Raw genomic sequence first — 56,399 nt, 5'->3', positions numbered from 1 at the left:
CCCTGGCACGGGAGTTCGGGGCGCTGCTGCACATCCACGCGGCGGAGAACGCGACCGAGGTCGCGACCGTCGAGGTCAAGTACGGCAAGCGGCCTGTGGAGTTGCTCGACTCGCTCGGGCTGCTGGGTCCCGATCTGCTGCTCGCGCACGCCGTGGACCTGACCGGTCCGGAGATCGCGGCGCTGGCCCGTACGGGCACGTCGGTGGCCCACTGTCCGGTGTCGAACCTGAAGTTGGGCTGCGGGATCGCGCCGGTGCCGCGGCTGCTCAGCGCGGGTGTCACCGTCGGGCTGGGCACGGACGGGGCCGTCAGCTCCAACACGCTGGACCTGCTGGGCGCCGTACGGCAGGCGGCGTTGGTGCACAAGGCGGGTGGTGACCCGACGGCGGTCGGTGCCGAGCAGGCCGTACGGATGGCGACGATCGAGGGTGCGCGGGCGCTGGGGCTCGGGGAGCACCTGGGGTCCCTGGAGGCCGGGAAGCGGGCCGACCTGATCGTCCTGGACCTCGGCGCTCCGCATCTGCGGCCGCTGCACGACCCCTGGTCGATGCTCGCCTACGCGGCGCACTCGGCGGACGTCCGGGACACGGTGGTGGACGGCCGCGTGCTGATGCGGAACCGGACACTGGGCACGCTGGACGAGGAAGCCGTGATCGCGGAGCTCGAATCACTTGCCTGAGCTGTGGATTTCCCTCCCGTTCAGCCCACTGAACCCCCATAATATGCCTGATACATCGGATGTCTGAGCAACAGGGAGGCCGGTCATGGCAGTGACCGATGAGGCGATCGAGAAAATCAAGGGAATGATCGTCTCCGGCGCGCTGCGTCCCGGGGACCGGCTGCCCAAGGAGAGCGAACTCGCCGCCGAACTCGGCCTGTCCCGCAACTCCCTCCGGGAGGCCGTGCGCGCGCTGTCACTGATCCGCATCCTGGACGTGCGGCAGGGCGACGGCACGTACGTCACCAGTCTGGATCCCCAACTCCTGCTGGAGGCGCTGAGTTTCGTCGTGGACTTCCACCGCGACGACACGGTGCTCGAGTTCCTGGCGGTGCGGCGCATTCTGGAGCCGGCGGCCACCGGGATGGCGGCGCTGCGGATCAGCGAGCAGCAACTCGACGCGCTCACCCTCCAGTTGGACGCGCTGGGCGGCGCGCCGTCGGTGGAGGAACTGGTCGCCTGCGACCTGGAGTTCCACCGGGGCATCGTGCAGAGTTCCGGCAACTCGGTGCTCTGTTCGCTCCTCGACGGTCTGTCGGGTCCCACCACCCGGGCCAGGATCTGGCGCGGGCTGACCCAGGAGGACGCGGTCAGCCGGACCCTGCACGAGCACCGGGCGATCCTGGGCGCGCTGCGCGACCGGGACGCGGAGGCGGCGCGGTCGTGGGCGACGGTGCACATCGCGAGCGTGGAGCAGTGGCTGCGTTCGACCCTGTGAACGAGTGGGTGGGCCCGCTGATCCATCGGAGGAGTGACCGGCCGGTCCGCGTCCGCACAGGATGGCGATCTTGTGTGTTCGACCGGTTCGGACGGGGCAGGCATGGGGTCACTCCCCCGTGCAAGGGGGCTGCGGGCGCCCCCGTCGGACGCCGTAAGGTTGGGGCGTACGCGAGGGCAGATCGGAAGGAGGCGCTGGGTGATCGAGCTGGAGGGGGTTCCCGAGCTGATCGACCCAGTGATGGTGGCCGCGTTCGAGGGCTGGAACGACGCCGGCGACGCCGCCTCCACCGCGGTCGCGCATCTGGACAAGGAGTGGAAGGGCGAGGTGTTCGCGGCCCTGGACGCCGAGGACTACTACGACTTCCAGGTGAACCGGCCCACGGTGTGGATGGACGCCGGTGTGCGAAAGATCACCTGGCCCACGACCCGTCTCTCGGTGGTCCGGGTCGGCGGTGAGAAGCCGCGCGATCTCGTACTCGTCCGAGGTATCGAACCGTCGATGCGCTGGCGCTCGTTCTGCAACGAGCTGCTGGGCTTCGCGCACGAGCTGGGCGTGGAGCTGGTGGTGATCCTGGGCGCGCTGCTCGGTGACACCCCGCACACCCGTCCGGTGCCGATCAGCGGGACCACGTCCGACGCGGACCTGGCGCAGCGGATGGACCTGGAGGAGACCAAGTACGAGGGTCCCACCGGGATCGTCGGCATCCTCCAGGAGGCGTGCACGCACGCGGGTGTCCCGGCCGTGTCGCTGTGGGCGGCGGTGCCGCACTACGTGTCGCAGCCGCCCAACCCGAAGGCCACCCTGGCGCTGCTGAACCGCCTGGAGGACCTGATCGACGTGCGCATCCCGCTGGGCGAGCTGCCCGAGGACGCGCGCGCCTGGCAGGTCGGTGTGGACCAGCTGGCCGCCGAGGACAGCGAGGTCGCCGAGTACGTCCAGACGCTGGAGGAGGCCCGCGACACCGCGGAGCTGCCGGAGGCGTCGGGCGAGGCGATCGCCCGCGAGTTTGAACGCTATCTGCGGAGGCGGGACGGCGGCGGCAGCCCGCCCGGTGGGCATGCCACGGCGGACGGCAGCGACAGCGCGTCGTACCTCCGGGACAACCCCGGCCGCGCGAAGCCGACGAGGCCCGCGAAGCCGGAGACGGAGCCCGGTACCGGGCCCGACACCGAGGCCGACGACGAGGACTCCTCCGAGGAGTGAGTCCTTCCGTCAACAGGGCGTGAAACAGGGGCGGTTCCTCTTTCCGGAGAGGAACCGCCCCTGTTCTGTTCGCCGTTGCTAGAGGGCCACGCCCAACAGGGCGTCCACCGCGCGGGAGACGACGCCGGGGGCGCCCTCGTCGCTGCCGCCCCGGTCGCGCTGGACGGCGGCCCAGCGGTCGACCGCGGCGAGCGCGGCCGGTGCGTCGAGGTCGTTCGCGAGGGCTTCGCGCATCTCCTCGACGAGCTTTAGGGCGGACGGCCCGTCGGGGCGGGAAACGGCCGCACGCCAGCGGCCGAGCCGGGCGACCGCGTCCGCGAGCACCCCGTCGGTCCACTCCCAGTCGGCGCGGTAGTGGTGGGCGAGCAGCGCCAGCCGGATCGCGGCCGGGTCGACGCCCTCGCGGCGCAGCGCCGAGACGAAGACCAGGTTGCCCTTGGACTTCGACATCTTCTCGCCGTCCAGGGCGACCATGCCGGCGTGGACGTACGCCTTGGCCATGGGGAACTCGCCGGTCAGCACCTGGGCGTGCGAGGCGCCCATCTCGTGGTGCGGGAAGGCGAGGTCGGAGCCGCCGCCCTGGACGTCGAAGCCCATGCCGAGGTGGTCCAGGGCGATGGCCACGCACTCGATGTGCCAGCCGGGGCGGCCGGCGCCCAACGAGCCGCCGTCCCAGCTCGGTTCGCCCTCGCGGGCGGCGAGCCACAGGATCGGGTCGAGCGGGTTCTTCTTGCCCGGGCGGTCCGGGTCGCCGCCGCGCTCGGCGGACAGCAGGCGCATGGCGGCGGCGTCGAGGTTCGAGACCTTGCCGAAGTTGGGGTCGGACCCGACGGAGAAGTAGATGTCGCCCTCGAGCTCGTAGGCGGCACCGGCCTCCCTGAGGCGCTCGACGAGCGGCACGATGCCGGGTATCGCCTCGACCGCGCCGATGTAGTGCTTCGGGGGCAGCATGCGCAGGGCGGTCATGTCCTCGCGGAAGAGCGCCGTCTCCTTCTCGGCGAGCGCCACCCAGTCGACGCCGTCGCGCACCGCGCGCTCCAGGAGCGGGTCGTCGACGTCGGTCACGTTCTGGACGTAGTGAACCTGCCGCTTGGTGTCGAGCCACACGCGCTGCACGAGGTCGAACGCGTTGTAGGTCGCCGCGTGCCCCATGTGGGTGGCGTCGTACGGCGTGATGCCGCACACGTAGAGACGGGCGACGGGACCGGTGTCGGGGGTGACCAGACCGCCGGTCGCGGTGTCGTGGATCCGGAGGTCGCGGCCCTTGCCGGGCAGGGCGGGGACCTCAGAAGCGGGCCAGGCATACATGTCATGAGCGTAACCGGACGGATGTTTCGCATACGAACCGGACCAGGCCGGATGGCCGGTTGGGCGCTCTTGCGCGGTCCCCGCCGGTATGCAGCTACACGGGCGGCCACGGAATGGCCGGCCACTCCCCGCTCGGCTCGGGATGCTTTCCGGCCGCGAGCAGCGCGTCGACCCGCGCGCGCGTGGCGTCGAGTTCCACGGCGGTGATCAGCTCGGCGAGCTTCCCGGCCAGCCCTGCACCGTCCCTGAGCGCCTCTCTGAGCCCCTGGAGGACCTCGATCGACTCCTGGGTCAGGGACTCGCCCGCCCAGCCCCACAGGAGGGTGCGCAGCTTGTTCTCGGCGTTGAAGGTGACACCGTGGTCGATGCCGTAGAGGCGCCCCTCGTCGGCGGGCAGCAGATGGCCGCCCTTGCGGTCGGCGTTGTTGATCACGGCGTCGAGGACGGCGAGCCGCCGCAGCCGCTCGTCGTCGGCGTGCACCAGGAGGGCGGTTTTGCCCTCGCCGACCTCGGCGAAGCCGATGGCCTTCCAGCCCGCCTCGGGCTCCTCCGCGTCGACCAGGGCGAGCAGTTCGGACTCGGCCGCCGCCTCGATCCACAGTTGGCACATGCCCTCGCCGTACGGCCCGTCGCGCAGCACGGTGGTCGGCACGAGCCCCCAGCCGGTCGCCTCGGAGACCTCGTAGGCGGCGACCTCGCGCTGCGCCAGGTTGCCGTCCGGGAAGTCCCACAGGGGGCGCTCCCCGGCGACCGGTTTGTAGACGCAGGACGCCTCACGGCCCTCGTACGTCACGGAGCAGAACAGCACCGCGTTCGACGCCTCGCGGATGCGTCCGCGTACCTTCAGCTCGCCCTTGGCGAGCAGCTCGGCCGTGGTCACGCTCCGCGGCGGTATCCGTTCTGGCGCGGACATACGTGTCCTTCCGGGTCGAGCGGGAGGCTGCACAGCGGGCAGGGCGGACGGCCGGCGTTGACGACGTCGAGAGCGCGCTTGGCGAAGGCGCGGGCCTGGGCCCCGGTGAGCCGGACCCGCAGCATCGGGGGTCCGTTCTCCTCGTCCTGGAGCAGCCGCTCCTCGGCCTCGGCGAGGTCCTCCTCGGACTCCGCGTCGAGTTCCACGAGGGCCTGCGCCTCGACGATCATGCGCTGTTCCTCGCCGTCCCAGGCGAGCGCCATGGTCCCGACGCGGAACTCCTCCTCGACGGGGGTCTCCAGAGGGCGGGTGTCGGAGATCTCGGTGGGGGTGACGGCGGGGACGGCCGCGCTGCCGCCGCTGCGCCGTACGACCTCGTCCAGAAGCTCGTCCATGCGCTCGGCGAGCGCGGCGACCTGCGTCTTCTCCAGGGCCACGCTGGTCACCCGAGGGCCGGCGGCGGCCTGGAGGAAGAACGTACGGCGCCCGGGCAGACCGACCGTACCGGCTACGAAGCGGTCCGGCGGGTCATAGAGGAACACCTGACGTGACACGTCCTGTCTCCATGGGAATCGACTGCTGACAAGTGCGGCGCTACTGCGACCGCTTCACCCTACTGCGGCCGACGATCACGGTGCGCCCGCGCCGCCCCCGACCGTGGCCTCGTCGCCCGGGGGCTCCTCGCGCGGCGCCAGGGAGGCGAGATCGCCGGTGTCCCCGAGCCGTACGAGAAAAGGCCTGAGACGGGTGTAACGGATCGCGGTGATGGAACACGGTTCTACGGAGATCCGCTGGAAGAGGTCGAGATGAAGTCCGAGTGCGTCCGCTACGAGGGACTTGATGATGTCGCCGTGCGAGCACATCAGGTAGACGGCGTCGGAGCCGTGATCGCGCTCCACGCGCGCGTTCCACTCGCGTACGGCCTCGGCCGCGCGGGTCTGCATCGACCGCATCGACTCGCCGCCGGGGAACGCTGCGGCCGAGGGGTGCGCCTGGACGACCTCCATGAGGGGCTCGTCCTTGAGCTCGGCGAGCTTGCGGCCGGACCAGTCGCCGTAGTGGCACTCCCCGATCCGCTCGTCGGTGTGCGCGCGCAGCTCGGGGCGGGCGTCCAGGAGGGGCTGGAGGGTCTCCTGGCAGCGTTGCAGCGGGCTGGTGACCACCTCGGCGATCGGCAGCGCGGCGAGCCGTCCCGGGAGCGCGGCGGCCTGCGCGTTGCCCCGCTCGTCGAGGGTGACACCGGGCGTCCAGCCGGCGAGCACTCCCCCGGTGTTGGCGGTCGAACGTCCGTGCCGGACAAGGATCAACGTGGGCATGCGGCCAAGGGTAGGCGCACTCCGGGGTGCGCCTTCGGGCAGATGGCGGGAGAATACGCACCGTGATCGTCGACTACGCCATCTACCGCGACGGACGCCGGGCGGAGGGGCCCGGCGATTTCTCCGACGGCCTGGACCACTGCCGTCGGGTGGGTGACGCGTTCGTCTGGATCGGTCTCTACGAGCCCACCGAGGACGAGTTCGACAAGGTCACCGAGGAGTTCGGGCTGCACCCGCTGGCCGTCGAGGACGCCCTGACCGCGCATCAGCGGCCGAAGCTGGAGGTCTACGACGACTCGCTGTTCATGGTCCTCAAGCCGGTGGGCTACGAGGCGGACAGCGACGTGGTCACCTCCGGCGAGGTCATGGTCTTCGTCGGCGACTCCTTCGTGGTGACCGTCCGGCACGGCGAGGAGGCCCCCCTGGCGGCCGTACGGCACCGCCTGGAGGAGGAGCCGGCGATGCTGCGGCACGGTCCCACGGCGGTGCTGTACTCGATCGCCGACGCCGTCGTCGACCACTACGTGGACGTGGCGGGCGAGTTGGGGACCGACCTGGAGGAGCTGGAGGCGGCGGTGTTCTCGCCGACCGGCGGCGGCTCGCGGACGACCGCCTCGCGGATCTACGCCTTCAAGCGGCAGATCCTGGAGTTCCGCCGGGCCACCGGACCGCTCGCGCAGCCGCTGTCCCGGCTCGCGGGTGTGGGTCTCACCGGGGACCGGGTGCCGTTCGTGAACGACAGGTCGCGGCCGTTCTTCCGGGACGTGAACGACCACCTGATGAAGGTCAACGAGTCCGTGGAGGGCCTGGACCGGCTGGTCTCGGACGTCCTGGCGGCGCATCTCGCGCAGACCGGTGTCCGGCAGAACGACGACATGCGGAAGATCTCCGGGTGGGCGGCCATGGCCGCGGTGCCCACGATGATCGCGGGCGTCTACGGCATGAACTTCGACCACATGCCGGAGCTGCACTGGCTGTGGGGGTACCCGGCGGTGATCGTGCTGATGGTCGCCCTGGAGGTGCTTCTGTACCGGACGTTCAAGCGGCGCGGCTGGCTGTAGGGCGCCGGTTGGGCTCAGGCGAACTCGGGTGCGGTCGTGGCCGGTCCGCCGAGCGCGTCGCGTCGTTCCGGCATCCTCAGGGACACCATCCGCCGCCAGCCGCCGAGCCGTTCGTAGGCGTACACGGCGTGGATGCCTGCGGCCAGGGCCGCCGACTTGGCGCGCGGCCAGCCGAGGACGCGTCCCATGTGGGCCATCACGGCGAGGCTGACGTCCCGGTAGATCCGGATCTCGGCGAGCGCGCACTCACGCAGGGTCCCCTGGATCGCGCGGCCGTGTCCCGCGCGCGCGAAGCGCAGCAACTCCTCGTGGCAGTAGGCGAGATGGTTGTCCTCGTCGTTCGAGATCATCCGCACCGCGCGGCCGAGGTCGGGGTGGTCGGCGAAGTGCCTGCGCAGGAGTTCCATCTGCTCGGAGGCGCGCTGTTCGGTGACCCGGCTGTGGGCGAGGTAGGTGACGATGTCCTGGACGGTGAGCGGCGTCCCGCCCTTGAGCTTCTCGTGCGCGAGACCGATGCCGTGCCGTTCCAGGAGCATCGTGTAGTCGGTGTCCGGGGGCACCGGTACGGGTTCGAGGCCGCGCTTCTTCATGAGGGCGTTGAAAATGCGCCCGTGCTTGTCCTCGTCGGCGCCGTGCCGGCTGATCTTGGGGGCGAGGTCGCGTTCGGCCTGCGGGACGAGGGCCGCGATCCGCCCGTTCTCCCAGCCGCCCTGGGACTCGCCGCTTGCCGCGATGGAGCAGAACAGCCGGAAGGACTCGTCGTCGTCGAGGATCTCCTGGAACAGGCTCTTGGCCGAAAGCATCTGAAGGCACCTCCATGCAGGATTCCGCCGCATTCCGCAAAGAACGAGTCAAATGCGACGCCAGAGGTGCTGCAACAGCTGTGTCGGACAACTCCGCCAAAAGGAGGACGACAGATGTCCCTACGGGGGCGTAACCGCACGGGCCGCCGCGCGTTGTTCCCCGTGACGGCCGTGGCGGGGAAGACCCCCCGAGCCCCCACCACGGCCGTAGAAAACTTCCGTACGACAGGGCCGCGTTACGCGAGACCCGCGCGCTCCAGTGCCTCGGTCCCGGCGCGGAGCGCGGCGATCCGCTCGTCCAGGGTCCAGCCCGCAGGGGCGAGCGTGAGGGTGGTGACCCCGGCCGCCGCGTACTCCTTCATCCGGTCCGCGATGCGGTCCACGGAGCCCAGGAGTGTCGTCTTGTCGATCAGGTCGTGCGGGATGGCGGCGGCGGCGCCGTCCTTGTCGCCGGCCAGGTACTTGTCCTGGATCTCGGTCGCCGCCTCCTCGAAGCCCATGCGCCGGGCCTGCTTGTTGTAGAAGTTCTGCTGCCGGCTGCCCATGCCGCCGACGTACAGCGCGGTGTACGGGCGGAAGGTGTCGGCGAGCTTCTCGACGTCCTTGTCCTCGCCGAGGGCGAGCGGGAGCGTCGGGACGATGTCGAAGCCCTCGATGGTCTTGCCCGCCTTCTCGCGCCCGGCCCGCAGATGCCGGACGGCGGTGTCCTCCAGGTGCTCGGCGGACGGGAAGATGAGCAGCGCGCCGTCGGCGATCTCGCCGGTCTGCTCCAGGTTCTTCGGGCCGATCGCCGCGATGTACAGCGGGATGTGCTCGCGCTCCGGGTGCACCGTCAGCTTCAGGGGCTTGCCGGGGCCGCCGGGCAGCGGCAGCGTCCAGTGCTCGCCGTCGTACGACAGCCGCTCGCGCGTCATCGCCTTGCGGACGATCTCGACGTACTCACGCGTGCGTGCCAGCGGCTTGTCGAACTTGACGCCGTACCAGCCCTCGGAGACCTGCGGGCCCGAGACGCCGAGGCCGAGGCGGAAGCGGCCCCCGGAGAGGGAGTCGAGGGTCGCGGCGGTCATCGCGGTCATCGCGGGCTGGCGGGCCGGGATCTGGAAGATGGCCGAGCCGACGTCGATGCGCTCGGTCTGCGCGGCGACCCAGGTGAGGACGGTGGCGGCGTCGGAGCCGTAGGCCTCGGCGGCCCAGCACACGGCGTAGCCGAGACGGTCGGCCTCCTGGGCCACGGCCAGATTGTCGCCGTCCATTCCGGCACCCCAGTAGCCGAGGTTGATCCCGAGCTGCATGGCAGACCCCTTACCCATCAGTAACGTCGCTGTTGTGCCGACCCTAGCGCGAGGTGGTCCGGGCGGACAGGACGGGTGCCGGTGAGTGGTCACGGAGCGTGCCGTGCGAGGGACTGTGGATCATCGTGGAAATCGGTTATCCACAGGCAACCACAGGCCAGGTTCAGGCCAGTAATCTCGGCGTTCATGGAGCAGAGGCATCTCGGCCGTACCGGCCTTCGTGTGTCCCGGATCGGACTCGGCACCCTCACATGGGGACGCGACACCGACGAGCATGACGCCGCGGACCTCTTGAAGGCGTTCTGGGAGGCCGGCGGCACCCTCGTCGACACGGCGGACGTGTACGGCGACGGGGAGGCCGAGTACCTGCTCGGACAGCTCATAGAGGGGCTCGTGCCGCGCCGGGACCTGGTCATCTCGACGAAGGCGGGGAGCGTGCCCGACCCCGACCGCCGCTTCGACTGCTCGCGCGGCCATCTGCTCGCCGCGCTGGACGCCTCGCTGGCCCGGCTCGGCACGGACTACGTCGACCTGTGGCACATCCACGCCTTCGACCCGTTCACGCCGCTGGAGGAGACCCTCCAGGCCCTCGACCTGGCGGTCAGCAGCGGCCGGGCGCGCTACGCGGGCGTCTCCAACTACTGCGGCTGGCAGCTCGCCAAGGCGGCGACCTGGCAGCTCGCGGCGCCGGGCTCACGGACGCGGCTGGCGAGCACACAGCTGGAGTACTCGCTGCTGCAGCGGGGCGTGGAGCGCGAGGTGCTGCCGGCCGCGCTCGACCTGGGCATCGGGCTGCTGCCCTCCTCGCCGCTCGGCCGCGGGGTCCTCACCGGGAAGTACCGGCACGGCACACCGGCCGACTCGCGCGGCGCCTCGGACCACATGGGGCTCTTCGTCGCGCCCTACCTCGACGACACGGCGAGCCGCATCGTGGACGCCGTGACGACGGCCGCCGACGGGCTCGCCGTGACACCCCTCCAGGTCGCCCTGGCCTGGGTCCGCGACCGGCCCGGAGTGGCCGCCCCGATCGTCGGCGCGCGCAACGCGCAGCAGCTCACGGCCGCATTGTCAGTGGAGGCGCTTAGTCTTCCTGACGAGATCTGCCGAGCGCTCGACGATGTGTCGGCGCCTCTGCACCGCTATCCCGATCACGACTGGAGCACGCTGTGAGCACGGACCCGGAGACCACGGAGACCTCGCCGGCCGAGGGCGCGGAGGCGACGCGGGACGCCGTGACGGACGCCGCCGACGACACGGGCACAGACGTCGGCGAGGGTGCCGGGGGCGCGGACGGGGCCCCGGCCGGGGAGAGTTCGGCCGCCGACGGCGCGGACGCGGATGCCGAGGGGCCGGCTGTCGCGGCGAGCGCCGAGAGCGCGGACGCCGGCGAGGCCGCGACCGCAGAGGGCACCGGGGGCGCGGGAGCCGACCAGGCCGTGACCGCAGAGGGCGCCGAAGTCACGGAAGCCGCCGGTGAGGCCACCGCCGAAGCTGCCGCCGCTCCCGAACTCTCCGAAGCCGCCGCCGAGTTGCTCGCTCAGCGGCTGGAGCGGGAGCGGATCGAGCGGCGGAAGGCGGAGAAGGCCGGGCCCATCGCGGCCGGGACCAAGCTGAGCGGTACGGCCGCCGATCTGCTCGCGGCCGTCCGGGCCGTGGAGAGCGGCGAGAAGCCCGTGACCACCCCCTTCGCCAAGCCGCAACCCGCCCCGCGCCCGTCCGCCACCCCGGAGGCGGTGCGGCGGCCACAGCCCGTCGCGGCCGAGCTCGGCGCCCCGGCCGGCGAGACCGTCGCGTCCGTACGGCAGGTGCTGGTCGAGGGCGGTGCGCCCGAGACGCTCGGGGCTCAGGTCGCGGCGGCGCTCGGCGAGGGCGCGGACGACCGACTCCGCGAGGATCCCTGGCAGTTGCTGCGCGTCCCGGGGGTACGGCCCGAGCAGGCCGACGGGTTCGCGCGGGCGCTGCTCGGTGCCGAGTGCGCGCCGGACGACGCGCGGCGCGGCCGGTCCGTGATCGGCTGGCTCCTGGAACAGGCGGCACTGGCCGGGCATACGGCCCTGGAGGCCTCGGCGTTGACGGCCGCACTGGCCAAGCAGGGCGTGCCCGACCCCGACGCGGCGACACAGAGCGCCATCGCGGAGGGCGAAGTGCTGGTGTTCCAGGACGCGTTGGACGAGCCCGCGGTCCCGGTGCAGCGCACGGACGACGAAACGGAAGCAGAAGAGGACGCGGAGCGTCCGGTGCGGGTGCTGATCGGCCTGGAGCGGTACGCGCTCGCCGAGGAGAGCCTCGCCGACGGACTGGCCAAGCTGATCAACTCGGTGCCGAAGGAGGACGGTTCGGCGGCGGAGTGGGAGCAGGCGGGTGCCGCCAAGGGGTCCACCGGCGAGCTGATCCGCGCGGTCGCGGGACACGCCCTGGTACTGCACACCGGCGGGGAGGCGTCCCTCGAGGAACCGGCCGCACTGCTGCACGCGGCGGCGGGCTTCGGGCTGCGCGCCTGGGCCGCCGCGCACAGCCCGGTGGGCCGGGACCGGTTCACCGCGCTGCTGACGCGGTCCGCGGAGGCGGAGGATGCCGGGTCCGCCGAGGGACCCCAAGTGGCAACCGTGGCCGGGCTGTTGGCCGGCGCCGAAGGGCCCGGACGGGACGCTGACGGTGCCCTGGACCTGGATCTCCTCGTCGTGCTCGACGCGCCTCAACTGGACGTCGAGACGGCGGCCTTGCTCACCGAGTCGCTGCCGGACGGCGCCCGGCTGGTGCTGGCCGGGGACCCGGCGGTGCTGTGGTCGGCGGGCCCCGGGCGGGTCTTCGCCGATCTGCTCGCGGCGCGGGCCTGCCCCCACGTCGTCTCGCGCCGCCCCGACCTCGGTCCCGTGGGCGAGCTGGTCTCCGGCATCGGCATCGGCGAGCTGAACCAGGTGGAGGCCCCCGGCAAGGAGGTCGTGATCGTGCCGGTGCGGGACGCCGGCGAGGCCGTGCACCGGACCGTGCAGCTCGTCGCCGACTCGGTGCCGCGCGTGATCGGCGTCCCCGCCGAGCAGACCGCGGTGATCACACCGGGCCACGGCGGCGCGGCCGGCACCCGTGCCCTCAACGTGGCGCTGAAGGAGCGGCTCAACCCCGGCCCCGGCCGGTTCGGCGGCTTCGACCCCGGTGACCGGGTCGCGTACTCCCCCGCCCCGGGCCGTACCGTCGTCGGCCAGGTGGTGAAGGCCGACGCCGAGGGGCTGCACCTGTCGTGCGCGGGCGAGCCCGTCGTCGTACCGAAGGAGCGGGTGGAGCAGTCCGTTCGGCACGGGTGGGCGCTGACCGCGCATCAGGCGGTCGGGGCGCGGTGGCCCGCGGTGGTCGTGGTGCTGCCTGGGGACGCGGCGCAGGCTCTCAGCCGGCCCTGGGTGTACACGGCGTTCAGCAGGGCGGACCGGCATCTCTCCGTGGTGCACGGCGTGGATCAGGCGCTGCCCCGGGCCGTCGCCGAGATCCCGGCCAAGCCGCGCACGACCCGGTTGCCGGTGCTGCTGCGACCGCAGGTCCCGGTAGGGAGCTGAACCTGACGACGGCGGCGGTCACGGAGGGGCTTCCTCCGTGACCGCCGCCGTCGTCGTTCGTCACTGTCGGCGAGGCGCGGCTCAGCGGTCCGCTTCGAGCGCCTCCAGGTCCTCGTCCTCGTCGAGATCCGCGTCGAGATCGGGATCGAGTTCGTCCTCGATGCCGTCCTCGATCTCCGCGCCGGGCTCGTCCACCTCGTCGAGGTCGTCCAGTTCGTCGTCGATCTCGTCGTCGAAGACCGCGCTGACGTCGAAGCGGCACACCACCCGCTGGGGGTCGACCCCCTCGAAGGGGGCCTCCAGCCAGGCGCCGGGTTCGGCCGCCTCGTCGGCCGCGGTCACCCACAGCGTGGAGTCGCCCTCCTCGAGGCCGAACTCCTTGGGCCGGGAGGCGATCTCGTCGGCCTCGAACTCGTCGAAGAGAATGCCGAGCGCGCCGTGGATCGTGCCGGAGGCCTCCGTACCGGTGCCGTCGCCGACCGCCGCCTCGACCCGCTGCGCCTGGGCCAGCAGCCGCTGCGGCTCCGCCACCGCGTAGTCGCGACGGATCAGCACGCTCACCGCGTTCGGCTCCTCGGGGCCGGTGTACGGCGGCAGGGAGTCGTCGGTACCGGGGATCTCGAAAGGCGTGACCTCGTCATAACGGTCGTAGAGCAGCTCGTCGTAGACCTCGGCCGCCGCGGCGAGCTGGTTGAACGCCTCGTAGACGGCCGGGTCGTCCTCCCCCGACCGGCCTTCGACCGCGGCCAGGTGGCGGTCGAGCGCGGTCTTGACCGCCTCGGCGGCGGCGCGTACCTCGGCAGCGGTGGGCTGCGCAGCATCAGACATAGTGCAGACGCTATCCGTACCGGGGCTCTGCCCGCACAATAGATGCGATGCCGGAATACGAATTTGTCGACGTGTACGTACCGCGCGGGGTCTCCCGCAAGGACGCCACACGTCTGCTGACGGACCACGCCGAGTACGGACACTGGGAATTGGACCGACTGAGCCTGCTGCGCGACGGCAGCCGCAGGGTGCGGCTGCGCCGGCGGATCATCCGCCAGGTGCGTGCCACGTGGTGAGCTGAGTCGGGCGAAACGGAGCGGGCCCCGGCTGTGCGGGGCCCCTCCGTTGCGCAGATCACATGTTCCCGGGCGCCTGTTCCCAGTTCCCGGGTGCTTGTTCCCAGGCGCTACGCCATGGCCTTCGCCTTGCGGTAGAGCACCGCGCCCGCGAGCAGCGCGCCCGCTCCGACCGGCAGCGCGAGGCCGAGCGGCAGCTCGCTGCCGGTGTGCGCGAGCTGCGGGGCGCCCTGGGACCGGACGGCGGACTGCGCGGCGCCGGGCTGGGTGACGTGTGCGGTGCCGGCCGGCGTGTGACCGCCCGTGACCGGCGAGATGCCGCCCGGCGAACCGGGGTGGACGGGGGTGCCCGGGTGAGCGGGGGTCCCCGGGTGACCGGGAGTTCCGGGGTGGCCCGGAGTACCCGGGTGGCCCGGCGTCCCCGGCGTGGTCGTCCCGTGGCCGCCGCCCGGAGGCGTGCCGTGGTGGCCGCCGCCGTGGTGACCGCCACCCCCGTGGTGGCCGCCACCGTGCTCGCCCCCACCACCATGGTGTCCGCCGCCACCGTCGTGGCCTCCGCCGTGGTGGCCCCCACCACCGTGCTGCCCGCCACCGCCCGGAGGCGTCCCGTGGTGGTGGCCGCCGTCGTGCCAACCGCCGCCGTTGGCGCAGTCGTTGCCGGTGGCGGCGTTGCCGATGCCGATGACGTCGACGCTGTTGCCGCACACGTTCACCGGCACGTCGATCGGTACCTGGACGTGGTTGCCCGAGCCGACGCCGGGCGAGCCGGAGGTGTGGCCGCCGGCGTACGAGCCCCCCGAGCCGCCGTGCGCGCCGTGTCCGCCGGAGCCCCCGCGCCCGCCCGAGCCGCCGTAACCGCCGTGGCCTCCGGAGTCGCCGTAACCGCCGGACGAGCCGTGACCCCCCGAACCCCCGTGGCCGTGGCCGTGCCCGCTGCCGCCGCCCTGGTTGGCGCACTTGTTGCCGACCGCCGGGTTGAGGATCCCGACCACGTTCACGGTGTTGCCGCAGACGTTGACCGGCACATGCACCGGTGCCTGCACGGTGTTGCCGGACAGTACGCCGGGCGAGTCCGAGGCGGAGCCGCCGGCGCCCGAGTCGGCGTGGGCGACCCCGCCCGCCGCGGCGATCACCCCGGTCGCGGCCGCCATGGTCATCAAGCTCTTTCGAGTGACCTGTCGCATTGCTGTATTCCCCCCTGCCTTCATTCCTGACTGAAATTCCTCGCGCGACTTCCCGATCGACCTTTCGCTCGATTTCTCGGTCGATTTCTCAGTCGATTTCTCGCGCAAAGACCGTCGGCCCCGGAGCGCATGGCACGCGCTCCGGGGCCGAGGACGTGGTCACCCCTCAGTGGGGCGACGTCACTTGTTGATGCAGGTGTTGCCGAAGGCGGGGTTCAGCAGACCGATCACCGAGATCGTGTTGCCGCACACGTTCACCGGGACGTGCACGGGCACCTGGATGACGTTGCCGGAAACGACACCCGGGGAGTGCACGGCGGCACCCTGAGCGCCCGAGTCGGCGACGGCCAGGCCCGCTCCCGCGAGAACCAGGCCACCGGTGGCAGCCGCAGCGGCGACGACCTTCTTGATCATTATTCCTCCTTGTTGGCAAAAGCGATCTCGTGTTGCCGATCGCATCACCTGTAACGAGGAGGGAGTAATGGAGCTACGAGCTTATGAGCACATTCACTCGTCCCAGTCGCCTCCCGCACGCGCGGTCGAATTCAGGCGTCAACCGGTGTCACCCGGCGTCTCACGACGCGTCGATGAACCGGTCCAGCACCCGCACCCCGAACTTCAGCCCCTCCACCGGCACCCGCTCGTCGACGCCGTGGAACATGCCCGCGAAGTCCAGCTCCGGCGGCAGCTTGAGCGGGGCGAAGCCGAAGCCGCGGATGCCCAGGTCGTCGAAGGACTTGGCGTCCGTACCGCCGGAGAGCATGTACGGGATCGCCTTCGCGGTCGGGTCCTCGGCGAGCAGCGAGGACTGCATGGCGTCGACCAGGGGGCCGTCGAAGGAGGTCTCCAGCGCCTTGTCCGAGTGGACGTCCTCGCGCTTGACCTTCGGGCCGAGGATCCGGTCGAGGTCGGCGAGGAACTCCTCCTCGTGGCCCGGCAGGAAGCGCCCGTCGATGTTCGCGGTGGCCTCGCCGGGGATGACGTTGACCTTGTAACCGGCGTTCAGCTGCGTCGGGTTGGCGGTGTTGCTGAGGGTCGCGCCGATGAGCTTGGCGATGCCGCCGAGCCGCTTGAGGGTCGACTCCATGTCCTCGGGGTCGAGCGGCGTGCCGAGCGCGTCGCCGAGTTCGTCGAGGAAGGCACGGGTCGTCTTCGTGACCCGCACCGGGAACTTGTGCCGGCCGACCCGGGCGACGGCCTCGGACAGCTCGGTGATCGCGTTGTCCCGGTGGATCATCGACCCGTGTCCGGCCGTACCGGCGACGGTCAGCTTCAGCCAGTGCATGCCCTTCTCGGCCGTCTGGATCAGATAGAGCCGCCGCTCCTCGCTCACCGTGAACGAGAACCCGCCGACCTCGCTGATGCCCTCGGTGACGCCGTCGAACAGCTCCGGGTGGTTGTCGACGAGGTGCCGCGCCCCGTACGTGCCGCCCGCCTCCTCGTCCGCGAGGAAGGCGACCACGATGTCGCGCGGGGGCTGGCGCCCGCTGCGCAGCCGGTCGCGGACGACCGCCAGGGTCATCGCGTCCATGTCCTTCATGTCGACCGCGCCGCGCCCCCACACACACCCGTCGGCGACCTCGCCGGAGAAGGGGTGGTGGGTCCAGTCCGCCGCGTTCGCCGGTACGACGTCCAGGTGGCCGTGGATGAGGAGCGCGGGCCGGGACGGGTCCGTGCCCTCGATCCGGGCGACCGTGGAGGCGCGCCCCGGGTGCGACTCGAAGATCTGGGGTTCGAGGCCCACCTCGGCGAGCTGCTCGGCGACGTACTCGGCCGCCTTGCGCTCCCCCGGGCCCGAGTGGTCGCCGTAGTTGCTGGTGTCGAACCGGATCAGCTCGCGGCAGAGGTCCACGACCTCGTCCTCGCCGGTGACGCCCCTGGCCGTGTCCGTGTCGCTCACGCTGCTTCCTCCCACTGTCACTGCTGGTGGTCCTGCCCCTCATCCTCTCTCTCCCCGGCCCGCACCCCAAGGGCGGTCCGCGCCCGTCACACGCCGTTCACGCGGGAGGCGGGCGGGAACAGGGGGTGATCGGCCACCCCTGGAAGCCTGGTAATGTTTCCTTCGTCGCCGCGGGGGAAACCACGCGCGACAGACACCTTGTCCGGGTGGCGGAATGGCAGACGCGCTAGCTTGAGGTGCTAGTGCCCTTTATCGGGCGTGGGGGTTCAAGTCCCCCCTCGGACACCAGCAGAAACCCCAGTTGATCTGGGGTTTTTCTGTTTCTCCGGCCCGGGTCGTACGCCACGGACCCCTGACTGTCAGAGGCAGCGGCTAGCTTGCGCCCATGAGCGATGAGCAGAAGCGGCCGGGAGCCGATGCGACGCCGAAGGGCATCGCGCTGTATCACGACATGCGAGTCGAAGAGGACTTCACCAAGTGCGCCACCCGCCTCTTCACCGTTCTCAAAACGGCCGCGGGGACAAGCCCCGGCGCTCCCCGTCACCTGTATCTCGACATCCAGGGGCACCGCAACGCGGCCGGTGGCTACGACGCCGACGCCCTGGAGATCATCCGCGATTTCCTGCTGGGGTTCCTCGGCCCCTATCTCACCGAGATCAGCACACCGCTCTACCACGTGAGAAACCCCGAGCCGCAGCGCGAGGACGTCCCCGACGTCCTGAACATACGGGACCCCGACCGTGAACATGCCTACGACCACCGCGAGTTGCCCGTACGCAACCGGGACGAGAGTCCTGACGCGCGCCGGTCCAGGCCCCCGGTCCGGGCCATCGCCGACTACCTCGGTCTCGATGAACCGATCTGTCTGATCTGCTGGCAGGCGCCGGTGGAGAGGGCCCATGTGGTCCCGGTGTCTCTCGGCGGTTCCAACGATGTGCGCAACTTCGCTCTTCTCTGCCCGCGCCATCACCGTGAGGCGCCCGACGTCGCGGACGCCGAGGCGTTCTGGTCCTGGGTCGACTACGCCTGTGAACGCGACGGACATATGAAGTGGGAAGGCATCGACCCGGAGACGCCGGCGCAGGCGGAAGGCATCGGCCTCCGCCTTGAGACGCGAGGACCGGTGCGGAAGAGCCTGCGCCATTTCGACCGGGTCCGTGACGAACTCGTACGTCACTACGGCTGGTGCCCGGAGGACTTCGCCGGCGGCTATCACTGGGGAGCGCTGATGGAGGAGTTCCACACGGTGATGGACTCGGCGACCAGCACTCACTTCAACGTTGCCAAGAAGGCGTCCACCGAGGCATGGGCCTTCGAAGTGGCCCGCAAACGCCTGGGAGACGGAGTCGCGGAGCACGAGGCCCCCAGTGACCGGTCGGCGGTACCCAGCCGCCCGTCGGTCGAACTGGCGGAACGGACGGTGCGCAAGTCGCCCGACAGCGTTGGTGCGCAGGGCCTGGTCGATGCCGCACGGCGCGTCGACATCGCGGTCGAGGCGGCGGCACTCGTGCGTGACCTCATCGATTCGGCGGGGGTCTCCAGTGCCGAGGACGTGCTGCGGGGCATCAAGGAGGAGGTGGCGGACCGCACCGCGCAGTTCGAGCGGCTGAACGACGAGTTGATGGGGCTCGCGACCTGCCGGTACTGCGGCCAGGCCATCGCCCGGATCGGGGACTCCGCCTGGCGCCACAGCGCCGCGGCCCCCATGTCCCGTGGCTGCCGGGCCGCGAGTTTCGACCGGGACGGCACTTGGGACGATTCCCTCGACCGAGCGTGGAAGGCGAGTCCGCCCAAGACATATCGGTGAGGGTGGGTTCGACAGGCCGAGCCGGCCCTCGCCGGTTTTGTGGGGGATGTCTCCCTGGATCAGAAGATCACCAGGTCAGAGCGTTGCCGGATGCTCACGGAGCGCCCCCGTTCGGCTCCCCCGAGTGGCCGTCGGAAGACCTGGGGCCTAGCGTCGTACTAAAATTTCCGGCTTGTTACGGAACGGAGCTGGAGCTGGACAACCCCAGGCAGACCTGCGGGCCCGCCAGCGCCCCGGAAGTTACCGGGCTTGAGACGCGAGGACCGATGGCAGCCATACACGAGAGCAGTGCTCTCGGCCTGCTCGACGAAGAGATCCGCACCCAGTTCGGCGATACGGCACGTTTCTCCGCGGCACCCGCCGCCTCGCCCCGCACGCTTGTCGACATCTTCGACGCGTCGGTGCGCTCGTATCCCGACGAGCTCGCCCTGGACGACGGCACCGTCCGCCTCACCTACCGCGCGCTGGCCGTCGAGGTGGAGACCCTGCGCCGCACCCTGGCCGCCGCCGGTGTCGGCCTCGGCGACCGGGTCGGCGTGCGCGTCCCGTCCGGGACCAACGACCTCTACATCGCGATCCTCGCCGTCCTCGCCGCCGGCGCCGCCTATGTCCCCGTCGACGCCGAGGACCCGGACGAGCGGGCGGAGCTGGTGTTCGGCGAGGCCGACGTCCGTGCCGTGATCGGCGCCGAGCACGCGCTGACCGTGCTGGGCCACAGCGACGCCCCGGCCGCCCGGCCCGGCATCGAGCAGGACGCCTGGATCATCTTCACCTCCGGCTCCACCGGCAAGCCCAAGGGCGTCGCCGTCACCCACCGCAGCGCGGCGGCCTTCGTGGACGCCGAGGCGGCACTGTTCCTCACCGACGACCCCATCGGTCCGGGTGACAGGGTCATGGCGGGCCTGTCCGTGGCCTTCGACGCCTCCTGCGAGGAGATGTGGCTCGCCTGGCGCTACGGCGCCTGCCTGGTCCCCGTACCCCGCTCCCAGGTCCGCAGCGGCGCCGACCTCGGCCCCTGGCTGGTCGAGCAGGACATCAGCGTCGTCTCGACCGTGCCGACCCTGGCCTCCCTGTGGGAGCCCGAGGCGCTGAACGACGTACGCCTGCTGATCTTCGGCGGTGAGGCCTGCCCGCCCGAGCTGGTGCAGCGCCTCGTCACCGAGGGCCGGGAGGTCTGGAACACCTACGGCCCGACCGAGGCGACCGTCGTGGCCTGCGCCTCCCTGATGACCGGCGACGAGCCGATCCGTATCGGACTCCCCCTGAACGGCTGGGAGTTGGCCGTCGTGGACGAGGCCGGGGTGCCCGTACCGATGGGCGGCAGCGGCCAGTTGGTGATCGGCGGGGTCGGTCTCGCCCGCTACCTCGACCCCGAGAAGGACGCCGAGAAGTACGCGCCTCTCGAGTCGCTCGGCTGGGAACGGGCGTACCGCAGCGGTGACTTGGTCAAGGCCGAGCCCGAGGGCCTGATCTTCCTCGGCCGGGCCGACGAGCAGATCAAACTCGGCGGACGCCGGATCGAGTTGGGCGAGGTCGACGCGGCCCTCCAGGCACTGCCCGGAGTCGCGGGCGCGGCCGCCGCCGTACGAACTGCCCGCAGCGGCAACCAACTTCTCGTCGGCTATGTCGTCACCCAGGAGGGCTGGGACCAGCCCTCCGCCGTAGAGAAGCTGCGGGCCGAACTGCCCGCCGCCCTCGTCCCGTTGATCGCCCCGGTCGAGGACCTCCCGACCCGCACCTCCGGCAAGGTCGACCGCAACGCACTCCCCTGGCCGCTCGAAGGCCTGGAGACCGGCGGCGCCAAGGAGCAGCTCTACGGCACGGAGGCCTGGCTCGCCGAGCAGTGGGCCGAGGTCCTGGGCATCCCCGTGAGCACCGCCTCCGACGACTTCTTCGCGATCGGCGGCGGCAGCCTGGCCGCCGCCCAGCTCACCACCCGGCTGCGCACCCGTTACCCGAGCGCGGCCGTCCTCGACATCTACCAGCAGCCCACGCTCCGCAAGCTGGCCCGGCACCTGGAGGACTCGGCGCAGGGCGACGGCACGGCCCGCGTCATCGCACCGGTCCCGACCCGCGCCAAAGTCATCCAACTCCTCGCGCTGGTCCCCCTGTTCACCCTGGCCGGTCTGCGCTGGACGGTGGCCCTGGCCGCGCTCGGCAACGTGCTGGGCGGCTACGCCTGGCTGCCCACCGCCTCCTGGTGGCTGGTCGCCGCCGGCGCGCTGCTCCTCTTCAGCCCGCCCGGCCGGCTCGCGATCGCCGCGGGCGGTGCGCGCCTGCTGCTGCGCGGGGTGAAGCCGGGCCGATACGACCGCGGTGGCAGCGTCCATCTGCGGCTGTGGGCGGCGGAGCGGCTGGCCGAGTTCAGCGGGGCGACCGCGCTGACCGGCTCCTGGCTGGAGCGGTACGCGCGTGCCCTCGGCGCCAAGGTCGGCCCGGACGTAGACCTGCACTCCCTCCCGCCGGTCACCGGCATGCTCAAGCTGGGCCGCGGTGCCGCGGTCGAGTCCGAGGTGGACCTGTCCGGCTACTGGCTGGACGGCGACCGTCTGGAGATCGGCCCGGTGAAGGTCGGCGCACACGCCGTCGTCGGCACGCGCAGCATGCTGTTCCCCGGCGCCCGGGTGGGCAAGCGGGCCGAGGTGGCGCCGGGTTCGGCCGTCACCGGCACGATCCCGACCGGCCAGCGCTGGGCGGGCGCCCCCGCCGTCAAGCTCGGCAAGGCCAAGCGCAACTGGCCCAAGGAGCGGCCGCAGCGGGGCACCTACTGGCGCGTGATGTACGGCATGACGGGCTTCGCGCTCACCATGCTGCCGGTGGTCGCGGGCGCGGTCGCGCTGCTGGTGACCAGCCTGTTCGTGGCCCCGGGCGACGGTCTCGGCGAGGCCCTGCGGGGCGCGTCCCTGGCCCTGGTCCCGGCGACGCTCGCCTTCGGGCTGACGTACGCCCTGCTGATCCTGATCGGTGTCCGGCTGCTCAGCCTCGGCCTGCGCGAGGGCACGCACCCCACGCACAGCCGCATCGGCTGGCAGGCGTGGACGGTCACGCAGCTGATGGACCTCTCCCGCGAGACCCTGTTCCCGCTGTACGCCGGGCTGGTCACGCCGGTGTGGCTGCGGCTGCTCGGGATGCGGATCGGGCGGGGCGCCGAGGTGTCGACCGTCCTCGCGCTGCCGAGCCTGACGACCGTCGGTGAGGGCGCGTTCCTGGCCGACGACACGTTGACCGCGCCGTACGAGCTCGGTGGTGGCTGGGTGCACATCGGGCGGGCCGAGATCGGGCGGCGGGCGTTCCTCGGGAACTCCGGGATGACCGCACCCGGGCGGAGCGTGCCGGACGGCGGGCTCGTCGGGGTGCTGTCGGCGACGCCGAAGAAGGCGAAGAAGGGCACGTCGTACCTGGGGCTGCCGCCGGTGAAGCTTCCGCGCAGCACGAGCGGCGGCGACCAGAGCCGGACCTACGACCCGCCGGCCCGGCTGCTGTGGGCACGCGGGCTCGTCGAGCTGTGCCGGATCGTGCCGGTGTTCTGCTCGGCGGCGCTGGCCCTGCTGACGGTGGCCGCGCTGTGCGCGCTGGGGGTGTGGGCGCCGCTGCTGGCGGGCCTGGTGCTGCTGGCCGTGGGCGCGCTCGCCGGACTGATCTCGATCGTGGCCAAGTGGGCCCTCGTCGGGCGGCACCACGGTGCCGAGCACCCGCTGTGGAGCGGTTACGTGTGGCGCAACGAGCTGGCGGACACCTTCGTCGAGGTCGTCGCGGTGCCGTGGCTGGCCGGTTCCGTGCCGGGCACTCCGGTGCTGACGGCCTGGCTGCGCGGGCTCGGCGCGCACATCGGCAAGGGCGTCTGGGTGGAGAGCTACTGGCTGCCCGAGACCGACCTGGTGACCCTGGAGGACGCCTCGACGGTGAACCGCGGCTGTGTGCTCCAGACCCACCTCTTCCACGACCGGATCTTGCGGACGGATACTGTGGTCCTCCGTGAGGGCGCGACGCTGGGTCCTGGCGGAATCGTCCTGCCCGGCAGCGAGGTCGGGGCGCGCACCACTCTGGGCCCCGCATCGCTCGTGATGGCGGCGGAGTCCGTCCCGGACGACACCCGCTGGCTGGGCAATCCGATCGAGTCATGGCGATCCTGAACACGGGTCGCGCGGCGTCGGCTTCGGAGGGCGGTGCACGGGTACGAGATACGAGCACAGCGCAGGGAGCAGACGCAGCAGTGACCGTTCAGCAGGCGGCGGGTCCGGACCCGTATTTCCCGGCAAACGGCGATGCCCGCTACCGGGTGCACCGCTATGAGCTAACGCTGGACTACCGCCCCGGCCCGAACCGTCTCTCCGGCACGGCTCGTATCAACGCCATAGCGGGCCGTGCTCCGCTGCCCGAATTCCAGCTGAACCTGGGCGACTTCAAGATCGGCCGGATCCGGGTGGACGGCCGCCAGCCGCACTACACGCACCGCGGCGGCCGACTCCGTATCCGGCCCGCGAAGCCGCTGCGGGCCGGTGCCGCGTTCACCGTCGAGGTGCACTGGTCGGGCAACCCCAAGCCGGTCGCCAGCCCCTGGGGCGGCCTCGGCTGGGAGGAACTGACGGACGGCGCGCTGGTGGCGAGCCAGCCGATCGGGGCGCCGTCCTGGTACCCGTGCAACGACCGCCCCGCCGACAAGGCCTCGTACCAGATCTCGATCACGACGCCGTCGGCGTACGCGGTGGTGGCGGGCGGCAGGCTCCTGACGCGAACTACCAAGGCCTCTACGACCACTTGGGTGTACGAACAGTCGGCGCCGACGTCAAGTTACCTCGTCGGCCTGTCGATCGGGAAGTACCAGACGGTGCTGCTGGGCGACCCGGGTCTGGGCGGTGTCCCGCAGCACGGGCACATCCCGTCGGACCTACTCCCGGAATTCTCAAGGGACTTTGCACGACAGCCCGCCATGATGGAGCTGTTCCAGGAGCTGTTCGGCCCGTACCCCTTCGACGAGTACGCGGTCGTGGTGACGGAGGAAGAACTCGATGTCCCCGTCGAGGCACAGGGGTTGTCGCTGTTCGGCGCCAACCACGTCGACGGGGCCCGGGGTTCGGAACGGCTCGTCGCCCACGAGCTGGCCCACCAGTGGTTCGGCAACAGCGTCTCCATCGCCGACTGGCGGCACATCTGGCTGAACGAGGGCCTCGCCAAGTACGCGGAGTGGCTGTGGTCCGAGCGCTCGGGCGGCCGTACGGCCCACCAACACGCCGCCGCAGCGCACCGGTTGCTCTCCACCCTCCCCCAGGACCTGCGCCTCGCCGACCCCGGCCGCAAGTCCATGTTCGACGACCGCCTCTACGAACGCGGCGGCGTCACCGTCCACGCGGTGCGCTGCGCACTGGGCGACATCGCGTTCTTCCGCATGCTGCGGAGTTGGGCGAGCGTCCACCGCAACGGCACGGTGACGACTGCGACGTTCACGTCTCACGCGTCCCGGTTCACTTCCGAGCCGTTGGACCAGCTCTTCGAGGCGTGGGTGTACGGGACTCGGCTGCCGCCGATGCCTTCGGCGGAGACGGGGATCGCGGTCTGAGGTGTCGGCTCCGTTGCGGGGATGGAGCTGACGGAGTATCAAGTGGCTTCATGGCAGCCGCTTGGAGCCGGGGGTCCACGGAGACGGGTGAGTGGCTGGAGGTCTACGGGGAGACCGAGCCGCAATCCGTTCCGCTGGAGCAGATGTTCGCCACAGGGTCGGACACCGCACGCCCTTTCACCGGGTACCTCTACGTCTGGTCGCTCGGGTACACCGGGGACGACGCGCCGTCCGTGACGGTCACGCTGCTGTTCCCGGCCGCGAGCGGTTGGCGGGTGAAGGACGTCCAGGCCGTCGTCTACCACCTGCCGCCGGTGGCGGACGAACGGGCGTGGCGGACCACCCTGGCCAGGGACCTACGGGCGGCCGGCCCCGTCCTGGAGGCCGCCGGCAAGCTCACGGCCGAGCTGGCCGGCTTCCCCGAAATCAACGCGATGACGTCGGCTGCGGCCCACCTCAGGGCGCGCAGCGCGCCGCAGATGCGGGACGAGGAGTGGTTCGTCAGGAGAGTGCACCGCAGCCCCGGCGGGACCCTGCACCAGGGAGTCGAATGGACGCTCCCGGCGAACTTCGTGCAGCAGATCGGGACCCGGGTCACCGGCGCCCTCCTCGTGGAGTTCATCGGCGCGGCACCCGCGTACGAGGACACTGCCCCTCCGGGCGGCGAACCGCTGCCACTGCTGGCCTGCGCGACTCTCACCCGCGACAAGGAGGTGAGGCTGCCCGAGGACGACTATGTCCGGCTGCCGCTCCGGGTCACCCCGGAACGCCCGCGCACCTAGCCCCGGCACAATGTGCCCATGACCCCACGCACCAACTGCCCCTGCGGCCTCCCCACCCCCTACGACAACTGCTGCGGCCGCTACCACTCAGGCACCGCCGCGGCCCCCACCGCCGAGGCGTTGATGCGCTCCCGCTACAGCGCCTTCGTGCGGTTGGACGCGCCGTATCTGCTGCGCAGTTGGCACCCGCGGACCCGGCCGGCCGAACCGCTCGAACTCGATCCGGGGATGCGGTGGACCGGGCTCGAGATTCTCGGCACGAGCGGCGGGTCGGCGTTCCATTCCGCGGGGACCGTGACGTTCCGGGCCTCGTACCGGGGTGGGGCGATCCATGAGCGGAGTCGGTTCGAGCGGGTCGACGGGGCGTGGGTGTACGTCGACGGGGAGTTTCTCGACCAGCCCGACTACGGGGCCAGGATGTCCAGTTCATGAAGCGCGCCGATCGTGATCTCGCGGGTCAGGGTCTCCGCGCGGACCGCGTCGCCCTCGCGGACGGCCTCCGCGACCTGGACGTGGAGGGTGACGGCGGCCGGGTCGGGGTCCTCGAACATGACCTCGTGGTGGGTGCGGCCGGCCAGGACCTCGGTGACGACGTCGCCGAGGCGGGCGAACATCTCGTTGCCGGAGGCGGCGAGGATCACCCGGTGGAAGGCCACGTCGTGGACGAGGTAGGCCTCCAGTTTGTGGCCGCGTGAGTTGGCCACCATGCCGATCGCGCACTCGGTGAGTTCCGCGCACTGCTCCGCCGTGGCGAACTTGGCGGCGAGGCCGGCCGCGATCGGCTCGACCGCGGAGCGCAGCACCGTGAGGGACCGCAGTTGCTGCGGGCGGTCTGCGCCGGCCAGCCGCCAGCGGATGACCTGCGGGTCGTAGACATTCCACTCGGCCTTGGGCCGTACGGTGACGCCCACCCGGCGGCGGGACTCGACCAGGTGCATGGACTCGAGGACCCGGACCGCCTCGCGCATCACGGAGCGGGACACCTCGAAGTCCTTGGCGAGCTCGTCCGTGCGCAGGACGCTGCCCGGCGGGTACTCGCCCGCGGTGATGGCGGGGCCGAGGGAGTCGAGTACGCGGCCGTGCAACCCGCGGCCCGGAGTGGTCATGCACTCAGCGTACGGGTCGCGTCACCGAACCAAAAAGTCAGACTTATATGTCACAGACTCTTGAATTCGTCGTACCTAATCGGTTTCAGTGGGATCGACATCAGGTGTCGACGGAGACAGTGAGGCAGCGATGCGTACCCCCCATGTCGTCGTGGTGATGGGCGTAGCGGGCACCGGGAAGACCACCATCGGTCCCCTGCTCGCGGCCCGGCTCGGTGTGCCGTACGCCGAGGGCGACGACTTCCACCCGCAGGCCAACATCGCCAAGATGTCGGCCGGGCACCCGCTGACGGACGAGGACCGGTGGCCCTGGCTGGACGCCATCGGCTCCTGGGCGCACGGGCGCGCGGGGCTCGGCGGGGTCGTCAGCAGCTCGGCGCTGAAGCGGTCGTACCGCGACCGGCTGCGGGCCGCGGCACCCGGGGTCGTCTTCGTGCATCTCACCGGCGACCGCGCGCTCATCGAGGACCGGATGTCACACCGGCACGGGCACTTCATGCCGACCGCGCTGCTCGACTCGCAGTTCGCCACGCTCCAGCCGCTGGAGCCGGACGAGGCGGGTGTCGCCGTGGACGTCAGCGGCAGCCCCGAGCAGATCGCCGAGCGGGCCATGACCGCGCTCGAACAGGTCCCCGAGCCGACCTCCTAGTACCGCCTGTCACCCCAACTCCCCGTATCCGCAAGGAATCCACCGTGACCAGACTCAGCGTCGAGATGCTGGCAGCGGACCCCGTCGAGCCCATCACCTCGGCCGGCCACGCACAGCTGGGCATCGCCGTACTGGCGGGCATCGCCGTCATCGTCCTGCTCATCACCAAGTTCAAGATGCACGCCTTCCTGGCGCTGACCATCGGCTCGCTCGCGCTCGGCGCGTTCGCCGGGGCGCCGCTGGACAAGGCCATCACCAGCTTCACCACCGGGCTCGGTTCGACCGTCGCCGGTGTGGGTGTGCTGATCGCGCTGGGCGCGATCCTCGGCAAGCTGCTCGCCGACTCCGGCGGCGCGGACCAGATCGTCGACACGATCCTCGCGAAGGCGAGCCCCCGGTCGATGCCGTGGGCGATGGTCCTGATCGCCTCCGTGATCGGGCTGCCGCTGTTCTTCGAGGTCGGCATCGTGCTGCTGATCCCGGTCGTGCTGATGGTCGCCAAGCGCGGCAACTACTCGCTGATGCGCATCGGTATCCCGGCGCTGGCGGGCCTGTCGGTCATGCACGGGCTCATTCCGCCGCACCCCGGGCCGCTGGTCGCCGTCGACGCCGTCAAGGCCAACCTCGGTCTCACCCTCGCGCTCGGCGTGCTGGTCGCCATCCCGACCGTGATCATCGCGGGACCGCTGTTCTCGAAGGTCGCCGCCCGCTGGGTGGACGTCCAGGCGCCGGACCGCATGCTCCCGCAGCGCCCCTCCGAGGACCTGGAGAACCGTCCCGGCTTCGGCGCGACCCTCGCCACGATCCTGCTGCCGGTCGTGCTGATGCTCTCCAAGGCGCTGGTCGACATCATCGTGGACGACCCCACGCACACCGTGCAGCGCGTCTTCGACGTCATCGGCTCCCCGCTGATCGCGCTCCTCGCGGCCGTCATAGTCGGGATGTTCACGCTCGGCCGCCCGGCCGGCTTCACCAAGGAGCGGCTGTCGTCGACCGTCGAGAAGGGGCTGATGCCGATCGCGGGCATCCTCCTCATCGTCGGCGCGGGCGGCGGCTTCAAGCAGACGCTGATCGACTCCGGTGTCGGCCAGATGATCCTGGACATCTCCAAGGACTGGTCGATCCCGGCGCTGCTGCTGGCCTGGCTGATCGCGGTGGCGATCCGGCTGGCGACCGGTTCGGCGACGGTGGCCACGATCTCGGCGGCCGGTCTGGTCGCCCCGCTGGCCGCCGACATGTCCTCGACCCACACCGCTCTCCTCGTGCTGGCGATCGGCGCGGGCTCGGTCTTCTTCAGCCATGTCAACGACGCCGGATTCTGGCTGGTGAAGGAGTACTTCGGCCTGAGCGTCGGCCAGACCCTCAAGACCTGGTCCGTCATGGAGACGATCATCTCGGTGGTCGCCGGCGGACTGGTCCTCCTCCTCTCGCTGATCATCTAGGGGTACGGGAATGAGTCATCCTCTCTTCGACATCAGCGGCCGTACGGCCCTGGTCACCGGCTCCAGCCGGGGCATCGGACTCGCCCTCGCGCAGGGCCTGTTGGAGGCCGGCTGCACGGTCGTCCTGAACGGCCGGGACGGCGAACGCCTCACCAAGGCCGCCGCCGAACTCTCCGGCGATGTCCACACGGCCGCCTTCGACGTGACCGACGGTCCGTCAGTCGCCGCCGGAATCAAGGACATCGAAGACCGGGTCGGACCGCTGGACATCCTGGTCAACAACGCGGGCATGCAACTGCGCGCCCCGCTCCTGGAGTTCACCGACTCCGACTGGCACCGGATCATCGACACCAACCTCACCAGCGCGTTCCTGGTCGGCCGCGAGACGGCCCGGCGGATGACGGAACGCGGGCACGGGAAGATCATCAACATCTGCTCGCTCCAGAGCGAGGTGGTCCGCCCCGGCATCGCGCCCTACGCCGCCACCAAGGGCGCGTTGAAGATGCTCACCAAGGGCATGTGCGCCGACTGGGGCCCGTCCGGCGTCCAGGTCAACGGCCTGGGCCCCGGCTACATCGAGACGGAACTGACCCAACCCCTGGTCCAGGACGAGGAGTTCAGCGCCTGGGTACGGAAGCGCACCCCGGCCGGTCGCTGGGGCAGCACACGGGACCTGGTCGGCGGGGTGCTGTTCCTGGCGTCGCCCGCCGCGGACTTCGTGAGCGGACAGGTGCTGTACGTCGACGGCGGCATGACGAGCGTGCTGTAGAGAACGGGAGTCCAGAACATGCTGGGTTGTGTGATTCACGGTCAGGACGACCTGCGGGTCGAGGAGTTGACGGTCCCGGAGCCCGGCCCCGGCCAGGCCCTGGTCGCCGTCCGCTACGGCGGCGTCTGCGGCTCCGACCTCCACTACTGGCGCCACGGCGGCGTCGGCGACTTCCGCCTCAAGGAACCGATGCTGCTCGGCCACGAGGTGGTCGGCACGGTCCTGTCCTACGGCCCCGGGGCCTCAGGTCCCGCCCCCGGTACGGCAGTTGCCGTGCACCCGGCCACTCCTTGCGGGGTCTGCCCCGAGTGCGCGGACGGGCGGCGCAACGTCTGCCGCGACACCGCGTACCTGGGCAGCGCGGCCCGCTTCCCGCACGTACAGGGCGGATTCGCGGCGCAAGTCACGGTCCCCGCCGACCAGTTGAGGCCGGTCCCGGCGGGCCTGGACCTGCGCCGGGCCGCCCTCGCCGAACCGCTCTCCGTCGCCCTGCACGCCGTGCGCCGGGCCGGGGACGTGACCGGACGCCGTGTTCTCGTCACCGGCGCGGGACCGATCGGCTGTCTGGTCGTCGCGGCGGCGAAGGCGGCCGGCGCGACACACGTGACGGTCACCGATCTGCTTCCGGCGGCGCTGAGTTACGCGACGGCGGCCGGTGCCGACACCGTCGTACGGGCCGATGATCCGGACGACAACGGGTGGCCGTCGGAGGTCGACGTGGCCATCGAGGCGTCCGGGGTGGCGGCGGGGTTGGACACCTGTCTGCGGCTGGTACGGCGGGGCGGGGTGGTCGTGCAGCTCGGGATGCTGCCGCCGGGACAGAGTCCCTTCGCCGGGAACCTGGTCGTCAGCCGGGAGATCGAACTCCGGGGCGCGTTCCGCTTCGACACGGAGTTCGACGACGCGCTCCAACTCCTCGCGGTGGAGCCGTCGTTCGACGCGCTCGTCAGCGCGGCGGTACCGGTCCGCGACGCGGAGTCGGCGTTCACGCTGGCGGCCGACCGGAGCCGGTCGTGCAAGGTGCTGCTGGACTTCGGGGGGTGAGGTGGTGCTGCAAGGTGCAGCTGGATTTCGGGAGTTGAGCCGGTGCGGCAAGGAGCAGCTGGGCTTCGGGAGTTGAGCCGATACTGCGAGGGGTTGGTGGACTTCGGGGGCTGATGCGGTCCTGCAAGGTGCGGCTGCGCTGGGGGGCCAGTCCCGCGAGGCGCTGCCGGGCTTCAGGGGCTGAATCGGCCCTGCACAGGGCAGCCGCGCTTGGAAGGTGAGCCAGTCCCGCTGGGTGCTACTGGGTTTCACGCCCTGAGTCGGCCCCGCAGGGCACTGCCGGGCTTCGCCGGTTGAGCCCGTCCCGCAAGGCACTGCCAGGCTTCACAGGCTGAAGCGGTCCCGCAAAGCGCAGCCGCGCTTGGACGGTGAGCTGGTCCTCCGGGGTGCTGCCAGGTTTCGGCTATTGAGCCCATCCCGCGAGGCGCTCCCGGGCGTCGCGCCCTGAGCCAATCCCACAGGGCACTACCGGGCTTCGCCAGTTGAGCCCGTCCCGCAAGGCACTGCCAGGCTTCACGGGCTGAAGCGGTCCCGCAAAGCGCAGCCGCGCTTGGACGGTGAGCTGGTCCTCCGGGGTGCTGCCAGGTTTCGGCTGTTGAGCCCATCCCGCAAGGCGCTCCCGGGTTTCACGCCCTGAGCCAATCCCACAGGGCGCTGCCGGGCTTCGGCAGTTGAGCCCGTCCTGCAAGGCACTGCCGGGCTTCAGGGACTGAAGCGGTCCCGCAAGGCGCAGCCGCGCTACCGGGCCAAGGAGTGCTGACCGCGCTCACGGCTTCCAGAGCGGGTGCTCCCGCTTCGCCCACTCCCTGCTCACCTTCCCCGTGCGCAACCCCGCCCGCGCCTCCGGGTCCCCCAGCGCCATGCCGATGTGGCCGCCCAGCACGATGCCGATCGTGAGGGCGAGCCAGTCGTGGACGAAGGTCGCGCTGGTGCGCCACATGATCGGGGTGAGGTGGGTGAACCACATCATGAGGCCCGTGCCGAGCATCACCAGGCTCGCGCCGGCGATCCAGTTGGCGTAGATCTTCTGGCCGGCGTTGAACTTGTCGGCCGGGCGGGCCGAGCGGCGTTTGTCGCGCATCAGGGCGCCGCGCAACCAGACCCGGTCGTGCGGGCCGAAGCGGTTGAGGAAGCCGAGGTTGACGCGGAAGCCCCGGGAGAAGAGGCCGAAGAGGACGGGCACGGGGAGCGCGACCCCGGCCAACTCGTGGATGCGCACGACGAGTTGGCGGCGGCCGACGAGTTCGGCGAACTCCGGGATGTAGAGGCAGGCCGCGGTGGCCACGCAGATGCCCATGAGCGCGGCCGTGGTGCGGTGCACCCAGCGGTCGGCGCGGCCGAAGCGGCGGACGTGTGACGACGGCTCCGTGGCGGGGGCGTGGGCTTCAGCTCGTAGGGTCATCGTCGCGTCCGTTCGACTTGCCGACCCAGGCGTCGACGTCGTAGCCCCGGTCCTCCCAGTAGCCGGGCTTGACGTGCTCGGTGACCGTGATGCCGGAGAGCCACTTCGCGGACTTGTAGAAGTACATCGGAGCGACGTAGAGGCGGACCGGCCCGCCGTGGTCGTGGCCCAGGGGTTTGTCCTGCATGCGCAGCGCGACCAGGATGTCGGAGCGGCGGGCCTGGTCGAGGGTGAGGCTCTCGGTGTAGGCGCCGTCGAAGCAGGTGAAGCGGACCGCCCCGGCCTTGGCGCGCACTCCCGCGGCGTCCAGGAGCCGGGACAGTCGCACCCCCTCGAAGGGGGTCCCGGGGACCCGCCAGCCGGTGACGCACTGGACGTCCTTGACCAGCCGGGTCTGCGGCATCGCGCGCAGGTCGGCGAGGGTGTAGGTCGCCGGTTTGTCGACCAGGCCGTCGACGGTCAGCCGGTAGTTCTGGGCGTTCCTGTTCGGCACGGACGCGGTGACCGAGTAGTAGCGGAAGCCGCCGCCGTTCGGGAGCAGTCCGGTCAGCCCGGTGGGGTCCTTGCCGGAGACGGCGCCGAGGAACCCGTCCATGCCCCTCTGCAGAACGGGCGCGGACACGACGCCGAGGGCGCCCAGGCCGAGGGTGCCGAGAAGGACACGGCGGCCGATGGGCCGACCCTGCGCTTCCTTCTCCTCCTCGGGTGGATCGGACGACTCGGTCGGTTCAGGGTTCACGCATTCATTCGAACACCCGCGACCCCGGCGCGGCCAGGGATCGCGGATGCTCGTCAGACTTCCGTAACCACTTCTTACGTGCTTCTCAGCTACGACAGCTCCGCCACAGGTTCCTACGGCGCTTCCGTCGCCGCCTTGTCCAGCTGGAACGCCTCGTTGCCGAGCCCGATGCGGGCGTGCGCCTCGGGGTTGCGGGCGCGCAGGAACAGGCCCTGGGCCAGGCCGACGAGCAGGGCGAGGCCGACGATCCCGGGCAGGATCCAGCTCAGGGACGAGCCGGGACCGGCGCCGACCAGGACGTCGAAGTCTTTGACCGTGTAGACGGCGATGACGACCAGCGCGATGCCGGACAGCGCGGAGGTGACCAGCCGCCAGGCCTGGGCGCCGGCGGAGCCGCGGCGGGCGAAGAAGACGATCACCGAGAGGGAGGCGGCGGCCATCAGCACGATCACGCCGAGGGCGCCGATGTTGCCGAACCAGGTGAACAGGTGCAGGACCGGCTCGGTCGGGTCGCCGGTCGGCTTGTCGTCGGCGACCGCGAAGACGATCACGATCACGGCGGACACCGCGGTCTGCAGCAGCGAGCCGGTGCCGGGGGCGCCGCTGGAGCCCGTCGTACGGCCGAAGGCGGACGGCAGCAGACCCTCGCGGCCCATGGCGAAGGCGTACCGGGCGACGACGTTGTGGAAGCTGAGCATGGCCGCGAACATGCCGGTGACGAACAGGACATGGAGTACGTCGGTGAAGGTGCCGCCGAGCCGGGAGTCGGTGAGGTAGAAGAGCAGGCCCGCGCTCTGCTTCTGGGAGACGCCGACGATCTGGGAGGGCCCGGTCGCGACGGTGAGCGCCCAGCAGCTGAGCGCGAAGAAGACGGCGACGCCGCTGACGGCCAGGAACATCACGCGCGGCACCAGGATGTGCGGGCGGCTGGTCTCCTCGGCGTACACCGGGGCCTGTTCGAAGCCGAGGAAGGCGGCGATGCAGAAGCACAGGGCGGTGCCGACGCCGGCGCCGCTGAGGGTGTCGGGGTTGAAGGCGTGCAGGGACAGGCCCTCCTTGGCCGGGTCGGCGACGGCCGCGATGTCGAAGATGACGACGAGCGCGACCTCGACGATCAGCAGCACGCCGAGCACGCGCGCGTTGACGTCGATCTTCAGCCAGCCGAGCCCGCCGACGACGGCCACGGCCACCAACGCCGGTATCCACCAGGCGACTTGGACGTGGGCGTAGGTGGAGAAGAGCCCGGAGACCTCGAAGCCGAAGATGCCGTAGATGCCGACCTGGAGGGCGTTGTACGCGACGAGCGCCACCAGGGCCGCGCTGGCGCCGGCGGTGCCGCCGAGGCCGCGGGAGATGTACGCGTAGAAGGCGCCCGCGTTGTGGACGTGCCGGCTCATCTCGGCGTAGCCGACGCTGAAGAGGACCAGGACGACGCCGAGGAGGACGAAGAGGAGCGGCTGCCCTTCGATGCCCATCACCGCGAATGTGGTGGGCATGACACCCGCGACCACCATGAGGGGCGCGGTCGCCGCGAGCACGGAGAGCAGCAGGCCCCCCGTGCCGAGGCGGTCGGCGCGCAGGGCGCGCTCCTGCCCTCTGAACGTGCTGATGCCGCTGCCGCCGCCGTCCGCGGTGGCGCTGCTCGTGCTGGAACTGCCCGTCGTCATGGCGGGAACGTCCTTTCGGGGTCGCTACGAAGGCGTTGGTACGAAGGCGTTGATACGAAGGCGTTGATACGAGTGCGTTGATACGAGTACGTCGGTACGGGTGCGTTACGTCGTACCGAGCGCATGGTCGCGCGCGGTACGGAAAGCGGTGAGCGGGTCGCGGTCCGGGTAGGACCAGGGGGCCGGGGTCGGGTGCTCCCCGATGCGGTGGAACAGGGCGGCGGCCTCGGCGCTGCGGCCCTCGCAGTACTTCGCGTGGGCAAGGAAGTTGAGGTCGACGAGGCGGCGCGGATGGCCTTCGTGCTCCCACTCCAGCCACCAGTCGAAGGCGGCCTTCATCACCTGCCGGGCCCGGCGTCCGGACCAGTGCTCGGAGGCGGCCGGGTCGGCGGGTTCGAGGCCGGCGGCGGCCAGCACGCGGTAGCGCTCGGCGTGCGCGACGACCGGCAGGATGGCGAGCGGGGAGTCGGCGGGGGCCTGCTCGGCGGCCCAGTAGGCGAAGTCGTAGACCTCGTGCAGCGGGTCGAGTCCGGCGGTGGCCCGGCGCTCGGCCAGCCTGGCGACCATCAGGTGGTGGGCGTGGTGGTGGTCGGCGTGCCGGTGGCGGACCTCGTCGAAGAGCTGGACGACGCCCTCGTCGGTGCCGAGGCTGTGCTCCAGGAGGAGCAGTCCGAGCCAGGGCGTGGGATCGGCGGGCACGCGGGCCGCCGCCGTACGGCAGGCGTCGCGGGCCTTGACGGGTTTCTCCTTGCCGGCCAGTACGCGCTGGACGAGGGCGACGGCGAGCAGTACGGAGGCGTCGGCGGACTCGGGCTCGGCGAGCAGCCAGTCACGGGCCCAGGCGGTGGTGTAGGACTCCAGGGCGAGGACGGTGACCCGGTGGGCGCGCAGATCCCACTCGTCGCCCGTCTGGGCGAGCAGCCCGCGCACCGCCTGCCAGCGTCCCTGGGCCAACGCGGCGCGCGCGGCGACGAGTTCTCCGTCGTCGAGGGCGGCGTCGAATGCCTGGGCCGCTCGTTTGTGGCGGCGTCCGAGGGGTGGCGGGGGCGGTGACACCCGGGTATTCCTCACGATCCTCACGCGACGCTGCGGGACATCGGCGCGCTATCGGCCGATCACGCACAGCCAACCCCCAGCCAACACTTCACGTCAAGTGCCGAACGCCTGTTACTCCTGTCAACTACCTTCACGCAAAAGGCACTTGTGGCCACAACCCCTACCCGGGACGGTACGCTGCCAAGCGTTCGCGGGTAACCGATGTGTCGTACGCCATGGCGCTCGGGCGCGCGGCGGCGGACCATGGCAGCACGGTCCCGCTTCCGGGAACTTCCAGGGGCACGCCGGACCCCGGGGCGCTACAGTCGCCCAAACGCATCCCGTAGCCCGGCCCAACGATCGAGGTACGCAGCGTGTCGGTTCTGGTTCTGATGCTCTCCGTGAGCGCGGCCTGTTGCCTCGGCTTCGGGTTCGTGCTCCAGCAGAACGCGGCCCAGCAGGCACCCCTGAGCGACTTCCTCTCCCCGAGACTGCTCCTCGACCTCATGAAGGTGCCGCGCTGGCTCGGCGGTATCGCCCTGATGGTCGCGGGCATGGTGCTGGGCGCGATAGCCCTGTCCCAGGGCGAGATCTCCCTGGTCGAACCACTCCTCGCCACGAACCTCCTCTTCGCCCTGGCCCTCTCCCGCAAGCAGACGAGACAACCCCTGGGCCGCCAGGGCTGGACGGGCCTGGCGCTCCTGGCCGGCGGTGTCACGACGTTCATCGTCGCGGGCGAGCCGCGCAGCGGCACGGCAGTGACGGACCCCTTCCGCCACTGGCTGATCATCGGCGCGATGGTGGGCCTCGCCCTCCTCCTCACGACCTACGCCAAGCGCTCCCGCCTCAGCGCGGCCCCGGTCCTCCTGGCCCTGGCCGCCGGCCTCCTCTACGGCGTGCAGGACGCGCTGACCCGCGTCAGTGGCCAGCGCTTCACCGCGGGCGGCCTCACCGAACTGGTCACCGGCTGGCAGCCGTACGGAGTACTGGCGCTCGGTGTAACCGGCCTGGTCTTGGTGCAGAGCGCGTTCGAAACGGCCCCCCTGCGTATGTCACTGCCCGCACTCACCGCGGCCCAGCCCCTGGCCGGGATCATCTGCGGGGTGGGCTTCCTGGGCGACCAGTTGCGCACCGACACCGGCGCACTGGCCTGGGAGGCGGTCGGCCTCGCCGGAATCGTCGTAGGCATCCTGCTCCTGGGCATGCACCCCGCGATGCCGCGCGGCACGACGAAACCGCAACCGGCCCTGAACCTCCAACCCCGCTGACCACCCCTCCCCTCCCCTCCCCTGTTTGGATGGGGTCATGAGCGCAGCAGACGAAATCCTGGACATCGTCGACGAACACGACCGCGTGATCGGCCGATCCCCGCGAGGCGAGGCCTACGCCCGGGGCCTGCGCCACCGCGCGGTCTTCGTCCAGACCCGAGACGCCCAGGGCCGCGTCTTCGTCCACCGCCGCACCCCCACCAAACTGGTCTTCCCCTCCCTCTACGACATGTTCGTCGGCGGAGTGGTCGGCGCGGGCGAGTCCTACGACGAAGCGGCCCTGCGCGAAGCCGAGGAGGAACTGGGCGTCACCGGCCTGCCCCAACCAGGCTTCCTCTTCAAATTCCTCTACGACGACGGCGCCGGCCAGACCTGGTGGTCGGCGGTCTACGAGGTGCGCTGCGACCTGCCGGTCAGCCCCCAGGTCGAGGAGGTCGACTGGCACGCCTTCCTGGAGGAGGGCGAGATCGTACGGCGCCTGAACGAGTGGGAATGGGTACCGGACGGCCTGGCGGCCTACGAACGACTCCAGGAGTACCAGTCCAAGACGGCCGGATAGGCTCGCTCCCGTGATCGATTTCGCACGGAACGTCCGGCTGTGGTTCGCGCCCCAGGAGATCAGCGAGGAGGGCGGCACCCCCGACTACCGCTTCTCACTGGCCAACGAACGCACCTTCCTGGCCTGGCTGCGCACCGCGCTCGCACTGATCGGCGGCGGCTTCGCGGTGGACCAGTTCCTGCCGGACCTCCGCTGGGCCTGGCGCGTAGGCCTGGCCCTGGCACTGCTCGCCGCGGGCGTCATGTGCTCACTGCGCGCGGTCAACCACTGGGTGCGCTGCGAACGGGCGATGCGCCAGGGCAAGGATCTGCCCGTATCCCGTTTCCCCGCACTGCTCAGCATCGCCGTGGCGATCGTGGCCGTAGCGATGGTCATCGTCGTACTGGCCGGATGGGAAGGATGACCAGCCCCCCGAACCGCGACCCGGGCCTGCAACCCGAACGCACCCGCCTGGCCTGGCGCCGTACGACCCTGTCGAGCACGGTGGCCGCGGTCCTGGCCGCAAAGGCGGCACTGCACGGCGGAGTCACCCCAGAGGGCGTCATCATCTGCGCCCTCTGCTGCGCACTCTGGCTCGCCTTCCTGACCCTGGCCCACCACCGCATCACCACCCTCACAGCCGACAGCGGACCACCCCCACCCCTCGCCCCCCGCCACGCCACCGCGGCAGTGCTCTGCACGGTGGCCGTGGCGGTATGCGCGGCGGTGCTTGTGTATTGAAGAGGTGGGGATGGACCACGCACCCGCAGCCGCCGACGGACGGGAGCGGGTCGTGGCGGTACGGCGCAGCCCGCCGCTTAACTGGTCCCAACGCCGCTCACCGTGGAACCAACGGAGGGGCGCAACCCGCGGCGGGCTCGCCGTACCGCCACGACCCCGACCCCACCCCGGCGCCACGCGGCCGGGATGCCCCGATATGCGGCGTTCGCATGGCAGCCTGTGCGACGGCATCGACCGCACCTCCGAAGGCGAGCACCATGACCACCCTGCACCTGGAGCACTCCGCGCACACCCACACCCACGGCCCGGACTGCGGCCACACGACGGTCCCGCACGGCGACCACGTCGACTACGCGCACGACGGCCACCTGCACCGCGAGCACGGCGGCCACTGGGACGAGTGCGAGCCGGGCGGCCACGTAGCCCACCAGGAGCACGAGCACCAGCACGGCCAGGACTGCGGCCACGACAGCGTCCTGCACGGCGACCACGTCGACTACGTCCACGACGGCCACCGCCACGCCCTGCACAACGGCCACTGGGACGACCACTGAGCCTGAACGGCCTGAACGCGCCACCCGACAGCTCCCCGCCACCCCGCGCGGGGAGCTGTCGGCCTATCGTGGCCCCTCGTGGCCCCGGTCACGTTTCGCTCCCCCACTGGACGACATACCGACCGGTCGGCATGATGGTGCCAGACCTGTTCGCCCGTCCACAGGAGTGATGTATGAGCCCCGACCACCCGCCCGGACTCGATCTCGACCGGCTGCGCGGTCTGCTCGACCGCGAGCGGCCCGGTCTGGTCACCGGCCCCCTGTCCGGCCGGCTGATCGAGGGCGGACGGTCGAACCTCACCTACGCGGTCACGGACAACGCCACCAAGTGGGTCGTACGACGCCCCCCGCTCGGCCATGTCCTGGCCACCGCGCACGACATGAAGCGCGAACACCGGGTGATCAGCGCCCTGCACCCGACGAACGTACCGGTGCCGAACCCAGTGTTGCTGTGCGAGGACGACGAAGTACTCGGGGCGCCCTTCTACGTCATGGAGTTCGTGGAGGGCACCCCGTACCGCACCGCCGACGAACTGCTCCCGCTCGGCCCGGAGCGCACCCGGGGCGCGGTGCTCGAACTGGTCGACACCCTGGTCGAGTTGCACGCGGTGGACCCCGCCGAGGTCGGCCTCGCGGACTTCGGCCGCCCCGAGGGCTTCCTGGACCGCCAACTCCGCCGCTGGGGCAAGCAGTTGGCGGCCTCCCGCAACCGCGAACTGGCCGGAGTGGAGGAGTTGCACGCAGCGCTGGGCCGCCGGCTCCCCACCTCCCCCACCCCCACGGTCGTACACGGCGACTACCGCCTGGACAACGTCCTCATCGGCAAGGACGACAAGATCAAGGCGATCCTCGACTGGGAGATGTCGACACTCGGCGACCCGCTCACGGACCTGGGCCTGCTGGTGATGTACAGCATCCCGCTGGAGCTGCCCAACTCCCCCATTTCCACCACCGCTTCGGCCCCGGGCCACCCCGCACCGGCCGAGCTGGTCGAGCGGTACGCCGCGCGCTCGGGGCGCGACGTGTCGTCGGTCGCCTGGTACACGGCGTTCGCGTGGTTCAAGCTCGCCGTGATCCTGGAGGGCATCCACTACCGCTACACCCTGGGCCAGACGGTCGGCCGAGGCTTCGACCGCATCGGCGAGCTGGTCCCCGTCTTCATCGAGCACGGCCTGACCACCCTTCAGGAAGGCTGATCCACCATGGACTTCGCGTTCGACGCACGCACCGAGGAACTGCGCGCCAAGCTCCTGGCCTTCATGGACGAGTACGTCTATCCGGCCGAAGCCGTGGCGGAAGACCAGCGCGCCCAGCTCGCCTCCCGCTGGGACACCCCTGCCGTAGTAGGCGAGTTGAAGGAAGAGGCCCGCAGGCAGGGCCTCTGGAACCTCTTCCTCCCCGACGCCGAGTACGGCGCCGGCCTGACCAACCTCCAGTACGCCCCGCTGGCCGAAATCACCGGCCGCTCCCCGCACTTGGCCCCCACCGCACTGAACTGCGCGGCACCGGACACCGGCAACATGGAGGTGCTCCACCAGTTCGGCGACGAGCAGCAGAAGAAGCAGTGGCTGGAGCCGCTGCTGGCAGGCGAGATCCGCTCGGCGTTCGCGATGACAGAACCAGAGGTGGCCTCCTCGGACGCCACCAACATCACCACGCTCATCGAGCGGGACGGCGACGACTACGTCATCACCGGCCGCAAGTGGTACATCTCCGGGGCGATGAACCCGGACTGCAAGATCTTCATCGTGATGGGCAAGACGGACCCGACCGGCGCCGACATCCGCCGCCAGCAGTCCATGATCCTCGTCCCCCGCGACACCCCCGGTGTCACGGTCAAGCGCGCGATGCAGGTCTTCGGCTACGAGGACCACTCCCACGGCGGCCACGCCGAGGTGATCTTCGACCACGCGCGCGTGCCGGCGACGAACCTGATCGGCGAGGAGGGCGGCGGCTTCGCCATCGCCCAGGCGCGGCTCGGCCCGGGCCGTATCCACCACTGCATGCGGCTGATCGGCATGGCCGAGCGGGCGATCGAGCTGATGTGCCAACGGGCCGTCTCCCGCGTCGCGTTCGGCAAGGCGCTGGCCCAGCAGGGCGTCGTCCATAACTGGATCGCGGACGCCCGGGTAGCCGTGGAGCAACTGCGGCTGCTGGTCCTGAAGACGGCCTGGATGATGGACACCGTAGGCAACAAGGGTGCCCACGCGGAGATCCAGGCCATCAAGATCGCCACGCCCCGCACGGTGGTCGGCATCCTCGACAAGGCGATCCAGCTGCACGGCGCGGGCGGTGTCAGCCAGGACTTCCCGCTGGCGGAGCTGTACGCGAGCGCCCGCACCCTGATGCTGGCGGACGGCCCGGACGAGGTGCACCAACGGTCTCTCGCCCGCCGGGAGTTGAAGAAGTACCTGTAAAAGCACGAAGGGGCTGGAGGGGGTACCGGTACCCCCTCCAGCCCTTTTCCCCCGAGGTGATGGTCAGTTGGGCGTGCTCGCCTTCAGCGTCCAGCCCTGCCGGCAGGTGTGCCCGAAGGTGCCGATGTCGCAGCCCTCGACGACGAAGACATAGGCGCCGGTGTTCTGCTCCCGCACCCGGATCCGGCCGGCGGTTCCGCCGCCGAACTCCCGCTGGGTGCCCCCGGGGTCGGAGGCGCTGGTCCAGCGGACCAGGAACGAGTCGTAGCGGTACGGGGCCGTCGTACCCCAGTTGAAGTAGGCGTAGCCGCGGTCCTCCCACGCGGCGACGACCATGTTCGAGCCCTGGCGCGGCGACCAGGTGGCGGTGCCGTAGGTGAAGTACTGGCGCTTCCCGGCGTAGGCGCCGTTCAGGTACACGTCCCTCGTGCCGGTGGTCGGGCAGCCGAGCCAGCCGCTCGCTCCGCCGAGCGCGCTCCAACGCTGGTAGATGTGCGGCTCGTTCACCGCGCTACCGCACCCGGCCCGCGCCGGTGTCTGCGCGGCGGCCGGCACCGCCGCCGTACCGCCGAGAGCGAGCACGGAGCCCAGGACGACGCCGGTCAGGCGCCGCTTCGTTGACAGCATGATGTTTCCCCCGTTGTTCCGGTCGGTCGACCCGGCGGTGCGCCCGCCGTTCCGCTGCTACGAGCATCACGGCGACGGGGGCCGGGAGTTGAGGGGAAGCCCCCGGGCAAGGCCGGGGACCTCTCCCGGGTGGTCCGGGAAGCGTTCCCATGACACCCGGGTGCCGGGCCCCCACGATGGGACGCATGGAAGACCGCGACGGGCGCACCCGGCCCCACTCGGCCGCCGCGTACGCGCTGTTGGGGCTGGCGGCGCTCCAAGTGGCCGTCGGGTCGGTCGCGTTGGCGGTGGCCGATGTCCCGGTCGCGGACCTCGTCCACTACGACATGGTCGTCGACCTGGCGGTGGGCCTCGCCTACCCGGTCTGCGGCACGGTGATCGCCCTGCACCGCCCCCGCAACCCCATCGGATGGCTGCTGATCGCGTACGGGCTGGGCCACGCGTTCACCGGCATGTCGATCGGACTGGCCGTCCAGGGGCTGCGGCTCGGCTGGTCGCCGGAGCTGCTGCACGCGGTCACGACCGTCGGCCGCCACACCTGGATCCTCGGCAGCTCCACGGCGTTCGTGCTCGTGTTCTTCCTGTTCCCCGACGGCCGGCTGCCCGACCGCCGCTGGCGCTGGGCCCTGGCCGCCCAACTCCTGTCCTCCCCACTGGACTTCGCGATCTGGGCCCGGGACGACTGGGGCCTGTTCCGCGGCACGCCCGCCCAGCCCTCCTACCTCCCGGTGCCGCCCGGCTGGATGCCCCTCCTGCGGGACGTCGAGACCGCCAAGGCCTGCCTGGTACTGGCCGCCGTGTTCGCCGTCATGGCCGTCCGCTACCGGCGCGGCGGCGAACAGGACCGCCGCCGGCTCCTGTGGCTCATCGCGGGCATACTGCCCCTCGCCCTGAGCGTGGCCCTGCAGATCCTCGGCTTCCCGGCCGTGTACACCTCGTGCTGCACCCTGTTCCTGCCGACCGCCATCATGATCGCCGTGGTCCGCGAGGAACTCCTCGACATCCGCCTGGTCGTCTCCCGCAGCCTCCTCTACGGCACGCTCACGGTCGGCGTGATCGTCACCTACGTCGGTCTCGTCACCTCCGTGCAGGCCCTCCTCAACCCCGACCCCGCCCTCCTCGGCCCGGCGCTGATCACCGTCACCCTGGCCCTCGCCTTCGCCCCCGCCCGCCGCCTCCTCCAACGCACGGTCGACCACGCCCTCTACGGCGACCGGCACGACCCGGTGCGCGCGGTCTCCCGCATCGGCGAACGGCTGGCCGGCACCGGGGTCGACGGGGTCCCGGAGGCGGTCGGCGAGGCGCTGCGGCTGCCGTACGTGTGCGTGGAGTCGAAGTCCGGGGTGACGGACGGCAGTTGGGGCGAACCGGGCGAAAGGATCCACGCCATACCGCTCGACTACGACGGCCGGACCGTCGGCGCCCTGGTGATCGGACTGCGCCCCGGCGAACAGCAGCCCACCCCGGCCGACCTGGCCGTACTCGAACTGCTCGCGGTACCGCTGGCCGCCGCGCTCCACGCCACCGACCTCACAAGGCAGTTGCAGCACTCCCGGGAGCGGATCGTGGCCGCGCGCGAGGAGGAGCGGCGCCGGATCCGCCGGGATCTGCACGACGGGCTCGGACCGACTCTCGCCGGAGCGGCTTTCCAGGCGGACGCCGTGCGCAATCTGCTGGCCTTCGATCCGGAGCGGGCGGCGGTACTGCTGGCCGAGCTGCGGTCCGAGGTCGGGGGCGCGGTCGCGGAGGTGCGCCGGCTGGTGGACGGGCTACGACCCCCGGATCTGGACCAGTTGGGGCTGCTGGGCGCGCTGCGGGAGCGTGCGGTACGGCTGTCCTGGCGCGCGGACGGCATCCCGCTCCAGGTGCGGGTCCAGGCACCCGAGCGGCTGCCGGCGCTGCCCGCCGCCGTGGAGGTGGCCGCGTACCGCATCGCGATCGAGGCGCTGACCAACGCGGCACGGCACGCCCGTGCCTCCCGCGTCGACCTGCGCATCGAGATCGGGGACGGGCTGCGGCTGGAGGTGTGCGACGACGGTGTGCCGTCGGGCGAGGAGACCGCGTGGACGCCGGGCGTGGGCATCACGTCGATGCAGGAGCGCGCGGCGGAGCTGGGCGGCCGGTGTGTGGCGGGCCGGGGGCGGGTGGTGGCGACGCTGCCGCTGGGAGGGGCGTTGTGACGGGGCGGGAGGACAGCGAGGACGCGCTGCGGGTCGTACTCGCCGACGACCATCCCGTGGTCCGCACCGGGCTGGCCGCGCTGCTGGAGTCCGTGCGGGACGGGAGCCCGCGGGTGCGGGTCGTCGGGGTCGCCGCGAGCGGGCGGGAGGCGGTGCGGGCCGCGGTGACCCTGCGTCCGCACGTCGTGGTGATGGACATCCGGATGCCCGACCTCAACGGCATCGAGGCCACCCGGGAGATCGGCCGGGTGGCGCCCCGGGTGGCCGTGCTGATGCTCACCATGGTCGAGGAGGACGACTCGGTGTTCGCCGCGATGCGGGCGGGCGCCCTGGGCTATGTCCTCAAGGGCGCGGGCCAGGACGAGATCGTCCGCGCGATCCGCGCGGTGGCCGCCGGCGAGGCCATCTTCGGCCCCGGTGTCGCCCGGCGCGTGCTCGGCCAGCTCAGCCGACCGCCGGACCGGCCCGACCCGTGTCCGACACTCACCCCGCGCGAGAGGGACGTACTCGCCCTGATCGCCGACGGCCAGCCCAACTCGACGGTGGCCACCCGGCTGGGCCTGTCTCCCAAGACGGTCAGCAACCACATGTCGGCGGTCCTGGCCAAACTCGGCGTGGCGGACCGCGCGGAGGCGGCGGCATGGGCCCGGGAGGCGGGGCTGGGCCCGACTCCCGAGCCGTAGACCTACGGCCGCAGCGCCCGCAGCAGCAGGTCCGCGAGGTGGTCGGCGACCTCCTGGGGGCTGAGCGGGCCGCCCGGCCGGTACCACGTCGACAGGTGGTGGACCGAGCCGAAGTGGTAGTCCACGACCAGGTCCGCCGGGGTCGCGGTGGAGAAGACGCCCTCGCGCTGGCCCTCCTCGACGAGCGCGCGGAAGCGCTCGTGGTAGCGGCGGCGCTCGGCGCGCACCTGCTTGTTCTTCTCCGGGCTCAGATGGTGCATGGACCGGAAGAAGATCGCCGCGTCGTCGAGATTGTCGATCGTGGTCACCACGACATCCGCGGCGGCGTCCCGCAGCCGCTTCTCCACCGGCTCGTCGGCGCCCGCGAACACCTCCAGGCGCTCCTGCTGGAGGCGCAGCACGCGCGCGTACACCTCGTGCAGAAGGTCGTCCTTGGAGCCGAAGTAGTGGTAGAGCGCCCCCTTGGTGACCCCTGCGGCCTCGACGATCTCCTGCACCGAGGTGCGGTCGTAGCCCTGCTCGGCGAAGAGCCGGGTGGCGGCGGCCAGCAGCCGCTGCGGGACAGGAGCCCCGTCTCCGTCGGTCGTCCTGGGCACTGCCGCCACCTGCCTTTCCTAGGTGTTCACTCGCTGTCGTGCGACCGGGAACGCAGTTCCCGCCGGAGGATCTTCCCACTTGCCGTCTTCGGCAGCTCGGGCAGGATCTCCACCTGGCGCGGGTATTTGTAGGCGGCCAGTCTCTCCTTGCAGTACACGGCGAATTCATCGGGGTCGGTTTCGGCGCCCGGACGGAGACTGATGTACGCCTTCACGGTCTCGCCCCGGTACCCGTCGGGCACCCCGACGACGGCCGCCTCGCGCACCGCCGGGTGGGTGTACAGGACGTCCTCGACCTCGCGCGGCCACACCTTGAAGCCGGACGCGTTGATCATGTCCTTCTTGCGGTCGACGACGTACAGCCAGCCCTCCGGGTCCATGAATCCGATGTCCCCGGTGCGCAGTTCACCGTCCGGGAAGGTCTCGGCCGTGGCCTCGGGGCGCCGCCAGTACCCGGGCACGACCTGCGGCCCGCGTACGACGATCTCGCCCTGCTCCCCGAAGGGGACCTCGTCGCCCTGGTCGTCGACGATCCGTACGACGGTGTCGGGCCCCGGCACACCCACGGCCAGCGTCCCGGACGCCGGGTCGACGGGCGCCTCCAGCTGCGGCGGTACGGAGGCGCAGGGCGCGGTGCACTCGGTGAGGCCGTAGCCGTTGCGGATGTACGGCCCGAAGCCGGACCGGAACTTCTCGACCAGGGCGGGCGGTACCGGCGCGCCGCCGGAGGAGATGTTCCGGAAGGACGCGAAGTGGTCCGGGGTGACGTCAGGATGCGCGGCGAGCGCCATGAAGGCGGTGGACGGGCCGACCGTGTAGTGCGGCCTGTGCTCGGCGAACGCGTCGAGCACCACCCCGCCCTCGAAGCGGTACACCAGCACCAGCGAGCCCCCGCTGACGAGCGAGGCACCCAGCTGGCACACCATCCCGGTGATGTGGAACAGCGGCGCCATCGCGAAGTACACGGGCGGGTCCGGCAGCCCGAGCCCGGTGCGCTGCCGTTCGGCGTTGTAGAGGATGTTGCCGTGGGTGTTGGTGGCGCCCTTCGGGGCACCGCTCGTCCCCGAGGTGTAGCTGATCAGCGCGATGTCGGCGGGCACCGGAGCGGGAACACCGGGGGCCTGACGGCCCTGGCGGGCGACGGCCACAAGGTCCTCGGCATCGGAGGCCTGCGGAAGCCGCTCGAAGGTGAGCACGCGCGCGTCGCCGCGAGTCTGGAAATCCAACTCACATGCCGTGAGCACGATCCGCACCGGCGACTCGGCCGCCGTCTCGCGCAGATACGACTCCCACGCGCGGTCCGAGCAGATCAGCGCGGCCACCTCGCCGTCCCGCAGGACGTGGGTCACCTCGCCCGACTTGTACATGGGGTTGACGGGCACGACGATCGCGCCCGCCTTCCAGGCGCCGAGCAGCGCGATGACGAAGTGCGGCGAGTTCTGGAGCAGGACGGCGACCCGGTCACCGTGCTCAAGACCCCGCGCGGCCAGGTACCCGGCGACGGAGTCGCTCAGCTCGTCGACCTCGCGATAGCTGAGCCGGCCGTCGAAGTAGGTGAGGAAGGTGCGGTCGGGCGTCTCGGCGACGACCCGCCGCAGGGCGTGGACCAGCGAGTCGTCCGGGCTGACGGGCCCGCGCTGGGCCTCGTTGAGCAGGCCGAGCCAGGGCCGGGCGGCATAGCGGGAGTCGGTCACTCTCCGGCCTCCCACTTCTGCTGGATGTGGTTCATGGTGGTCAGCCAGCGGTCCGGTTCGGCGGCCCTGTGCTGGTAGAACCCGGCGACCTCGGGGTGCGGCAGGATCAGGAAGCGCTCCTCCTCGATCCCCGCCATCAGAGCGTCCGCGACGGCGTCGGGCTCGATCGCGGTCGGCTGGAGCACCAGGTCGCCCGCGCTGCCGGTGGCGGCCAGCATGTCGGTGCGAACACCCTGGGGACAGATGGCGTGCACCTTGATCCCCCGGTGCCGGTACGTCAGCGACAGCCACTCGGCGAAGGCGTACGCACCGTGCTTGGTGACGCTGTAGGGCGCGGCCCCGATCATGGTGAGCAGCCCGGCGGCCGACACGGTGGACACGAACCGCCCACTGCCCCGCTCCAGCCACCCCGGAATCAACGCCTCAGCGGCCCGCACATGGGCCATCACATTGACGTCCCAGGCCTGCGCCCACACCTGCTCACCTGCGGCCTCGGACCCACCGGAGCCGAGTCCGGCGTTGGCGCAGTAGATGTCGACGGTCCCACCGAGAGCGTCCCGGGCCTCACCGACGACGGCCGAGGCATCCCCCGGCACGGCGATCCCACCGATCTCGTCGGCGACGGCTTTCGCCCGGTCACCGTCCAGGTCATTGACGACGACCCGGGCCCCTTCGGCAGCGAACCGCCGCGCCAGCGCGGCCCCGATGCCACCCCCAGCCCCCGTGACGACTACCCCGGCACCCTGAACGGCTTCCACCATCGGTCTCCTTCGACTGCGGCTCCACTGCACGGTCAGACTAACCGGTCGGTATGTAACACCGGAAGGGCAGTCGTCTTTTGCCTTTAGGGGCGCGGGGAACGGCGCGAGCAACCACACACAGCCCGCAGCCGACGATTCACGCGCGGCAGCCCATACCGTGCCGACATGCCCCTCACCAGAAGAACTCTCCTGGCAGCAACCCCGGCGGCAACCCTCACCCCCACACTCCCCAAACCCGGCAACCTACGCACCGGCTTCGAACAACTCGCCGCACACGACTACACCCAGCTCAACGGCCAACGCATCGGAATCGTCACCAACCCCACCGGCATCACCAGAGACACCCACCACATCGTCGACGTCATGCACGCCGACCCCCGCGTGAACCTCACCGCGGTCTTCGGCCCCGAACACGGCTTCCGGGGCACCGCACAGGCAGGCGGCTCAGAAGGCCGCCACACCGACCCGGCCACCCAACTCCCCGTCTACGACACGTACTTGAAGAGCGGCCAACCCCTCGCAGACATCTTCAAGACCTCCGGCGTGGACACCGTCGTCTTCGACATCCAGGACGTCGGCGCCCGCTTCTACACGTACATCTGGACCCTCTACGACTGCATGGAGGCGGCCCAGCTGGCCGGCAAGCGCTTCGTCGTGCTCGACCGCCCGAACCCGGTGACCGGCCGCACCGCCCAAGGCCCGGTCCTGCACCGGGAGTTCGCGACCTTCGTCGGTCGGCAGCCGATCGCGCAGGCGCACGGGATGACGGTGGCGGAGCTGGCCCGGTTGTTCAACGGGGAGTTCCTGAAGACACCTGTCCAGCTGGAGACCGTACTGATGACGGGCTGGAAGCGGTCGGAGTTCTACGACGCCTGGTCGCTGCCGTGGGTGCCGCCGAGCCCCAACATGCCGACGCCGGACACCGCGCTCGTGTACTCGGGGACGTGTCTCTTCGAGGGAACGAACCTGTCCGAGGGGCGCGGCACCACCCGCCCCTTCGAACTGCTCGGCGCGGAGGGCATCGACGGCCGCTGGGCGGCGGCGGTGAATCGACTCGCCCTGCCCGGTGTGCACTTCAGGGAGGCGTACTTCGCGCCGACGTTCTCCAAGTTCCAGGGGAAGACGGTCGGCGGGGTGCAGATCCATGTGCACGACCGGGCCGCTTTCGACCCCGTGCGCACCGGGATCGCGCTGCTGGTGACCGCCAAGAAGGTCTGGAGCGGCTTCGGTTGGCGCTCGGACCACTGGATCGACAACCTCACCGGGTCGGCGCGGGTGCGGACGGCGATCGACGCGGGCGCGAGCACCGACGAGGTGGTGGCGCAGTGGCAGGAGGAGTTGAGAGTGTTCCGGGGGATTCGAACTGAATACCTCCTCTACAAGTGACTCGCTACGTATGGCCAATCTTCACCGGTAGCGGGACGATGCGCCCACATTGAGCCACTCCGGGGGACGAGGAGGCCGGTCATGGCGGATCCGGCGATGAGTGTGAGCCCTTACTGGGAGTTGACCTTCGACGCCGACGGGGACGTCGACCAGGCGGAATGCGATCGTCTGCTGCGCGAGGCGCGGCAGCGCGGGGTCGGTGACCTGATCGTGTTCTCGCATGGCTGGAACAGTCAACGTGCCGGTGCCACGAAGCTCTACAGCCGCTTCTTCGCACCGATTCCGAAGCTCGCGCCGAAGGCCCGCATCGGGTACGTGGGCGTGATCTGGCCATCGATGGAGTTCCCGGACCAGCCGGTCCCGGACTTCCCGCACACACCGGCTGCCGTAGCGGCGGCGACGGCGACTCCGACGGCTCCGGCGCTCGACGACGACACCCGGCACGCGCTGCTCGACGCCTTCCCGGGCAACGCGACGCTGATCGACCAGATCGCCCGCATGCTGGACCAACAGCCCGCTCAGGAAGCCGAGTTGGAGGAGTTCGGGCGGCTGGTGCGGACGCTCGTGGAGGTGGTGCCGCCCGGGCCGCAGGCGCAGTTCGGCGCGGACACGCTGGCGGGTGGGCTGCCGCAGAACGAGCCGCGGATGCTCGCCGTCGGCTGCACGGCCGAGGTCTGCGACCAGTTCGCGCAGGCCCTGGAGCATCTCGCGGCGCCCCGACCGCCGGGCACCACCGCGGAGTTCACACTGCCGAACCCCTGGAAGGGGGCGCGGGAGCTGCTGCGGCAGGCGGCGTACTACGCGATGAAACGGCGGGCGGGGACGGTCGGCGAGCGGGGGCTCGGTCCGGTGATCGGGCGGCTCGCGGGGGTGGCGCCGGAGGTCCGGGTGCATCTCGTAGGGCACAGTTTCGGCGGGCGCCTGGTGTCGTTCGCGCTGCGGGGTCTGCCCGAGGGGGTGCACTCGGTCAAGTCGGTGACGCTGCTCCAAGGGGCCTTCTCGCACTACGCGTTCGCGTCCCGGCTGCCGGACGACGCGCGGACCGGGGGTGTGCTGCAGGGGCAGCAGAACCGGGTCGACGGTCCGCTGGTGTGCTGCTACTCGCACTTCGACTCGGCGCTCGGCACGATCTATCCGCTGGCCTCGCGGATGGCGGACGACGACCGCTCGTTCGCCGCGTTCGACATCGGCCGGGTGCTGGGCGACAAGTGGGGCGCGATGGGCCACGACGGGGTGCGGGCGGTGCCCGGCACCCAGGCGCTGACGCTGGCCGAGGCACTCAACTCCCCGCTGCCGACCTCGGGTTGTGTGAACGTCGACACGTGTGCGGTGGTGTGTCACGGTGGCGCCCCGAACGGGGCGCACAGCGACATCGTGCACCCGGAGCTGGCCCGGGTGGTGCTGGCGGCGGGCCGGATCGGCCGGCCCACCGCCGCTACGGCGTCACCGGTGTGACGTGTACTCCACCACTTGCTGGAAGGTGGGCCGGTTCTGCCAACTGATGTTGTAGTGCTTGATGCCGCCCAGGGTGCGCTGGACGATCGAGTCGGCGCACCACTGGTCGCCCGCCGAGCACAGGGAGTCCCCGGGGTAGACCGTGGCCGCGGTGGTGCCGGCCGCCGTCTTCAGGGTGCTGATGAGGATGTCCCGGCACGCGCTGAGGCTGCCGCCGCCGCAGTACTGCTCGGCGAGCGGTCCCGACACGGTCTGTCCGAGCACCGACCGGATGTCCTTGTCGACGTAGCTCCACCAGCCGTACTGGAAGGAGCTTCCGGCGTGCGACCCGGTCGGGCCGTGGGCGGCGGACGGGGTCTCGTCGATGTACAGGTTGTTGGTGAAGGCGGTGTAGAGGTCGTCACCGAGGCCGGGTTGGAACTCGGCCTTCACCAGCAGCGGCCACCAGGCGTCCAGGATCCGGATGGCGTCGGAGTTGGCGTAGGTCTTGGACCCGGCCGAGGTCTCCGTGCGTTTGCCGCCCGCGGTCAGCCAGGTCTGCAGCTTGGTGACGGCCGCCGCCGCGGTGGTGTCGGTGACCGTGCTGCTGTTGACGACCTTCAGCAGGTCGGGCAGGACGTCCTCGGCGCGCAGGTCGGTGAGCGAGGCGTCCGACATGGCCTTCACCAGCGCGGTTCTGGTGACCCCGCCGGCCGCGACGAGTTTCTTCACCCGGTCGTCGAGGAGGTTGCCGCGATGGACGGAGCCGTCGCCCCAGCTGGCCGTCGTGTAGTTGAGGGCCTGTTTGTTGTTCCAGGAGATGTAGTAGTCCTGGTCGATGGAGTTGGGGTGCGCGGAGGCCGGGGTGTAGTCGGAGGTGTTGGTGGTGGGGTCCCAGTTCTGCCACTCGTAGGCGGCCTGGCCCCAGACCGGGAACTCGGGGTCGACACCGCTGGGCCGCACCGGGTTGTTGCCGCTGTTGTAGTACGCGGTGTGCTGGGAGTCGGCGTAGAACCAGTTGAACGTGAAGTTGATGTGCTGCGCGGCGCTCTGGAAGGTCGCCGGACTCTTCACGTAGTCCGGGTCGTTGAGCATCTGGAAGCCGATGATCGAGTCGGCCTCATGCATGTAGGAGGAGCGCAGGGTGGTGTAGGCGACCTTTTTCCCGCCGACGGTCGCTCTGTATTCGACGGGTCCGTACTTGGTCTTCCACACTCTCATCGTGTACGACCCGGCCGCGGTGCCGTCGGCCGTGGTGGGCTTCCAGGAGTTCTTCTGCTCGATCTCGTCCATGGCCGTGCAGGTGCCGTGGAAGAGGTAGTGGTAGTCGTCCGTGCAGAGTTCGACGGCGTAGGTGTCGATGATGTCCTGGCCGGAGGTGGTGGCGGACCACGAGTAGTCCTGGCCGCGGCCGAGTTCGACGTACATGCTCAGGCCGGCGAAGGAGGCGCCGCGGGCGCTGATGCCCGGGCCCTGGATCTCCTGGAGCATGAGCAACTGGGGTGCGAAGTAGCCTGTTTGGGGCCCGAAGACGGCGATCGGGTGGCCGCTCGCGGTGTACTTGCCGCTCACCACAAGGGCGTTGGACATCCCGCGCTTGGCGGAGCTGAGGGCGGTGGCGGTCGCCGCGGCGGAGGCCGCGGAGGCGCTCTGGTCGGCGCCGGTGCCGGTGGCGTCGTAGATGAGCGGCTCGGTCGTCACCGAACCGGCGTCCGGCAGGGCCTCGCCCAGGGCGGTGGTGGGCTTGGTGCCGTAGGGGAAGCTCTCGCCGTTGTGGACGGTGAGGACGGCCTCGGGGTCGTTGCGTTCGCGGAAGGACTCCCAGACCTTGGTGCCCTCCGTCACGCCGTACTTCTCCTGGGCGGCGAGCAGCGAGATGGCGTTGTTGACCTCGCCGCCGCCGCCGGAGCCGAAGAGCGAGCCGATGACGGAGGCCAGCGCGACCAGGTCGGTGATCTTGAAGTGGTCGATCGTGCCGGCGTTGGTGATCGAGTCCTTGTGGCCGGTGAGGACGTATTCGCCGGGGAAGTAACGGCCGCTGTCCGAGGCGTCGATGTAGGCGTTGATGCCGGCCAGGTAGGCGTTGGCGTCGGCGAGGGCCTGCTGGCCGCGGGTGCCGTTGTTGGCCACGGCGTTGTCGATCTGGGACTGGAGCTCGGCCTCGGAGTACGGGGCGTTGCGGTAGAACTCCTGCTCGAGGCCCTGGTTGGAGGTCGCGCCGCCGGCGAAGGTGGTGAGCTGGCCGCGTCCGACGTGCCGGAAGACGTCCATCAGCCACAGCCGGTCCTCGGCCGCCGCGTAACCGGCGCCGTACTCGGTGCCGTAGCGCGTGGTGCCTGTGATGTGCGGCACACCGGTCGCCTTGTCGCGGACGATCGTCACATCGGTGCGGCCGCTGGGGTTCTCGGTCGAGGCGACGTTGGCGGCGGGGACCCCGAACGAGGCGTCGTTGAAGAAGGTGTTGATCTTCGCGTCGGTCAGCGTGGAGGCGCCCGTGGCCAGGTTGGCGTAGGGGCCGAGCTGGTCTTCGGCGTGCGCGGGCTGGGAACCGAAGGCCTGGTTCAGCAGGATCTGGGCGAGGGTGGCGTTGCCGTTCTCGCCGGCCGGGAGGATGTCCGAGCACTGGCCGCCGCAATAGTCGTTCGAGGCGGTCGCGGCCGTGGCGGTCCCCTGGGCAAGAGGAGACAAAAGGGCGGCAATGAGGGCGCATACGGATGCGGCCTTCAGGAACCCGGGGAATCTTCCGGGAGTTCTCAGTCTGTCGAGCAAGTTACGTGGGGTGCGCCGAGGCATAACGGCTCCTACCGACGGGGGTGTGGCCGGACGTTACCGCCGGTATCCCCGGGATTGAAGATGAACATGCGTCAAGTTTTGGATGAGCAGGAGCGGCTTATGGGGGCCATCGGAAATCGGATGGAGCCAAATCGCTTGTCGATACGTCTATTCGGCGACGTCCGTACGACGACGCCGAGGTGACCGAAGTACAGGTGCAGGTGTGACGGAGGTGCAGGGCGATGGCCGGTTTCCGGAGTCTGGCGAGACAGGTGCGAGACCCTCGGTGCGATCTGGCGCTGCGGCGCTACTCGCTGCGCAAGTGCCTTGAGCGGTTCGCCCCTTATGGGCACAGGGCGACCTGGGACCACTTGAGCTCCCGGGCCGGGTTCGGACCCGAGGACCGCTCCCCCGACCCGGCGCGGCTCGTGGCCGCACTGGACGAGTTGGAGGAGGCGCGCAAGGTGTGGCTCGCCTATGAGGCGGGGTTCGCCGAGCGCCGCAAGAAGGAGAAGCACGACGGGCTGCGCCGCCCGGGCAGCGTGGACGACTGGCACCGGCTGACCTGGGGCGGCTTCGGTGTCGCCTGGTGCGACGACCCCCGTCTCCACCCCCATGAACCACTGGCCGAGGTGCTGCGACGGCTGATCGCCGCCCTGGAGCGCGAACCGGGTTCCGTGTGCCCGGTGTGCGCCGGGGAGCGCCTCCAATGGAAGTACGACCTGGCCCACGAACCCTCCTCGGGCCCGGTCTGCACGGACTGCGGCATCGTCGTCCCGCGTCCGGTGCTCACGCCCGAGGCCCTGGCCTACGCCAGGCGCGGACGGCTGCTGATGTCGGCCTGAACCGGGGCAATCGAAGAAGGGCGCCAGGGGTGCGCCGGGGATGCCGCACCCCATATTGACGCAGCCGATTTGCGCTTGCCGATGCAACGGCCGAGGCTGCCGACGGTGTTCCGTCGACAGCCCCGAAGCGGTGCGCCGCAGGCGCCGGCAGGTGTCAGCTGGCCTTCCAGACGTCGGCGAAACTTCCGCCGGAGATCGAGCCCGGCTGGGCGCGTACGGCGGAGCTGCTGCTCTTCGTCATGACGATCTCGTTCGGCGAGAAGGTGTCCAGGTTGCTGCCGTTGGCCTTGGCGCCGGTGAAGGTCACGGTGCCGAAGTTGGCGAGGCTCGCGACCGAGCCGCCGACCTCGGGGGCCTCCGCGATGACCTCGGCGGAGGCGTTCTTGAAGCCGGACGAGCCCGCGTGCGTGGTGGTCTTGGTCCAGCCCTCGGTGGAGTCGGCGAGGGTCATGGTGAAGGTGGAGCCGGTGTAGGTCACGGTCGCCGTGAACTTGTCGCCGCCCTTGACGGTGACACCGGAGTACGCGCTCTCGGACGCGGGCAGCACCTCCCACCAGGCGCCGTAGGTGGCCTTGCCGCCGATGCAGTCGGCCTCCGTACCGGTCTGCTCCAGCGCGGAGTTGCTGTAGCCGTCGAGACCGACCCAGAACGACGAGTACGTGGTGGCCGAGGAGCAGGTGACGCTCGGCTGGGTCCAGGACGAGGTCACCGACGTGTACGCGCCGGTCGAGCCGGTGGCCGCGTAACCGGACCAGTTGGTGGACGAGACCGTGGCGTTGACCTTGCCCGGCTGTGCGAGCCCGTGCAGCGCGTGGCTCTCGTGGCTCGCTATGGACTGGGTGAGCTGGGCGGGGGTGTTCGAGGCGGCCAGCGAGGGCGTGGCCAGGGCGGCGGTGAGGGCTGCGGCGGTGACGAGAACGAACCCGGCGGAAGATCTCGGGGACATGACTCTCCGTCATTCGAGGGGGTGGGGGGACTGCCGTGACGGCAGTGGACAGCAGCTTCCGCGAGGCTTCATGCGCATGGCAAGACAGCCAAGGTCCTTCAGTCTTGAGGGAATTGACGGCGCAACAACTGAGAAATCTGACAGGTTCATTCAAATTTGATCAATCGCCGGGCAAGACTGACCAAACTTCAGGGCAACGGTCTTCCGCCCCACGGCCGCCCTGACCTGAGCTGGAGTGCGTGACTTCCAGACCGGAGTACGCGACACCCGGCACCGGGGCGATGCCGTTCCACGAGGCGCTGCGCGCGGCCATCGCGGCCAGCGGGCTGAGCCTGGACCGGATCCAGGACCGGCTGCTGCGCCGCGGTACGCCGGTCGCGTCGGCGACGCTCAGCTCCTGGCAGTCCGGGCGCTACCAGCCCGAACGGCAACGGTCGTTGGCGGCGCTGACCGTACTGGAGGACGTCCTGCGGCTGCCGCCCGGCGCGCTCACCGGACTGCTCGGGCCGCCCCGGCCGCGAGGCCGCTGGCTGCCACCGGTCGGCGACCACCCGGATCTGGCCCGGGTCTGGTCGGACCACCAGGACCTCACCGCCGTCCTCGCCGCGCTCGACACCCGCTGGGACGACAGCCTGACCCGGCTCAGCTGCCACAACCGGGTCGACGTGGACGCCGACCGCAGCGTCCGCTCCATGACCAGCCGCCGGCTGCTGCGCGCCGAGGCGGACGGCGCGGACCGCTGGATCGCCCTGTACCGCCTCGACGCCCCCGGCCCCCTGCCGCTGTTCCGCCCGGCGGCACCGGCCCGGCTGGGCACCGTCGTCGAACTGCCCGCCGAGGGGCTGGTCGCGGCCGAGCTGCTCTTCGACCGCCCGCTGGTGCGCGGCGAGACCGTGATCGTCGACTACACGGTCGAGCACCGGGATCCGCGCCCGTACTCCCTGCGCGCCGAGACGACGATTCACGTGCCGATGCGCGAACACCTCCTGGAGGTCCGCTTCGCCAAGGGGTCGCTGCCGCGCGCGTGTTACTCGTTCCGCACGAACGGCCTCGACTCCCACGCCGGTACCGCGCGCCCCAGGGAGCAACGGCTGCGGGTGGACGCGTCGGGGTCGGTGCACACGGTGGCGCTCGGGGTGGGGCCCTGCCGGGTGGGGATTCGGTGGGTGTGGGCGTGAGGGGGCGTTGTCAGTGGTGAGTGGCACCATCGAGGCATGGTGCAGGTCTGTCTCAACGGGGTCCGTGGGGCCGTCGACGGGGTGATGGTGCCGGTCTCGCCGGGGGCGATGGCCGACGCCGCGGCCGACGCCGTCGCGGTGGGGGCCACGGAGGTGCACGTCCATCCCAAGTCGCCTTGCGGGGACGACACGTTGTCGCCGCGCGTCCTCGCGGTGACGCTCGACGTGATACGGGCGCGGGTGACCGTGCCGGTCGGTGTGACCACCGGTGCCTGGGCCGAGCCGGAGCCCGCCGCCCGGCTGGAGCGGGTGCGCGGCTGGACCGTGCTGCCCGACCACGCCTCGGTCAACTGGCACGAGCCGGGCGCCGAGGAGGTCGCGGAAGTGTTGCTGGACCGGGGCGTCGGCGTGGAGGCCGGCATCTGGTCCGGCACGGACGGGGCGGCGCGGTTCGCCGCCTCACCGCTCCGCTCGAAGGTGCTGCGGGTCCTGGCGGAGGTGACCGACCCCGATGCGGACACGGCGGAGGCGTCCGCGCGTGCCCTCCTCGCCGAGCTGGACACCGACCACGGCCGCCCTGTTCTGCTGCACGGTGAGGACGGCGGCGCCTGGCCGGTGCTCCGGCTCGCGGGGCGGCTGGGGCTCGCGACCCGAATGGGGCTGGAGGACACGCTGTTCCTGCCGGACGGTCAACGGGCCCTGTCCAACGCCCGGTTGGTCGCCGAGGCACTGGTCCAGTACGGAGGTC

At 70.9% G+C, this 56,399-nt stretch carries 51 protein-coding genes and 1 tRNA gene (1 of these 52 running past the window's edge); 31 read left to right on the top strand and 21 right to left on the bottom strand.

The window, feature by feature from the left end; genetic code table 11:
- From SSP08S_RS02935 to SSP08S_RS02925, 3 genes are all read left to right on the top strand, one after another.
- Positions 1-680, top strand: partial view of an amidohydrolase gene (locus SSP08S_RS02935; protein WP_019066079.1) — the 3' portion only. The gene continues 616 nt to the left of window position 1, outside the view; the window shows 680 of its 1,296 coding nt (coding positions 617-1,296); the start codon falls outside the window, past its left edge; it ends in the stop codon at positions 678-680.
- An 85-nt stretch (positions 681-765) separates the two neighbouring features.
- On the top strand, positions 766-1,437 hold the full coding sequence (locus SSP08S_RS02930; RefSeq protein WP_019066078.1) for a FadR/GntR family transcriptional regulator: 672 nt from the start codon (positions 766-768) through the stop codon (positions 1,435-1,437).
- A 198-nt stretch (positions 1,438-1,635) separates the two neighbouring features.
- On the top strand, positions 1,636-2,643 hold the full coding sequence (locus SSP08S_RS02925; RefSeq protein WP_019066077.1) for a PAC2 family protein: 1,008 nt from the start codon (positions 1,636-1,638) through the stop codon (positions 2,641-2,643).
- Positions 2,644-2,721: 78 nt separating this feature from the next.
- Here the strand turns inward: SSP08S_RS02925 and mshC are convergent, their stop codons facing one another.
- The 4 genes from mshC to SSP08S_RS02905 form a co-directional block, all read right to left on the bottom strand.
- Entirely contained in the window at positions 2,722-3,951 is a 1,230-nt protein-coding gene (mshC, locus tag SSP08S_RS02920) for a cysteine--1-D-myo-inosityl 2-amino-2-deoxy-alpha-D-glucopyranoside ligase (protein ID WP_019066076.1), read from the bottom strand.
- Positions 3,952-4,045: 94 nt separating this feature from the next.
- A complete protein-coding gene (locus SSP08S_RS02915) occupies positions 4,046-4,864 on the bottom strand; it encodes an SCO1664 family protein (protein WP_174479364.1) in 819 nt (272 codons plus the stop codon).
- A complete protein-coding gene (locus SSP08S_RS02910) occupies positions 4,828-5,418 on the bottom strand; it encodes a DUF3090 domain-containing protein (RefSeq protein ID WP_019066074.1) in 591 nt (196 codons plus the stop codon). The genes SSP08S_RS02915 and SSP08S_RS02910 overlap by 37 nt, the downstream gene beginning before the upstream one ends.
- A gap of 75 nt (positions 5,419-5,493) precedes the next feature.
- Positions 5,494-6,180, bottom strand: coding sequence for a histidine phosphatase family protein (locus SSP08S_RS02905; protein WP_019066073.1), 687 nt, complete (start codon positions 6,178-6,180; stop codon positions 5,494-5,496).
- Positions 6,181-6,242: 62 nt separating this feature from the next.
- On the opposite strand from SSP08S_RS02905, the gene corA reads away from it, so the two are divergent.
- Positions 6,243-7,241: a magnesium/cobalt transporter CorA gene (gene corA / locus SSP08S_RS02900; RefSeq protein WP_019066072.1), complete on the top strand. Its 999-nt coding sequence runs from the start codon at positions 6,243-6,245 to the stop codon at positions 7,239-7,241.
- A gap of 14 nt (positions 7,242-7,255) precedes the next feature.
- On the opposite strand, the gene SSP08S_RS02895 is transcribed toward corA, so the two are convergent.
- Together SSP08S_RS02895 and SSP08S_RS02890 are read right to left on the bottom strand one after the other, a co-directional pair.
- A complete protein-coding gene (locus SSP08S_RS02895; protein ID WP_019066071.1) occupies positions 7,256-8,044 on the bottom strand; it encodes a ferritin-like domain-containing protein in 789 nt (262 codons plus the stop codon).
- Between the two features lie 236 nt (positions 8,045-8,280).
- Positions 8,281-9,336 carry an LLM class F420-dependent oxidoreductase gene (locus SSP08S_RS02890; RefSeq protein WP_019066070.1) on the bottom strand — a complete coding sequence of 352 codons (1,056 nt, stop codon included), beginning with the start codon at positions 9,334-9,336 and terminating at the stop codon, positions 8,281-8,283.
- 186 nt (positions 9,337-9,522) lie between these two features.
- Between SSP08S_RS02890 and SSP08S_RS02885 the strand changes: the two genes are divergently transcribed.
- Together SSP08S_RS02885 and SSP08S_RS02880 are read left to right on the top strand one after the other, a co-directional pair.
- A complete protein-coding gene (locus tag SSP08S_RS02885; RefSeq protein ID WP_026178135.1) occupies positions 9,523-10,506 on the top strand; it encodes an aldo/keto reductase in 984 nt (327 codons plus the stop codon).
- A complete protein-coding gene (locus tag SSP08S_RS02880; protein WP_019066068.1) occupies positions 10,503-12,884 on the top strand; it encodes a helix-hairpin-helix domain-containing protein in 2,382 nt (793 codons plus the stop codon). Before SSP08S_RS02885 ends, SSP08S_RS02880 begins: the two co-directional genes overlap by 4 nt.
- Positions 12,885-12,965: 81 nt before the next feature.
- Here SSP08S_RS02880 and SSP08S_RS02875 read toward each other — a convergent pair whose 3' ends face one another.
- Entirely contained in the window at positions 12,966-13,712 is a 747-nt protein-coding gene (locus SSP08S_RS02875) for a hypothetical protein (protein WP_019066067.1), read from the bottom strand.
- A 47-nt stretch (positions 13,713-13,759) separates the two neighbouring features.
- On the opposite strand from SSP08S_RS02875, the gene SSP08S_RS02870 reads away from it, so the two are divergent.
- Entirely contained in the window at positions 13,760-13,948 is a 189-nt protein-coding gene (locus tag SSP08S_RS02870) for a DUF5703 family protein (RefSeq protein ID WP_005485166.1), read from the top strand.
- A 110-nt stretch (positions 13,949-14,058) separates the two neighbouring features.
- Here SSP08S_RS02870 and SSP08S_RS02865 read toward each other — a convergent pair whose 3' ends face one another.
- From SSP08S_RS02865 to SSP08S_RS02855, 3 genes are all read right to left on the bottom strand, one after another.
- Positions 14,059-15,132 carry a chaplin gene (locus SSP08S_RS02865; RefSeq protein WP_026178134.1) on the bottom strand — a complete coding sequence of 358 codons (1,074 nt, stop codon included), beginning with the start codon at positions 15,130-15,132 and terminating at the stop codon, positions 14,059-14,061.
- Between the two features lie 180 nt (positions 15,133-15,312).
- The gene (gene chpH, locus SSP08S_RS02860; protein ID WP_019066065.1) at positions 15,313-15,546 is read right to left on the bottom strand and encodes a chaplin ChpH; all 234 of its coding nucleotides are present in this window, start codon (positions 15,544-15,546) and stop codon (positions 15,313-15,315) included.
- Positions 15,547-15,706: 160 nt separating this feature from the next.
- Entirely contained in the window at positions 15,707-17,032 is a 1,326-nt protein-coding gene (locus SSP08S_RS02855) for a M20/M25/M40 family metallo-hydrolase (RefSeq protein ID WP_019066064.1), read from the bottom strand.
- 200 nt (positions 17,033-17,232) lie between these two features.
- On the opposite strand from SSP08S_RS02855, the gene SSP08S_RS02850 reads away from it, so the two are divergent.
- The 6 genes from SSP08S_RS02850 (at position 17,233) to SSP08S_RS02820 (ending at position 25,610) form a co-directional block, all read left to right on the top strand.
- Positions 17,233-17,320 (top strand) — tRNA-Leu (locus SSP08S_RS02850).
- A gap of 97 nt (positions 17,321-17,417) precedes the next feature.
- On the top strand, positions 17,418-18,839 hold the full coding sequence (locus tag SSP08S_RS62830; RefSeq protein ID WP_019066063.1) for an HNH endonuclease: 1,422 nt from the start codon (positions 17,418-17,420) through the stop codon (positions 18,837-18,839).
- Positions 18,840-19,105: 266 nt separating this feature from the next.
- Positions 19,106-22,972 carry a Pls/PosA family non-ribosomal peptide synthetase gene (locus SSP08S_RS02835; RefSeq protein ID WP_019066062.1) on the top strand — a complete coding sequence of 1,289 codons (3,867 nt, stop codon included), beginning with the start codon at positions 19,106-19,108 and terminating at the stop codon, positions 22,970-22,972.
- 80 nt (positions 22,973-23,052) lie between these two features.
- Positions 23,053-24,396 (top strand): M1 family metallopeptidase, encoded by a 1,344-nt coding sequence (locus SSP08S_RS02830; protein ID WP_019066061.1) that lies wholly within the window; start codon positions 23,053-23,055, stop codon positions 24,394-24,396.
- 50 nt (positions 24,397-24,446) lie between these two features.
- Positions 24,447-25,178 carry a hypothetical protein gene (locus tag SSP08S_RS02825; RefSeq protein WP_019066060.1) on the top strand — a complete coding sequence of 244 codons (732 nt, stop codon included), beginning with the start codon at positions 24,447-24,449 and terminating at the stop codon, positions 25,176-25,178.
- Between the two features lie 18 nt (positions 25,179-25,196).
- Positions 25,197-25,610 carry a YchJ family protein gene (locus tag SSP08S_RS02820; RefSeq protein ID WP_019066059.1) on the top strand — a complete coding sequence of 138 codons (414 nt, stop codon included), beginning with the start codon at positions 25,197-25,199 and terminating at the stop codon, positions 25,608-25,610.
- Here the strand turns inward: SSP08S_RS02820 and SSP08S_RS02815 are convergent.
- Positions 25,583-26,284, bottom strand: a complete 702-nt coding sequence (locus SSP08S_RS02815; RefSeq protein ID WP_019066058.1) for a FadR/GntR family transcriptional regulator — start codon at positions 26,282-26,284, stop codon at positions 25,583-25,585. The genes SSP08S_RS02820 and SSP08S_RS02815 overlap by 28 nt on opposite strands.
- A 130-nt stretch (positions 26,285-26,414) precedes the next feature.
- Between SSP08S_RS02815 and SSP08S_RS02810 the strand changes: the two genes are divergently transcribed.
- From SSP08S_RS02810 to SSP08S_RS02795, 4 genes are read left to right on the top strand one after another with little or no spacing between them, the layout of a single operon-like run.
- Positions 26,415-26,933, top strand: a complete 519-nt coding sequence (locus tag SSP08S_RS02810; protein WP_019066057.1) for a gluconokinase — start codon at positions 26,415-26,417, stop codon at positions 26,931-26,933.
- A gap of 44 nt (positions 26,934-26,977) precedes the next feature.
- Positions 26,978-28,375: a GntT/GntP/DsdX family permease gene (locus SSP08S_RS02805; RefSeq protein ID WP_019066056.1), complete on the top strand. Its 1,398-nt coding sequence runs from the start codon at positions 26,978-26,980 to the stop codon at positions 28,373-28,375.
- 10 nt (positions 28,376-28,385) lie between these two features.
- On the top strand, positions 28,386-29,144 hold the full coding sequence (locus SSP08S_RS02800) for an SDR family oxidoreductase (protein ID WP_019066055.1): 759 nt from the start codon (positions 28,386-28,388) through the stop codon (positions 29,142-29,144).
- An 18-nt stretch (positions 29,145-29,162) separates the two neighbouring features.
- Positions 29,163-30,188: an L-idonate 5-dehydrogenase gene (locus SSP08S_RS02795; protein WP_019066054.1), complete on the top strand. Its 1,026-nt coding sequence runs from the start codon at positions 29,163-29,165 to the stop codon at positions 30,186-30,188.
- Between the two features lie 766 nt (positions 30,189-30,954).
- Here SSP08S_RS02795 and SSP08S_RS02790 read toward each other — a convergent pair.
- The 4 genes from SSP08S_RS02790 to SSP08S_RS02775 all read right to left on the bottom strand — a co-directional run bounded on the left by SSP08S_RS02790 (position 30,955) and on the right by SSP08S_RS02775 (position 35,052).
- On the bottom strand, positions 30,955-31,590 hold the full coding sequence (locus SSP08S_RS02790; protein ID WP_019066053.1) for a cytochrome b/b6 domain-containing protein: 636 nt from the start codon (positions 31,588-31,590) through the stop codon (positions 30,955-30,957).
- The gene (locus SSP08S_RS02785) at positions 31,574-32,329 is read right to left on the bottom strand and encodes a molybdopterin-dependent oxidoreductase (RefSeq protein WP_019066052.1); all 756 of its coding nucleotides are present in this window, start codon (positions 32,327-32,329) and stop codon (positions 31,574-31,576) included. Before SSP08S_RS02785 ends, SSP08S_RS02790 begins: the two co-directional genes overlap by 17 nt.
- 113 nt (positions 32,330-32,442) lie before the next feature.
- The gene (locus SSP08S_RS02780) at positions 32,443-33,996 is read right to left on the bottom strand and encodes an APC family permease (RefSeq protein ID WP_019066051.1); all 1,554 of its coding nucleotides are present in this window, start codon (positions 33,994-33,996) and stop codon (positions 32,443-32,445) included.
- 105 nt (positions 33,997-34,101) lie between these two features.
- The gene (locus SSP08S_RS02775) at positions 34,102-35,052 is read right to left on the bottom strand and encodes a hypothetical protein (protein WP_019066050.1); all 951 of its coding nucleotides are present in this window, start codon (positions 35,050-35,052) and stop codon (positions 34,102-34,104) included.
- Positions 35,053-35,405: 353 nt separating this feature from the next.
- Between SSP08S_RS02775 and SSP08S_RS02770 the strand changes: the two genes are divergently transcribed.
- From SSP08S_RS02770 to SSP08S_RS02740, 7 genes are all read left to right on the top strand, one after another.
- The gene (locus SSP08S_RS02770) at positions 35,406-36,299 is read left to right on the top strand and encodes a DMT family transporter (protein ID WP_019066049.1); all 894 of its coding nucleotides are present in this window, start codon (positions 35,406-35,408) and stop codon (positions 36,297-36,299) included.
- A gap of 37 nt (positions 36,300-36,336) precedes the next feature.
- Entirely contained in the window at positions 36,337-36,858 is a 522-nt protein-coding gene (locus SSP08S_RS02765) for an NUDIX domain-containing protein (RefSeq protein ID WP_019066048.1), read from the top strand.
- A gap of 10 nt (positions 36,859-36,868) precedes the next feature.
- The gene (locus tag SSP08S_RS02760) at positions 36,869-37,261 is read left to right on the top strand and encodes a YidH family protein (RefSeq protein WP_019066047.1); all 393 of its coding nucleotides are present in this window, start codon (positions 36,869-36,871) and stop codon (positions 37,259-37,261) included.
- The gene (locus tag SSP08S_RS02755; RefSeq protein WP_019066046.1) at positions 37,258-37,578 is read left to right on the top strand and encodes a DUF202 domain-containing protein; all 321 of its coding nucleotides are present in this window, start codon (positions 37,258-37,260) and stop codon (positions 37,576-37,578) included. Before SSP08S_RS02760 ends, SSP08S_RS02755 begins: the two co-directional genes overlap by 4 nt.
- 257 nt (positions 37,579-37,835) lie before the next feature.
- The gene (locus tag SSP08S_RS02750; RefSeq protein WP_019066045.1) at positions 37,836-38,132 is read left to right on the top strand and encodes a hypothetical protein; all 297 of its coding nucleotides are present in this window, start codon (positions 37,836-37,838) and stop codon (positions 38,130-38,132) included.
- Positions 38,133-38,305: 173 nt separating this feature from the next.
- On the top strand, positions 38,306-39,328 hold the full coding sequence (locus tag SSP08S_RS02745; RefSeq protein ID WP_019066044.1) for a phosphotransferase family protein: 1,023 nt from the start codon (positions 38,306-38,308) through the stop codon (positions 39,326-39,328).
- Positions 39,329-39,334: 6 nt separating this feature from the next.
- Positions 39,335-40,549 (top strand): acyl-CoA dehydrogenase, encoded by a 1,215-nt coding sequence (locus SSP08S_RS02740; RefSeq protein ID WP_019066043.1) that lies wholly within the window; start codon positions 39,335-39,337, stop codon positions 40,547-40,549.
- 63 nt (positions 40,550-40,612) lie between these two features.
- Here SSP08S_RS02740 and SSP08S_RS02735 read toward each other — a convergent pair whose 3' ends face one another.
- Positions 40,613-41,176, bottom strand: a complete 564-nt coding sequence (locus tag SSP08S_RS02735) for a hypothetical protein (protein WP_019066042.1) — start codon at positions 41,174-41,176, stop codon at positions 40,613-40,615.
- Between the two features lie 185 nt (positions 41,177-41,361).
- Between SSP08S_RS02735 and SSP08S_RS02730 the strand changes: the two genes are divergently transcribed.
- Together SSP08S_RS02730 and SSP08S_RS02725 are read left to right on the top strand one after the other, a co-directional pair.
- A complete protein-coding gene (locus tag SSP08S_RS02730; protein WP_019066041.1) occupies positions 41,362-43,356 on the top strand; it encodes a sensor histidine kinase in 1,995 nt (664 codons plus the stop codon).
- Complete coding sequence (locus tag SSP08S_RS02725) at positions 43,353-44,039, top strand: response regulator transcription factor (protein WP_019066040.1); 687 nt, start codon at positions 43,353-43,355, stop codon at positions 44,037-44,039. The genes SSP08S_RS02730 and SSP08S_RS02725 overlap by 4 nt, the downstream gene beginning before the upstream one ends.
- Positions 44,040-44,041: 2 nt before the next feature.
- Here the strand turns inward: SSP08S_RS02725 and SSP08S_RS02720 are convergent, their stop codons facing one another.
- Genes SSP08S_RS02720 through SSP08S_RS02710 form a run of 3 tightly spaced genes read right to left on the bottom strand, consistent with a single transcriptional unit; the run spans position 44,042 to position 47,090 of the window.
- Positions 44,042-44,635: a TetR/AcrR family transcriptional regulator gene (locus SSP08S_RS02720; protein ID WP_026178133.1), complete on the bottom strand. Its 594-nt coding sequence runs from the start codon at positions 44,633-44,635 to the stop codon at positions 44,042-44,044.
- 26 nt (positions 44,636-44,661) lie between these two features.
- A complete protein-coding gene (locus SSP08S_RS02715; protein ID WP_019066038.1) occupies positions 44,662-46,329 on the bottom strand; it encodes a class I adenylate-forming enzyme family protein in 1,668 nt (555 codons plus the stop codon).
- Positions 46,326-47,090: an SDR family oxidoreductase gene (locus SSP08S_RS02710; RefSeq protein WP_019066037.1), complete on the bottom strand. Its 765-nt coding sequence runs from the start codon at positions 47,088-47,090 to the stop codon at positions 46,326-46,328. The genes SSP08S_RS02715 and SSP08S_RS02710 overlap by 4 nt, the downstream gene beginning before the upstream one ends.
- A gap of 165 nt (positions 47,091-47,255) precedes the next feature.
- Here SSP08S_RS02710 and SSP08S_RS02705 point away from each other — a divergent pair, with 165 nt between their 5' ends.
- The gene (locus tag SSP08S_RS02705; RefSeq protein WP_019066036.1) at positions 47,256-48,476 is read left to right on the top strand and encodes an exo-beta-N-acetylmuramidase NamZ family protein; all 1,221 of its coding nucleotides are present in this window, start codon (positions 47,256-47,258) and stop codon (positions 48,474-48,476) included.
- Positions 48,477-48,557: 81 nt separating this feature from the next.
- Positions 48,558-49,931 carry a hypothetical protein gene (locus SSP08S_RS02700; RefSeq protein WP_019066035.1) on the top strand — a complete coding sequence of 458 codons (1,374 nt, stop codon included), beginning with the start codon at positions 48,558-48,560 and terminating at the stop codon, positions 49,929-49,931.
- On the opposite strand, the gene SSP08S_RS02695 is transcribed toward SSP08S_RS02700, so the two are convergent.
- Positions 49,920-52,703 carry a penicillin acylase family protein gene (locus SSP08S_RS02695; protein WP_026178132.1) on the bottom strand — a complete coding sequence of 928 codons (2,784 nt, stop codon included), beginning with the start codon at positions 52,701-52,703 and terminating at the stop codon, positions 49,920-49,922. The two genes, SSP08S_RS02700 and SSP08S_RS02695, sit on opposite strands and share 12 nt — an antisense overlap.
- A 221-nt stretch (positions 52,704-52,924) precedes the next feature.
- On the opposite strand from SSP08S_RS02695, the gene SSP08S_RS02690 reads away from it, so the two are divergent.
- Positions 52,925-53,527, top strand: coding sequence for a hypothetical protein (locus SSP08S_RS02690; protein ID WP_026178131.1), 603 nt, complete (start codon positions 52,925-52,927; stop codon positions 53,525-53,527).
- Positions 53,528-53,681: 154 nt separating this feature from the next.
- Here the strand turns inward: SSP08S_RS02690 and SSP08S_RS02685 are convergent, their stop codons facing one another.
- Positions 53,682-54,473 carry a G1 family glutamic endopeptidase gene (locus SSP08S_RS02685; RefSeq protein ID WP_019066032.1) on the bottom strand — a complete coding sequence of 264 codons (792 nt, stop codon included), beginning with the start codon at positions 54,471-54,473 and terminating at the stop codon, positions 53,682-53,684.
- A gap of 239 nt (positions 54,474-54,712) precedes the next feature.
- On the opposite strand from SSP08S_RS02685, the gene SSP08S_RS02680 reads away from it, so the two are divergent.
- Together SSP08S_RS02680 and SSP08S_RS02675 are read left to right on the top strand one after the other, a co-directional pair.
- Positions 54,713-55,651: a hypothetical protein gene (locus SSP08S_RS02680; protein ID WP_102133279.1), complete on the top strand. Its 939-nt coding sequence runs from the start codon at positions 54,713-54,715 to the stop codon at positions 55,649-55,651.
- Between the two features lie 36 nt (positions 55,652-55,687).
- Positions 55,688-56,399 (top strand): 3-keto-5-aminohexanoate cleavage protein (locus SSP08S_RS02675; RefSeq protein ID WP_019066030.1); only part of this gene is annotated, 712 nt, incomplete at its 3' end.

Source organism: Streptomyces hokutonensis, from assembly GCF_000376565.1.
GTDB classification, from domain to species: domain Bacteria; phylum Actinomycetota; class Actinomycetes; order Streptomycetales; family Streptomycetaceae; genus Streptomyces; species Streptomyces hokutonensis.
The sequence above is the reverse complement of the archived record's forward strand: the minus strand, read 5'-3'. Positions and strand labels throughout refer to the sequence as shown.

Excerpts from the sequence above, each read along its gene's own strand:
- SSP08S_RS02930 (WP_019066078.1), top strand. The coding sequence starts at position 766 with ATGGCAGTGACCGATGAGGCGATCGAGAAAATCAAGGGAATGATCGTC.
- SSP08S_RS02815 (WP_019066058.1), bottom strand. The coding sequence starts at position 26,284 with ATGACCACTCCGGGCCGCGGGTTGCACGGCCGCGTACTCGACTCCCTC.
- SSP08S_RS02710 (WP_019066037.1), bottom strand. The coding sequence starts at position 47,090 with ATGGTGGAAGCCGTTCAGGGTGCCGGGGTAGTCGTCACGGGGGCTGGG.
- SSP08S_RS02735 (WP_019066042.1), bottom strand. The coding sequence starts at position 41,176 with ATGCTGTCAACGAAGCGGCGCCTGACCGGCGTCGTCCTGGGCTCCGTG.
- SSP08S_RS02685 (WP_019066032.1), bottom strand. The coding sequence starts at position 54,473 with ATGTCCCCGAGATCTTCCGCCGGGTTCGTTCTCGTCACCGCCGCAGCC.
- SSP08S_RS02820 (WP_019066059.1), top strand. The coding sequence starts at position 25,197 with ATGACCCCACGCACCAACTGCCCCTGCGGCCTCCCCACCCCCTACGAC.
- SSP08S_RS02885 (WP_026178135.1), top strand. The coding sequence starts at position 9,523 with ATGGAGCAGAGGCATCTCGGCCGTACCGGCCTTCGTGTGTCCCGGATC.
- SSP08S_RS02705 (WP_019066036.1), top strand. The coding sequence starts at position 47,256 with ATGCCCCTCACCAGAAGAACTCTCCTGGCAGCAACCCCGGCGGCAACC.
- SSP08S_RS02890 (WP_019066070.1), bottom strand. The coding sequence starts at position 9,336 with ATGCAGCTCGGGATCAACCTCGGCTACTGGGGTGCCGGAATGGACGGC.
- chpH (WP_019066065.1), bottom strand. The coding sequence starts at position 15,546 with ATGATCAAGAAGGTCGTCGCCGCTGCGGCTGCCACCGGTGGCCTGGTT.
- SSP08S_RS62830 (WP_019066063.1), top strand. The coding sequence starts at position 17,418 with ATGAGCGATGAGCAGAAGCGGCCGGGAGCCGATGCGACGCCGAAGGGC.
- SSP08S_RS02780 (WP_019066051.1), bottom strand. The coding sequence starts at position 33,996 with ATGACGACGGGCAGTTCCAGCACGAGCAGCGCCACCGCGGACGGCGGC.
- SSP08S_RS02875 (WP_019066067.1), bottom strand. The coding sequence starts at position 13,712 with ATGTCTGATGCTGCGCAGCCCACCGCTGCCGAGGTACGCGCCGCCGCC.
- SSP08S_RS02790 (WP_019066053.1), bottom strand. The coding sequence starts at position 31,590 with ATGACCCTACGAGCTGAAGCCCACGCCCCCGCCACGGAGCCGTCGTCA.
- SSP08S_RS02690 (WP_026178131.1), top strand. The coding sequence starts at position 52,925 with ATGGCCGGTTTCCGGAGTCTGGCGAGACAGGTGCGAGACCCTCGGTGC.
- SSP08S_RS02740 (WP_019066043.1), top strand. The coding sequence starts at position 39,335 with ATGGACTTCGCGTTCGACGCACGCACCGAGGAACTGCGCGCCAAGCTC.
- SSP08S_RS02810 (WP_019066057.1), top strand. The coding sequence starts at position 26,415 with ATGCGTACCCCCCATGTCGTCGTGGTGATGGGCGTAGCGGGCACCGGG.
- SSP08S_RS02700 (WP_019066035.1), top strand. The coding sequence starts at position 48,558 with ATGGCGGATCCGGCGATGAGTGTGAGCCCTTACTGGGAGTTGACCTTC.
- SSP08S_RS02765 (WP_019066048.1), top strand. The coding sequence starts at position 36,337 with ATGAGCGCAGCAGACGAAATCCTGGACATCGTCGACGAACACGACCGC.
- SSP08S_RS02795 (WP_019066054.1), top strand. The coding sequence starts at position 29,163 with ATGCTGGGTTGTGTGATTCACGGTCAGGACGACCTGCGGGTCGAGGAG.
- SSP08S_RS02730 (WP_019066041.1), top strand. The coding sequence starts at position 41,362 with ATGGAAGACCGCGACGGGCGCACCCGGCCCCACTCGGCCGCCGCGTAC.
- SSP08S_RS02915 (WP_174479364.1), bottom strand. The coding sequence starts at position 4,864 with ATGTCCGCGCCAGAACGGATACCGCCGCGGAGCGTGACCACGGCCGAG.
- SSP08S_RS02835 (WP_019066062.1), top strand. The coding sequence starts at position 19,106 with ATGGCAGCCATACACGAGAGCAGTGCTCTCGGCCTGCTCGACGAAGAG.
- SSP08S_RS02800 (WP_019066055.1), top strand. The coding sequence starts at position 28,386 with ATGAGTCATCCTCTCTTCGACATCAGCGGCCGTACGGCCCTGGTCACC.
- SSP08S_RS02870 (WP_005485166.1), top strand. The coding sequence starts at position 13,760 with ATGCCGGAATACGAATTTGTCGACGTGTACGTACCGCGCGGGGTCTCC.
- SSP08S_RS02745 (WP_019066044.1), top strand. The coding sequence starts at position 38,306 with ATGAGCCCCGACCACCCGCCCGGACTCGATCTCGACCGGCTGCGCGGT.
- SSP08S_RS02755 (WP_019066046.1), top strand. The coding sequence starts at position 37,258 with ATGACCAGCCCCCCGAACCGCGACCCGGGCCTGCAACCCGAACGCACC.
- SSP08S_RS02695 (WP_026178132.1), bottom strand. The coding sequence starts at position 52,703 with ATGCCTCGGCGCACCCCACGTAACTTGCTCGACAGACTGAGAACTCCC.
- SSP08S_RS02895 (WP_019066071.1), bottom strand. The coding sequence starts at position 8,044 with ATGCTTTCGGCCAAGAGCCTGTTCCAGGAGATCCTCGACGACGACGAG.
- mshC (WP_019066076.1), bottom strand. The coding sequence starts at position 3,951 with ATGTATGCCTGGCCCGCTTCTGAGGTCCCCGCCCTGCCCGGCAAGGGC.
- SSP08S_RS02750 (WP_019066045.1), top strand. The coding sequence starts at position 37,836 with ATGACCACCCTGCACCTGGAGCACTCCGCGCACACCCACACCCACGGC.
- SSP08S_RS02905 (WP_019066073.1), bottom strand. The coding sequence starts at position 6,180 with ATGCCCACGTTGATCCTTGTCCGGCACGGACGTTCGACCGCCAACACC.
- SSP08S_RS02865 (WP_026178134.1), bottom strand. The coding sequence starts at position 15,132 with ATGCGACAGGTCACTCGAAAGAGCTTGATGACCATGGCGGCCGCGACC.
- SSP08S_RS02825 (WP_019066060.1), top strand. The coding sequence starts at position 24,447 with ATGGCAGCCGCTTGGAGCCGGGGGTCCACGGAGACGGGTGAGTGGCTG.